The sequence below is a fragment of the Janthinobacterium sp. GW822-FHT07A03 genome (assembly GCF_058798815.1).
In genome coordinates this window covers 536,094-578,967 of record NZ_JBXAKW010000004.1, presented here as the reverse complement: position 1 = coordinate 578,967, position 42,874 = coordinate 536,094, and the positions used below count along the sequence as shown (strand labels likewise).

At 61.6% G+C, this 42,874-nt stretch carries 33 protein-coding genes and 1 pseudogene (1 of these 34 running past the window's edge); 19 read left to right on the top strand and 15 right to left on the bottom strand.

The annotated features are described in order from the left end of the window. Positions 1-203: 203 nt before the first annotated feature. On the bottom strand, positions 204-557 hold the full coding sequence (uraH, locus tag AC1RJW_RS14850) for a hydroxyisourate hydrolase (RefSeq protein WP_493045579.1): 354 nt from the start codon (positions 555-557) through the stop codon (positions 204-206). 120 nt (positions 558-677) lie between these two features. Here uraH and puuE point away from each other — a divergent pair, with 120 nt between their 5' ends. The 10 genes from puuE (at position 678) to AC1RJW_RS14800 (ending at position 17,849) form a co-directional block, all read left to right on the top strand. Beyond that, the gene (gene puuE, locus AC1RJW_RS14845) at positions 678-1,631 is read left to right on the top strand and encodes an allantoinase PuuE (RefSeq protein ID WP_493045578.1); all 954 of its coding nucleotides are present in this window, start codon (positions 678-680) and stop codon (positions 1,629-1,631) included. 99 nt (positions 1,632-1,730) lie between these two features. Further along, positions 1,731-3,197 carry a xanthine dehydrogenase small subunit gene (xdhA, locus tag AC1RJW_RS14840; RefSeq protein WP_493045577.1) on the top strand — a complete coding sequence of 489 codons (1,467 nt, stop codon included), beginning with the start codon at positions 1,731-1,733 and terminating at the stop codon, positions 3,195-3,197. Positions 3,198-3,207: 10 nt separating this feature from the next. Next, positions 3,208-5,553, top strand: coding sequence for a xanthine dehydrogenase molybdopterin binding subunit (xdhB, locus tag AC1RJW_RS14835; protein ID WP_493045576.1), 2,346 nt, complete (start codon positions 3,208-3,210; stop codon positions 5,551-5,553). A gap of 9 nt (positions 5,554-5,562) precedes the next feature. Further along, positions 5,563-6,630: a xanthine dehydrogenase accessory protein XdhC gene (gene xdhC / locus AC1RJW_RS14830; protein ID WP_493045575.1), complete on the top strand. Its 1,068-nt coding sequence runs from the start codon at positions 5,563-5,565 to the stop codon at positions 6,628-6,630. Between the two features lie 9 nt (positions 6,631-6,639). Next, entirely contained in the window at positions 6,640-7,956 is a 1,317-nt protein-coding gene (guaD, locus tag AC1RJW_RS14825; RefSeq protein ID WP_493045574.1) for a guanine deaminase, read from the top strand. Positions 7,957-7,999: 43 nt separating this feature from the next. Then, complete coding sequence (locus tag AC1RJW_RS14820; RefSeq protein ID WP_493045573.1) at positions 8,000-9,502, top strand: adenosine deaminase family protein; 1,503 nt, start codon at positions 8,000-8,002, stop codon at positions 9,500-9,502. 792 nt (positions 9,503-10,294) lie between these two features. Continuing rightward, the gene (locus AC1RJW_RS14815; protein ID WP_493045572.1) at positions 10,295-13,705 is read left to right on the top strand and encodes a TonB-dependent receptor; all 3,411 of its coding nucleotides are present in this window, start codon (positions 10,295-10,297) and stop codon (positions 13,703-13,705) included. A 114-nt stretch (positions 13,706-13,819) separates the two neighbouring features. Next, positions 13,820-15,529: a bifunctional metallophosphatase/5'-nucleotidase gene (locus AC1RJW_RS14810; protein WP_493045571.1), complete on the top strand. Its 1,710-nt coding sequence runs from the start codon at positions 13,820-13,822 to the stop codon at positions 15,527-15,529. An 18-nt stretch (positions 15,530-15,547) separates the two neighbouring features. Then, entirely contained in the window at positions 15,548-16,777 is a 1,230-nt protein-coding gene (locus AC1RJW_RS14805) for a phospholipase D-like domain-containing protein (RefSeq protein ID WP_493045570.1), read from the top strand. A 1-nt stretch (position 16,778) separates the two neighbouring features. Then, complete coding sequence (locus AC1RJW_RS14800) at positions 16,779-17,849, top strand: S1/P1 nuclease (RefSeq protein WP_493045569.1); 1,071 nt, start codon at positions 16,779-16,781, stop codon at positions 17,847-17,849. 33 nt (positions 17,850-17,882) lie between these two features. Here the strand turns inward: AC1RJW_RS14800 and AC1RJW_RS14795 are convergent, their stop codons facing one another. Further along, positions 17,883-18,647: a DeoR/GlpR family DNA-binding transcription regulator gene (locus AC1RJW_RS14795; protein ID WP_493045568.1), complete on the bottom strand. Its 765-nt coding sequence runs from the start codon at positions 18,645-18,647 to the stop codon at positions 17,883-17,885. 95 nt (positions 18,648-18,742) lie between these two features. Here AC1RJW_RS14795 and AC1RJW_RS14790 point away from each other — a divergent pair. Continuing rightward, positions 18,743-19,327: pseudogene (locus AC1RJW_RS14790) on the top strand (NUDIX domain-containing protein); the annotation flags it as partial. 513 nt (positions 19,328-19,840) lie between these two features. Here the strand turns inward: AC1RJW_RS14790 and AC1RJW_RS14785 are convergent. The 7 genes from AC1RJW_RS14785 to AC1RJW_RS14755 form a co-directional block, all read right to left on the bottom strand. Continuing rightward, positions 19,841-20,812 carry an ABC transporter permease gene (locus AC1RJW_RS14785; RefSeq protein WP_493045567.1) on the bottom strand — a complete coding sequence of 324 codons (972 nt, stop codon included), beginning with the start codon at positions 20,810-20,812 and terminating at the stop codon, positions 19,841-19,843. A gap of 4 nt (positions 20,813-20,816) precedes the next feature. After that, positions 20,817-21,896 carry an ABC transporter permease gene (locus AC1RJW_RS14780; protein ID WP_034754518.1) on the bottom strand — a complete coding sequence of 360 codons (1,080 nt, stop codon included), beginning with the start codon at positions 21,894-21,896 and terminating at the stop codon, positions 20,817-20,819. Continuing rightward, positions 21,893-23,422 carry an ABC transporter ATP-binding protein gene (locus tag AC1RJW_RS14775; protein WP_493045566.1) on the bottom strand — a complete coding sequence of 510 codons (1,530 nt, stop codon included), beginning with the start codon at positions 23,420-23,422 and terminating at the stop codon, positions 21,893-21,895. The genes AC1RJW_RS14780 and AC1RJW_RS14775 overlap by 4 nt, the downstream gene beginning before the upstream one ends. Before the next feature lie 81 nt (positions 23,423-23,503). Then, on the bottom strand, positions 23,504-24,499 hold the full coding sequence (locus tag AC1RJW_RS14770; protein ID WP_493045565.1) for a BMP family lipoprotein: 996 nt from the start codon (positions 24,497-24,499) through the stop codon (positions 23,504-23,506). A gap of 503 nt (positions 24,500-25,002) precedes the next feature. Further along, the gene (locus AC1RJW_RS14765) at positions 25,003-25,905 is read right to left on the bottom strand and encodes a LysR family transcriptional regulator (protein WP_493045564.1); all 903 of its coding nucleotides are present in this window, start codon (positions 25,903-25,905) and stop codon (positions 25,003-25,005) included. 78 nt (positions 25,906-25,983) lie between these two features. Next, on the bottom strand, positions 25,984-26,904 hold the full coding sequence (locus AC1RJW_RS14760; protein WP_436499157.1) for a pseudouridine-5'-phosphate glycosidase: 921 nt from the start codon (positions 26,902-26,904) through the stop codon (positions 25,984-25,986). Positions 26,905-26,916: 12 nt separating this feature from the next. Further along, positions 26,917-28,074: a carbohydrate kinase gene (locus AC1RJW_RS14755; protein ID WP_493045563.1), complete on the bottom strand. Its 1,158-nt coding sequence runs from the start codon at positions 28,072-28,074 to the stop codon at positions 26,917-26,919. A gap of 400 nt (positions 28,075-28,474) precedes the next feature. On the opposite strand from AC1RJW_RS14755, the gene xapA reads away from it, so the two are divergent. From xapA to AC1RJW_RS14720, 7 genes are all read left to right on the top strand, one after another. Further along, positions 28,475-29,314 carry a xanthosine phosphorylase gene (gene xapA / locus AC1RJW_RS14750; protein WP_493045562.1) on the top strand — a complete coding sequence of 280 codons (840 nt, stop codon included), beginning with the start codon at positions 28,475-28,477 and terminating at the stop codon, positions 29,312-29,314. 119 nt (positions 29,315-29,433) lie between these two features. Then, on the top strand, positions 29,434-30,627 hold the full coding sequence (locus AC1RJW_RS14745) for a phosphopentomutase (RefSeq protein WP_070219353.1): 1,194 nt from the start codon (positions 29,434-29,436) through the stop codon (positions 30,625-30,627). After that, a complete protein-coding gene (gene deoC, locus AC1RJW_RS14740; protein WP_034785577.1) occupies positions 30,624-31,583 on the top strand; it encodes a deoxyribose-phosphate aldolase in 960 nt (319 codons plus the stop codon). The genes AC1RJW_RS14745 and deoC overlap by 4 nt, the downstream gene beginning before the upstream one ends. Before the next feature lie 12 nt (positions 31,584-31,595). After that, complete coding sequence (locus tag AC1RJW_RS14735) at positions 31,596-33,977, top strand: aldehyde dehydrogenase family protein (protein WP_493045561.1); 2,382 nt, start codon at positions 31,596-31,598, stop codon at positions 33,975-33,977. 75 nt (positions 33,978-34,052) lie between these two features. After that, positions 34,053-35,375: a thymidine phosphorylase gene (gene deoA / locus AC1RJW_RS14730; RefSeq protein WP_493045560.1), complete on the top strand. Its 1,323-nt coding sequence runs from the start codon at positions 34,053-34,055 to the stop codon at positions 35,373-35,375. A gap of 82 nt (positions 35,376-35,457) precedes the next feature. Continuing rightward, positions 35,458-35,868 (top strand): cytidine deaminase, encoded by a 411-nt coding sequence (locus AC1RJW_RS14725; RefSeq protein ID WP_493045559.1) that lies wholly within the window; start codon positions 35,458-35,460, stop codon positions 35,866-35,868. 7 nt (positions 35,869-35,875) lie between these two features. Next, a complete protein-coding gene (locus tag AC1RJW_RS14720) occupies positions 35,876-37,087 on the top strand; it encodes a nucleoside deaminase (RefSeq protein ID WP_493045558.1) in 1,212 nt (403 codons plus the stop codon). A gap of 1 nt (position 37,088) precedes the next feature. On the opposite strand, the gene AC1RJW_RS14715 is transcribed toward AC1RJW_RS14720, so the two are convergent. The 4 genes from AC1RJW_RS14715 to AC1RJW_RS14700 form a co-directional block, all read right to left on the bottom strand. Next, positions 37,089-38,252, bottom strand: coding sequence for a dipeptidase (locus tag AC1RJW_RS14715; protein WP_493045557.1), 1,164 nt, complete (start codon positions 38,250-38,252; stop codon positions 37,089-37,091). 11 nt (positions 38,253-38,263) lie between these two features. Then, a complete protein-coding gene (locus AC1RJW_RS14710) occupies positions 38,264-38,686 on the bottom strand; it encodes a VOC family protein (protein WP_493045556.1) in 423 nt (140 codons plus the stop codon). A gap of 160 nt (positions 38,687-38,846) precedes the next feature. After that, positions 38,847-39,116, bottom strand: a complete 270-nt coding sequence (locus AC1RJW_RS14705) for a hypothetical protein (RefSeq protein WP_493045555.1) — start codon at positions 39,114-39,116, stop codon at positions 38,847-38,849. Positions 39,117-39,258: 142 nt separating this feature from the next. Then, positions 39,259-39,741 (bottom strand): hypothetical protein, encoded by a 483-nt coding sequence (locus AC1RJW_RS14700; RefSeq protein WP_070219311.1) that lies wholly within the window; start codon positions 39,739-39,741, stop codon positions 39,259-39,261. Between the two features lie 310 nt (positions 39,742-40,051). Between AC1RJW_RS14700 and AC1RJW_RS14695 the strand changes: the two genes are divergently transcribed. Then, positions 40,052-40,987 carry a choice-of-anchor A family protein gene (locus AC1RJW_RS14695; RefSeq protein ID WP_493045554.1) on the top strand — a complete coding sequence of 312 codons (936 nt, stop codon included), beginning with the start codon at positions 40,052-40,054 and terminating at the stop codon, positions 40,985-40,987. A 13-nt stretch (positions 40,988-41,000) separates the two neighbouring features. Here the strand turns inward: AC1RJW_RS14695 and AC1RJW_RS14690 are convergent, their stop codons facing one another. Beyond that, complete coding sequence (locus tag AC1RJW_RS14690) at positions 41,001-41,699, bottom strand: TetR/AcrR family transcriptional regulator (protein ID WP_493045553.1); 699 nt, start codon at positions 41,697-41,699, stop codon at positions 41,001-41,003. Between the two features lie 10 nt (positions 41,700-41,709). Next, positions 41,710-42,874 carry the 3' portion of an aminotransferase-like domain-containing protein gene (locus AC1RJW_RS14685; protein ID WP_493045552.1) on the bottom strand. Its footprint extends 293 nt past the window's final position, so 1,165 of the gene's 1,458 nt are visible here — the last part of the coding sequence; its start codon lies off the right edge, out of view; it ends in the stop codon at positions 41,710-41,712.

Genomic DNA, 42,874 nt, shown 5'->3' with positions numbered 1-42,874 from the left:
ACAGGACCGTGAAACAACTTTGCGCCGATGATAGTGCTGCAACCAGTGTGAAAGTAGGTTATCGTCAGGCTTGTTATACGCAGTAGAGAAAAACCCGATCAGCAATGGTCGGGTTTTTTTTCGTCTGGCGCTTTGACCTACTTTCACTGCATACCGGCGTAAAAAAGGCAGCGCCATGCGCTGCCTTTGTCATCGAACGTCGCTTAACTTCCTCGATAAGTCGAATACGACCATGGCGATACCACCAACGGCACGTGGTAGTTCTCATCCGTATGCGCAATGCCGAAGGACAGGGTCACCAGATCGATGAAGCGGGGCGAGGGCAATTCCACGCCTTGGGCGGCGAAATAGTCGCCTGCATTGAACACCAGCTCATATTGACCCACCTTCATGCTGTCGCCTTCCAGCAAGGGTGAGCTGCAACGGCCGTCGCTATTGGTCATATCCATCTTCAATAACACTTTGCCTTCCGGCGCGACTGAAAACAGGGCCACCTTGACGCCGGCTCCCGGCCTGCCGTGGGCGATATCGAGTACATGCGTGCTGAGTTTTCCCATTTGCTATCCTGTATATAGGGTGAGTGAATGTGCTTATCTTGCAAATCATATACCTGCATCAGCGGCTGGCTATATGATTGGGCGTATAACCAACATTGTCTCCTATAGGCGAGCCACCGCATGAGTACTTATGAAAATTATCCGCGCGATTTGATCGGCTATGGCCGCACGCCACCCCACCCTCAATGGCCGGGCAAGGCCCGCGTCGTATTGCAATTCGTCCTCAATTACGAGGAAGGGGCGGAAAACAGCGTGCTGCATGGCGATGCCGCATCGGAAACGTTTTTGTCGGAAATGATCGGTGCGGCGGCTTTTCCCGCGCGTCACCTGAGCATGGAGTCGATTTATGAATACGGCTCGCGCGCCGGACTGTGGCGCTTGCTGCGCATGTTCGAGGAGCGGCGCCTGCCGCTGACCGTATTTGGCGTATCGATGGCCCTGAAGCGCAATCCGGAGGCGGTGGCCGCCTTCCAGGAACTGGGCCATGAAATCGCCTGCCACGGCTTGCGCTGGATTTCCTATCAAAACATGGATGAAGCGACGGAGCGCGAACACATGCACGAAGCCGTGCAGATCATCCGCGAATTGACGGGGACCGCCCCGCAAGGCTGGTACACGGGGCGCGATTCGCCAAATACGCGCAAACTGGTGGTCGAGCATGGCGGCTTCCGCTACGACGCCGATTATTACGGCGATGACCTGCCATTCTGGGAAAAAGTGGCGTACACGGATGCTGCCGGCATGCCGGCCATGCAGCCGCAGCTGATCGTGCCTTACACCCTGGATACGAACGACATGCGCTTTGCCGCCATGCAAGGTTTTAATTCGGGCACACAGTTTTTTGATTACCTGAAGGATGCCTTCGACGTGCTGTACGCGGAAGGCGATCCGAACGGCTTGAACCAGCCCAAGATGCTGTCGGTAGGCCTGCATTGCCGCCTGGTGGGGCGGCCGGGCAGGGCGGCGGCATTGGCGCGTTTCCTCGACTATGTACAGGGCCATGAGCAGGTGTGGATCACGCGCCGCATCGATATCGCCGAACACTGGCATGCGACGCATCCCTGCATTATCTGATGCATATTGATATTGGATGATAAGTAAAATCAGTCTTTACATATAGTTGTCCCATATGCCGGTGTTAATCTCCTATACTGGGACTATACCGAGGCCAGCATGTCAGAACCGATCCGTTTTTACTACCGTGGTGCCGTACAGGAAGTACGCAACGCCGCCCCTACGCAGACTGTGTTGCAGCACCTGCGCGAGGATTTGCATTGCACGGGTACCAAGGAGGGCTGCGCCGAGGGCGATTGCGGCGCCTGCACGGTCGTCATCGGCAGCCTGGTGGACGGCCAGGTCGAGATGAAGGCCGTCAACGCCTGCATCCAGCTCACGCCCACGCTCGATGGCAAGGCCCTGTTTTCCGTGGAGGACTTGCAGCAGCCCGATGGCGCCCTGCATCCGGTGCAGCAGGCGATGGTCGAGTGCCACGGTTCCCAGTGCGGTTTTTGCACGCCCGGCTTTGTCATGTCCTTGTGGGGCATGTATCTGAAGAAAAACGGCGCCACGCCCACGCGCTGCGAAATCGACGATACGCTGTCGGGCAATCTGTGCCGCTGCACCGGTTACCGGCCCATCATCGACGCGGCCAGGCGCATGGGCGAATTGCCGCATGTCAGCTTTGACCGTGATGCCTTGGTGCAACAATTGCAAACGCTGCAGCGCGGCAGCTTGAGCACGTATGAACATGGCGGCCAGCACTTCCACGCGCCGCGCAGCATCGACGAATTGGTGGCGTTGCGCGCGGAAAAGCCGCAGGCCTGCCTGCTGGCAGGTTCCACCGACGTGGGCTTGTGGGTCACCAAGCAACTGCGCGACCTGGGCGACATCATTTATCTGGGCAATGTGGCCGCGCTGAAAACCATCGGCATCGTTGACGGCAAGCTGCAGATTGGCGCCGGAGCCAGCCTCAACGATGCGTATGCGGCGCTGTGCCGGCACTATCCGGACGAATTGTCGGAACTGTGGCAGCGTTTTGCTTCCTTGCCGATCCGCAACGCGGGTACTTTGGGCGGCAATGTGGCGAATGGTTCCCCCATCGGCGACTCGATGCCGTGGCTGATTGCGCTGGGCAGCGATATCGTGCTGCGCGGCCCGGCCGGACAGCGGATCATGCCGCTTGAAAAGTTCTATTTGGGCTATCAGAAGAAAGACTTGCAGCCCGGTGAATTCGTCGAAGCCGTGCGCGTGCCCTTACCCCGTGCCGATGTGCATTTCCGCACGTATAAACTGGCCAAGCGCTTCGACCAGGATATCTCGGCCGTGTGCGCCGCGTTCGCCTTCCAGCTCGACGGCGAGCACATCGTGGATGCGCGCATCGCCTTTGGCGGCATGGCGGCCACGCCGCAGCGCGCCGCGCAGACGGAAGCGTTTTTGCGGGGACAGGCGTGGACGGAAGACAATTTGCTTATCGCCATGCGCCTGCTGGCCGACGATTACGCGCCGCTGTCCGACATGCGCGCGTCGAACAGCTACCGCATGACGACGGCGCAAAACCTGTTGCGCCGCTTCTGGCTGGAAACCCGTCCCGGCGCGCCATTGCCCCCGACGTCCCTCAACGCCTACGCTTGCCGCGCCTGAAAGGACCAGCATGAACCATCCTGCCACGCCCGAACTGCAAGCGGCCGCCTGGAGCGCCGTGGGCAAGCCCAGCCCCCATGAATCGGCGCAACTGCATGTGCTGGGGCAAGCCACCTACACGGACGATATCGCCGAATTGCAAGGCACCTTGCATGCGGCGCTGGGCCTGTCGCAAAAGCCGCACGCGCGCATCACGGCCATGGATCTATCGGCCGTGCGCGATGCGCAGGGTGTCGTCGCCGTCTACACGGCGCAGGACATTCCCGGCACCAATGATTGCGGCCCCATCATCCACGACGATCCCATCCTGGCTGCTGATCTGGTGCAATACGTGGGCCAGCCCATCTTCATCGTGGTGGCCGATACGCACGATCATGCGCGCCGCGCCGCCCGCCTGGCGCAAGTGAGCTATGACGAATTGCCCGCCATCATGACGCCGCAGGCGGCCAAGGCGGCGCAATCGTACGTGCTGCCGCCCATGCAACTTACGCGTGGCAACTACCAGACCGCGTTCGAGAAGGCGCCGCATGTGGTCAAGGGCCAGCTGTATGTGGGCGGGCAGGAACAGTTTTATTTGGAAGGACAGATTTCCTACGCCATCCCGAAAGAAGCGCTGGGTATGCTGGTGCTGTGTTCGACCCAGCATCCGAGCGAGATGCAGCACGTGGTGGCGCATGCGCTGGGCGTGCATTCGCACAATATCACCGTCGAATGCCGGCGCATGGGCGGCGGTTTCGGCGGCAAGGAGTCGCAGTCGGCCCTGTGGGCGGCGGCCGCATCGATTGCGGCAGCGAAACTGAAACGGCCCGTCAAATTGCGCGCGGACCGCGACGACGACATGCTGGTGACGGGCAAGCGCCACTGTTTTTACTATGAGTACGAAGTGGGCTACGACAACGACGGTAAAATCCTGGTCGCCAAGGTCGACATGACCACGCGCGCCGGCTATTCGGCGGACTTGTCCGGCCCCGTCGCCACGCGCGCCGTCTGCCACTTCGACAACACCTACTATTTGTCCGATGTGGACATCCGCGCCGCCTGCGGCAAGACGAATACGCAGTCGAACACGGCTTTTCGGGGCTTTGGCGGGCCGCAGGGCGCCATCGCCATCGAGTACGTGATCGATGAAATCGCCCGTCATTTGCAACGCGACGCGCTCGATATCCGCCGGCTCAATTTCTATGGCCGCAACGATGCGGAAGGGCGCAACGTCACGCCGTACGGGCAGAAAATCGTCGACAACGTGATCCATGAGCTCGTTGCCGAACTGGAAGAGAGCAGCGATTACCGGGCGCGCCGCCGCGCCATCGATGCCTTCAACGAAGCCAGCCCCGTGCTGAAGAAGGGGCTGGCATTCACGCCCTTGAAATTCGGCATCGCCTTCAACGTCACGCATCTGAACCAGGCAGGTGCCTTGGTCCACGTGTACGTGGATGGCTCCGTGCTGGTCAATCATGGCGGCACGGAAATGGGGCAGGGCATCAATACCAAGGTGATGCAGGTGGTGGCGCACGAGCTGGGACTGGACCTCGAATGCGTGCGGGCCACGGCCACCGACACCAGCAAGGTGGCGAACACGTCGGCCACGGCGGCCTCCACCGGCGCCGACCTGAACGGCAAGGCGGCGCAGGATGCGGCGCGGCAGATCCGCGAACGCCTGGCCGATTATGCGGTCAAACTGTACGGCGGCGAAACGGCTGGCGTGAGCTTCTTCGACAAGCACATCCACGTCAATGGCCACGTCGTGCCGTTTGCCGAGCTGGTGCAGAAGGCTTACCTGGCGCGCGTACAACTGTGGTCGGACGGTTTTTATGCCACGCCCGGGCTGTCGTGGGATGCGAAGACGATGACGGGCCATCCGTTTTCCTACTACGCGTATGGCGCGGCCGTGGCCGAAGTGGTTGTCGATACCCTGACGGGGGAATGGAAACTGCTGCGCGCGGACGCCTTGTACGACGCGGGCCAGTCGCTCAATCCTGCGATTGATCTGGGTCAAGTGGAAGGCGCATTTATCCAGGGCATGGGCTGGCTGACGACGGAGCAGCTGTGGTGGAATGCGGCAGGCAAGCTGATGACGCATGCGCCATCGACATATAAAATTCCCGGCATTTCCGATTGCCCGGAAGATTTTCGTGTGAAATTGTTCCAGAACCGCAATGTGGAAGACAGCATCCACCGCTCGAAAGCCGTGGGCGAGCCGCCGCTGCTGTTGCCGTTTTCCGTGTTCTTTGCCATCCGCGACGCCATTTCCAGCGTGGGCCATCATGCCGTGCAGCCACCGCTGAATGCACCGGCCACCAGCGAGGAAATCCTCAAGGCGGTCATGGCCGTGCAAGCGGCCGGCGTGGCCGCGTAGGAGCAGACGATGAGCGACTGGCTGACAGCGATGGACAACGACACGCAGGCATCCGTGCTGGTGACTGTTGCCCTGGTGGAAGGTTCCGGGCCGCGCGAGGCGGGCGCAAAGATGCGCGTCACCCTCGAAGGCCAAGTGGACACCATCGGCGGCGGCCACCTGGAATTGCGCGCCGTGGAAATCGCCAAGACCATGCTGGCCACGGGCGACACCCGCGCGCGGTTCGAACGTTTTGCGCTGGGCCCCAGCCTGGGCCAATGCTGCGGAGGCGTTGTTTATCTTGCCTTTGAACCTGTCGATGCCAGCTTGAACGATGTATTGTCCGCCTTGCGCGAGCGCCGCCAGCAGGATAGCTGGCGCCTGACGGCGCTCGATGGCGACGCCGCGTCGGCCCTGTTCGATGCCGCAGGTAGCTTGATCGCCGGCACGCCAGGCCAGGCGCCCGATACGTTTTCACGCGAACGCAGTACCCATGTGGCGCAGGGGAGTGAAGGGCGGCGCTGGCTGGTCGACCCCTGCCTGGCGCCGCGCGCCCATCTGACCTTGTTTGGCGCCGGTCACGTGGGGGCGGCCATCGTGCGTGCGCTGGTCCACTTGCCCTGCAATGTCACTTGGGTCGATGAACGCGAAGACATGTTTCCCGCGCAACTGCCGGATAATGTGCGCATCGCCGCCACCGACACGCCCGAAGAATTCGTCGCCATGGCGCCGCCGGGCGGCAGTTTTCTTGTCATGACGCATAGCCATGCGCTGGATCAACGCTTGACGCAAGCCATCATGGCACGCGACGATGCGGGCTGGTTCGGTTTGATCGGTTCGCACACGAAACGCAAGCAATTCGAGCACCGCCTGCGGGCGCGCGGCGTGCCGGACCAGCGCATTGCCGCCATGGTGTGTCCGATCGGCATGCCCGGCATCCGCAACAAGGCACCGGCCGTGATCGCCGCCTCCGTTGCCTGTCAATTACTGATGGTGTGGGAGGAAGCGGCCGCTGCCGCCCTGGCCGCACCGCTGCGGCTGGCCTCTGCCAGCGCGCCACCGCGCCGCCCGACACGCGCCGCCATTCACCCGTTATAGAAAGAAGTCATGCCGATTGTTCCTGCCACATTGCAAGCTTACCGTGCCAGCTTGCTGCACTTCCACGCCGATCCTGCTTTCAGCGAGGAGGCGCACGCCTGGCATGCGGATGGCTTGCTGATCGTGGCCGATGGCAAGGTCGTGGCAGCCGGCGATTACGCGCAGCTGCAAGCGACCTTGCCGCCTGGCACGCAGATCGTCGATTACCGGGGCAAGCTGATCGTGCCCGGCTTTATCGATACGCACGTGCATTTCCCGCAGACGGAAATGATCGCCTCGCCCGCGCCCGGCTTGCTGCCATGGCTGGAAACGTACACCTTCCCTACCGAGCGCGCGTTTGAGAATCCCGAGCATGCGCGCGATGTCGCCGAGTTCTTTCTCGATGAACTGCTGCGCTGCGGCACCACGACGGCCATGGTGTATGGCAGCGTGCATCCGCAATCGGTCGATGCCTTCTTTGGCGCCAGCGAAGCGCGCGGCTTGCGCATGGTGGCGGGCAAGGTCATGATGGACCGCAACTGCCCCGAGTTCCTGCGCGACACGGCCGAATCGGGGGCGCGCGACAGCGAAGAGCTGATCCGCCGCTGGCACAAGCGCGGCCGCTCCCTGTACGCGATCACACCCCGTTTCGTGCCGACGTCCACGAATGAACAGATGCATCTGGCGGGCGAGCTGGCGCGCGCTTATCCAGATACGTACTTGCAGACCCACGTGTCGGAAAACGAGGATGAATGCCGCTGGGTGCGCGAACTGCATCCGCAGGCGCGCAGCTATCTTGATGTGTATGACCACTACGGCATGCTGCGCCCGCGTGCCATGTTTGGCCACTGCATCTGGCTCGATGAGCGCGACCGCGCGCGCATGGCGGAAACGTCTTCGGCAGCCGCCATTTGTCCTACATCAAACCTGTTCCTGGGCAGCGGCTTGTTTGATTTCGAGCGGGCCGATGCGGCGAGAGTGCTGCTGTCACTGGCGACGGACGTGGGTGGCGGCACCTCGTTCTCGATGTTGCAAACAATGAACGAAGCCTATAAAGTAGCACGCTTGAAAGGCAGCTACCTGCCCGCCTTGCGCATGTTTTACCTGGCGACCCTGGGCGCTGCACGGGCCATGCAACTGGAAGGCACCCTGGGCAATTTCACTGCTGGCACGGAAGCGGACTTCATCGTGCTCGACAAGCAATCGACGCCGCTGCTCGAGCGCCGTACTGCTCGCTGTCAAAGCCTGGAGGAATTGCTGTTTGCCTTTGCGCTGCTGGGCGACGACCGCGCCGTGGCCGCCACCTATTCGGGCGGGCAATGCGTGCACGTGCGGGGGCAGGGCTGACCTACCCGTTGTTCAACACGAATTATCCTGAGCGAGAATGCGAATGCACAAGAAACTCACTGGCCTGGCGCTTGGCGCCGCGCTGGCACTGACCGGAACGGCGCAGGCCGCCAAGGCGGTGGCCACCCCGTCTTCGAATGAAGCGGCCACCGCGCGCCATTTTGCCGCCCTGGTTGCCGGTGCGCAGCCGAAGACCTCCGAGTTGAACCTGTTCTTTTCCATGATGCCCAAGGGCGGTGATCTGCATCACCATTATTCGGGCGCCATTTACGCCGAGCAATTCCTCGACTGGGTCGACAAGGAAAACTATTGCGTCAACAAGACGACCTACCGCATCGAAAGCAACAAGGACGTCGTGGCGGCCGAGCGCGCCAAGCCGGCCGGACAGCGCAGCTGCCTGTCGTCCACGGAAGTGTTTGCCGACGCGGGCCTGTATGCGGAGTTGCTGCAGCGCTGGTCGACCAAGGATTTTTATAACCACGGCGCCGTCCAGACGCCACCGGACCGTACCTTCTTTGATACCTTTGGCTACTTCGGTCCCGTGGCATCGACGAATACGGCGGATGGCCTGAAAACCCTGAAGCAGCGCGCCATCGCGGAAAACCTCAGCTACATCGAGACGATTTTCGAACTGTCGCCCTTCGTGCAAAACACCCAGTTCGACCAGCAAGTGCTGGCGCCGGGCTTGCCGCCGGCAGCGTTGCAAGCCGTGCTGGGCAACTGGACAGCCAGCCTGGAGCAGGACGCCAGCTTCCAGAAAAGCATTACCGCGTATAACGACAATGTGAACGCCAGCAGCGCCGGCATCGACGATGCAAACTTCACCATGCGCTACCAGGCGTATGTGCTGCGTTTCCTGTCGCCATCGCAAGTGTTCTCCTCGATGGTGGCCGCGTTCAAGGCGGCCAGCCTGAATCCGCTGGTGGTGGGCGTGAACATCGTGGGCCAGGAGAGCGTGAACGTGTCCATGCGCGATTACAGCCTGCACATGGAAATGTTCAAGTTCCTCAAGACGAAATATCCGAACGTCAAGATCGCCCTGCACGCGGGCGAGCTGGCGCTGGGCATGGTGCCGCCGGAAGGCATGGCGTTCCATATCGCCGAAGCCGTCGACGTGGCCGGCGCCGACCGGATTGGCCATGGCATGGATATCGCTTACGAGCACAATGCGCTGGCGACCATGCACAAGATGCGCGAACGGGGCATCCCCGTGGAAGTGAACCTGACCAGCAACGATTACATCCTCGGCATCAAGGGCCAGGCCCATCCGGTCACCCTGTACCGCAAATATGGCGTGCCCTTCGTGATTTCCACGGATGACGCGGGCGTGTCGCGCAATACCCTGTCGAATGAATATGTGCTGTTTGCCAGCCAGTACAAGACCGATTATGCGGAAATCAAAAAGCTGTCCTACAACAGCTTGCGCTATTCCTTCCTGGCGGAAGCGGACAAGCAACGTTTGCTGAAAGCGCTCGATGCCCGTTTTACCCGTTTTGAAGCGCAAATTGCCGCTGCCGACAATGCAGGCAAGAGCAGCAAACCGTAAGTTGCGCGACGTTCACAACTGATACTCTCAGGGCGGCCGGATCTTCCGGCCGTTTTTCATTTCTCCCCTCGAATCCCCGCAATGTTGTTCTGTTAATTTTGTGGCGGCCATGCGACACAATTAACGGCAGATACACGACTTTATCCAATTTCCTGGATGAATCAATTTCAAGTACATATTGCTCATTTATAATCTCGCGCCATAAGCCCGAACACTGTCAGCACGATATCAATCCAGCTAGTTACCCCATGCTATTTATATTTTAAATATATAAATATGTAAAAAAAAACGTATTTGTCATCCATTTTTTGATGATGCATAGTGGGATGAGGGTGATATTAAAAAGTCACAATTCATCTGGGCGATATCGTATGAAGATGGGTATTTGCAGTAAATAAAGGTGAGATGCAGAGTGAAACAAACAGTCGCGCAGCTAAATGACGACATTCCTCTGCATTTTGCCGCCGTGTCACAGCCTTGAAATATTTAACAATTACACTCGCGGCTTGCCATGTTGGCCGGCTCAGCATGTCGGGTGAATGACACAGATGCTAGCGCGCTGTGTTGTACGGCCAGGAAACATCGTTTTCTGTCGTTATTGCTTGAATGGCCAGGGCTGTGATGTGTGGAGAGGCGTTTGTGATGGTCTTGTCAGGACCGCAGCCAGTCCAGCCGGCGTAACAGTTGCAGCATCGTAAAGAGGAGATCTTGTGTTTGTGTTGCTGTGCGGCGCAGCCGGGCGGTGGGGCAATCCAGGATTTTCAAAAATAATAGTCTTTTCTGGGGTTAAAGATGATCAATCACAAGCGACTTCGGCTGACGCAAATCGCGTTCAGCCTGTCTATTGCACTGGCGGCGGCACCATCGTTTGCACAGAACACTACGTCTTCCATTGGCGGCCGTATCTCGGCCACCGACGGCAAGCCGGCAGCTGGCGCGCAAGTCAATATCGTTCACGTTGAGTCCGGTTCGGCCAGCAACGTGACCACTGATGCAGAAGGCCGTTATGTTGCACGCGGCCTGCGTGCCGGCGGTCCGTACACCATCACCATCACCAAGAATGGCGTCGTTGAAAAACGCGAAGGCGTGTATATCGCCCTGGCCGAAACGGCCAACGTCGACGCCACGCTGGGCGCCGACATGCAAGTGGTGAAAGTCAGCACCAATGCTATCCGCAACCAGGTTTTCAACCGCAACAACATGGGCGCCGGCACCAATATCGGCCCGACCGAACTGGCTACCCAGGCATCGATCTCGCGCAGCCTGCAAGATTATGCCCGCGCCGACCCGCGCCTGTCGCAAACCGACAAAGAGCGCGGTGAAATCTCCGTTGCCGGTCAAAACTCGCGCTACAACTCGATGACGATTGACGGCGTGGCCGTGAACGACACGTTCGGCCTGGAAGCGTCCGGTACCGCGACTGGCAAGCAGCCGATTTCGATCGAAGCGATCCAGTCGGTGCAGGTTAACGTTGCCAACTACGACGTCACCCAAAAAGGCTACACCGGCGCGAACGTCAACGCGGTGACCAAATCGGGCACCAACAAGGTCAAGGGCAGCGTCTATTACGCTTTCCGTAACGACACCATGTCGGGCGACCGTTACAACAGCACCGACGACACGTACTACGCACCGCCAAAATCGAAAGACACCACCAAGGGTATTACCTTGGGCGGCCCGCTGATCGAAGACAAGCTGTTCCTGTTTGCTAACTACGAAAAAACCACCAGCTCGCGCGGCGCGCCAGCATTCGGCCCTGTCGGCAGCGCGCAGACCAACGTTGCCATTACGCAAGGCGCCATCGATAGCGCGATTGCTATTGCCAAGGACAAGTACGGTATCGCTGCCGGTACTTTGGCAGTTCCTGCGGGTTCCGAATTCACGGCGACGGAAAAGTTGCTCAAGCTGGACTGGAACCTGACAGACACCCAGCGCATGATGCTGCGTTACACCAAGACCGAACAGTCCGAGCCGATTTACACCGGTTTTAGCGGCACTGGTCTGTCGCTGAGCTCGTATTGGTATGACCAGAACAAGAGTCTGGAAACCCTGGTTGGTCAATGGACCGCCGAGTGGACCCCGACCTTCTCGACCGAAGTCAAAGTGTCGTCGCGCGACTACGACAGCGTACCGCGCAACAACGCTTATCTGCCGGCAATCGGCCTGCAGTTCAGCGGCGCGCTGCCAGCTGGCGCACCTTCGAGCCTGGCTACCGGCAACCGCTTCCTGAACTTTGGTACCGAACTGAGCCGTCAGCGTAACATTCTTGGCACCAAAACCAAAGATTTCTACGCAGCCGGTACCTGGTCGCTGGGCGACCATGAAGTCAAGTTCGGTACCGACTATAGCAAGAACGATATCTATAATGCGTTCCTGCAAAACGTCAACGGTAACTACACCTTCGGCTGTATTAACAGCAGCGCCACGTTTGCCTATTCGTTCGGCGCCATCAACTGCGGTACTGCCACGGCAGCGCAATTGCAGGCAGCCGTGCTGGAAAACTTCAGCCGTGGCCGTCCTAGCTCGTACACCTATCAGGTGCCACAAGCGGGCCGTACGCTGGACGATGCCGTGGCGATGTTTTCGCTGAAAAACATTGGCCTGTTCCTGCAAGATACCTGGGAAGTCAACAAGCAGCTGACGTTGACCGCCGGCCTGCGCATCGACGGCACCCGCATCGGCGAAAAGCCAATCTACAATGCGCGTGCAGCACAGGCAACTGTCGCTCGTACCACGCCTAACGGTCGTCAGACCGGCGGTTTCGGTATCGATAACTCGCATACCATCGACGGCGAAAACCTGTATCAGCCACGTTTTGGCTTCAACTACAAGCTGGAATCGGCGCGTCCGACGCAAGTTCGCGGCGGCTTCGGCTTGTTCCAGGGTGCGGCGATGAGCGTCTGGCTGGGCAATCCTTACCAGAACACCGGCATGGCAACCCAGAACATCACCTGCGCCTCGTCGGCCGGCACTTGCCCGACCACCGATGGCTTCTTCAATCCGGATCCAACCAAGCAGCCAACGAGCGTGCCAGCGGTTATCCCGGCGATGAAGGTCGATGCCCTGAGCCAGGATCTGGCGCAACCATCGGTATGGAAAGCCAACCTGGCCATCGAACATGAGCTGCCATGGATGGGTCTGATTGTCAGCGCGGAATACCTGCGCTTCCAGACCAAGAGCGCGATTTACTACGAAGAGCTGAACATGGGCGCGCCAACGGCAACCGGTAGCGATGGCCGTCCAATGTACTATGGTCCTAACGCCTACAATACGGCTTGTTGGAATGCAAATGGCGCCCTGATCGGCGGCGCCAATTGCAGCGCCTTGACCAAGGCTGGCAGCAATGCCGCCTTCGGCCAGGTGCTGATGGCTAAAAATACCGACAAGGGCGAGTCGAACGTGCTGACCCTGTCGGTACGCAGCCCGACCCGTGATGGCCTGTCGTGGGGTTCCTCGTACACCTACACCGATGGCACCGAAGTATCGCCGCTGACGTCGTCGACCTCGAGCTCGAACTGGGGTGGCCGTGCCGTGTTCAATCCGAACGAAAACGTGGCGTCCAACTCGAACTATCTGGTCAAGGATCGCTTTACCGCCAACGTCAACTGGCAAAAACGTTTCTTCGGCGAATACAAGACCACCTTTGGTCTGTTCTATGAAGGCCGTAGCGGCAAGCCATACAGCTGGACCATCAACAATGACTTGAACGGTGACGGCCTGGCCGGCAACGACTTGATGTACATTCCTAAAGCGCCAGGTTCGGGTGAGGTCGTGTTTGCCGGCGCCACGCCAGCGGCACGTGCTGCCAACGAAGCAGCGTTCTGGAGCGTCGTCAATGCGAATGGCGACCTGCGCAAAGCCAAGGGCGGCGTGATTGGCCGTAACGAGAGCTTTTCTCCATGGACCAACAGCTTCGACGTGCGCATGAGCCAGGAAGTACCGGGCTTCTTCAAGGGTAACAAAGGCATCATTACCTTCGATATCCTGAACTTCGGTAACCTGCTCAATCGCAAATGGGGCCGCATCAATGAAGTGGGCTTCCAGAGCGCCGGTGGCCAGGTACGCAGCTTCGTTGACTTTGCCGGTATGGAAAACGGCAAGTATGTGTACAACACCCGTCCTGTGGTGGAAAGCCTGGAAACGCGTCAAGTCAAAGGCGAATCGCAATGGGCGCTGCAAGCGACGATCAAGTACGAGTTCTAATCTCGCCCTTGCCTCGTAGCTTGGCAAACTAAAAAACGGCTGGTGGCGACACCAGCCGTTTTTTTTATAGACAAGATGGTTTACTCTTTCCCCTTTTTGATACATATCAACTGAATGGCTCACTTCCTACGCACTCCGGTCGCCACCGCGGCCCTGATCCTCAGCCTGTCCGGCTGCAGCAATTTCGCTTCCGCGCCACAGGCTGCGCCGAGCGGCCCGATTGAAGTGAACCTGGTTGCCCTGAACGACTTTCACGGCAACCTCGACCGTAGTAAATTCACCTACACGAGCGCCGCCGACGCCGGGCGCAAGACGGTGCAGGCCGGTGGCATTGACACCTTGTCCGGCGCCCTGACGGCGTGGCGGCGCGAAGATGCGCAGCTGATCTTTGTCGGCAATGGCGACCTGGTCGGCGCCAGCCCCGCCATGTCGGCGCTGTGGGCGGACGAACCGAGCATCGTGGCCATGAACATGCTGGGCATGAAGGCCAGTTCCGTCGGCAACCACGAATTTGACCAGGGCAAGGCGGAATTACTGCGTCAGCAGCGCGGCGGCTGCGAGTCCTCGCGCGCCGACAAGGCCTGCAAGTTCACGCCCGACTTCAAGGGCGCCAGCTATACGTATATGGCGGCCAATGTGATCGACACGCAGACGGGCAAGTCCCTGCTGCCGGCCTACCGCATCGAAGAGGCGCATGGCGTCAAGGTGGGTTTGATCGGCGCCGTGCTGAAAGATACGCCGTCCGTGGTGACGGCCGCCGGCATTGCCGGCCTGCAATTCGGCGATGAAGCGGACGCCATTAACGCCACCTTGCCGCAGCTGCGCGCGCAGGGCGTGGGCGTGTTCGTCGTGCTGCTGCACCAGGGCGGCGAGACAAAGGAGGCCGTTGACCAGCCCGATTGCAGTCACCTGAAGGGCGAAGTGGTCGACGTGGTGAAACGTCTCGACCCTGCCATCCAGCTCGTCATCAGCGGCCATTCGCACCAGGGCTATCTGTGCCGCGTCGATGGCCGGCTGGTGACGCAAGCACAGATGGGCGGACACATGTTGACGCGCATCAAGCTCAAGGTCGATCCTGTCAAGAATGCGCTGATCGATGCCAGCGCACAAAACATCGTCATGTTGCCAGGCATGTATGAGCCAGACCCGGCTGTGGCAGCCTACCTGGAATCGGTCAAGCAGCGCAGTGCGGCCGAATTGTCGCGTCCCGTGGCCGCCATCGCCGTGCCCAGCGTGGGCCGCAGCACCAAGGGCAGCGGCGCTTCCGCACTGGGCGACCTGGTGGCCGACAGCACCCTGTTCGGCGCGCGCGCTGCCGGTGCGCAAATCGGCCTGATGAATAATGGCGGCATCCGCAAGGACCTGGAAGCGGGCGCCGGCCTGATGACGAACGTGGGCCAGAACCAGGCAGTTGTTCCGTTCGGCAATACGCTGATCGTCGTCAGTCTGTCCGGTGCGCAAATCCGCACCTTGCTCGAGCAGCAATGGCCGGGCGCCGAAGCGGAAGACAACAATCTGCTGCAAGTATCCGAAGGTTTTACTTATCGCTGGGACAGCACGCGGCCCCAGGGCCAGCGCGTGCTGCCAGGCAGCATCATGCTCAATGGCAGCCCTATTGACGATAATCAACAATACCGTGTCGCCGCCAACAGTTTCCTCGCCGGCGGCGGCGACCGCTTTACCGTGCTGGCGGCCGGCACGCGCCGTCTGGATACGGGCGTGCGCGACATCGACGCCTTCAGCGATTACCTGATCGCCCGCGCGCGCGCCGGCAAGCCGGCTGGCAGCGCCACGGCGGCGGGCCGCATCGTGCGCGTCAAATAATTACTTCAAGGAAAAACCATGCGTCGCTTATTTGTTTCCGTTCTTCTCTCCAGCCTGTTCGCGGGCACGGCCCACGCTGATTTCACGATACCCGGCTTTGAGCTGGTGCACACCTCGCCCGTGGAAACCACGTTGACCAATCCCGACTTGCGCGAACCCGTCGCCGTGTGGAGCGAGCTGTTCGATTCTGCCAGGAAAGAGATCGTCATCGCCCAATTCTATGCCGTCAGCAAGCCGGGCACGGCCTTTGAAAAAGTGCTGGCCAGCCTGACGGCTGCCGGCCAGCGCGGCGTGAAGATCCGCTTCCTGCTGGACCAGAAGGGCGTGGGCCTGTCGGAAGCGGCGACCATCGCCCGGATCAAGGCGATTCCCAACCTGGACTTGCGCCTCATCGATTTCAATAAAATCACGGGCAACGGCATCGTGCACGCGAAATACCTGGCCGTCGATGGCCAGGCGGCATACATCGGCAGCCAGAATTTCGATTGGCGCTCGTTCGAGCACATCCATGAAACGGGCTTGAAGATCACGGAGCCCGCCATGGTGAGTCAGGTGCAAGCCATCTTCGAGCAGGATTGGCAAGCCCAGGCGCTGACGTCGCAAGGCAGCCGCGCTACGGTGCTCAACAGCAAGGTCGTGCCCGCCAATTACGCGCAAAACGCGTTCTTGCTGGCCAGCCCGAATGCGTACAACCCCGCCGGCGTGGGCGACTCGGAAACGGGCTTGCCCGCCTTGCTGGCGCAAGCGCAAAGCGAAGTGCGCATCCAGTTGCTCGACTATGCGCCGCTGTCGTACGGCCCGAACCGCACGCGGCCGTACTACGCCGTGATCGACAACGCCGTGCGCGCGGCCGCCCAGCGTGGCGTGAAGATCAAGCTGATGGTATCAAGCTGGAATACGGAAGCGCCGGCCATCGCCTACCTGAAGAGTTTGGCCCTGGTGCCGAACGTGGAAATCCGCATCGTGACGATTCCCACGGCCTCGACGGGCTTCATACCGTTCGCGCGCGTGATCCACAGCAAGACCATGAGTATCGATGGCAAGCTGGCCTGGGTCGGCACGAGCAACTGGGCGGGCGGCTATTTCGATTTGTCGCGCAACCTGGAAGTGGTGCTGCGCAACGAACCGATGGCGCAACGCATCGCCGCGCTGCATGAGCAGACGTGGAGCTCGGCATATGCGCAACCGATCGACATCAACAAGCAGTATCCGAAGCCGGCGAAAGCCACGCCGCAAGGCAAGGAGTAACATGAAAAAACTGCTGAGTGTGCTGGCGCTGGGCGCCGCTTTGGCTTCCGGCAATGCGCTCGCCTGGGGCAACGACGGCCACCGCGCCGTGGGCGCCATCGCCGATCAATTGCTCAAGGGCAGCGCGGCCCAGGCGCATATCGCCAAGTTGCTGTTGCCGGGTGAAAGCCTGGAGAAGATTGCCAACTGGCCCGACTGCGTAAAGGGCACGTATTGCGGGCCGCAATCGCCGGAAATGTTGACCTATGTCGCGGCGAACCCCAAGCATGGCGAATACCATTACACGAACGTGCCATTCCAGAACGCGCACTACCACGACCATGGCGTGGGCACGGCCGACGACGATATCGTGCAAACCTTGAAACAGGCGATCCTGGTGTTGCAAGGCAAGGCCGATGCGGCCAGCAATCCGCACGGCTTCAGCCAGCGCGAAGCCTTGATTTTGATCACGCACCTGGTGGGCGATATCCACCAGCCGCTGCATGTGGGCAATGCGTTTCTCGGCAAGGATGGCCAGTTTTTCGTGCCCGCCACACAGGCGCAGATTGACGACGTCGCCGTTTTCAATGCGCGCGGCGGTAACGACTTGCTGCTCGACGATGCGAAGATGACGGCCCTGTCGGACGCCGTGATCCCCGCACCGCTGCCGGCGGACGAGGGCGATACCAAGCCTGCCAGCAGCTATCCGAAGTCGCCCACCAAGCCCCTGCATTCCTACTGGGACACGACCGTCGTCGATTACGCCATGCGCCGCCTGAGCACGCGCACGCCGCAGCAGTTCGCCAGAACGGTGATCGCCAGCGCGCCTGTGGTGAGCGGCAATAGCGGCGACCCTGTCACCTGGCCGTATCAGTGGGCCGATGCCGCGCTGGCGGCGTCCAAGATTGCTTTCACGGATGTGGTGGCCGGTCCGGCCACGCAGCAGACCAGCCGCAAGGGTGAGGTCTATAACGTATGGACCTTGACGGTGCCGGACAATTACCCCGTACCCAGCTCGGCGCTGGCCAAGCAGCAGCTGATCGAGGGCGGCTATCACCTGGCCTCGCTGTTACAGGCCATCTGGCCGCAGTGACATGAATGAAAAGCGGCCTGCGGGCCGCTTTTTTCATGCCAGGGTGACGGCGATTCCCATCTCGCGGAAGGGCGCGACCAGGGCGTCTTCCACGTCGCGGTGCACGATGATATCGTTGACCTGGCTCAAGGGCGCGATTTGGAACGGTGACGTCGTGTTGAACTTTTCCGGCGAGGCCAGCACGACGGTGCGGCTTGACGCCTCGCTCAGCGCGCGTTTCACGCATGCTTCTTCGTAATCGCCGGTGGTGATGCCCGCTTGCGGATGCAGGCTGGCCACGCCCATGAAATACAGGTCGGCGCGGATGCGGCCGATGGCTTCCACGGTGGCCGCGCCGACGCCCACGATCGAGTGCTTGTACAGGCGCCCGCCCAGCATCAGCACGTCGATGAACGGGTGATGCACCAGTTCGACGGCAATCGATGGGCTGTGCGTGACGATGGTGGCGCGCAAGTCGCGCGGCAACTGGCGCGCCAGCTGCACGGCGGTGGTGCCGCCATCGAGGAACACCACTTGTCCCGTTTGTATCATGGCGCCCGCCGCGCGGCCGATGGCGGGCTTGGCTTCCGGCGAAAGTTGTTCGCGCCCCGCAAACGGTGCCAGCGCGGGCGAACGGGGCAGCAAGGGCAGGGCGCCGCCGTGCACGCGTTCCAATAGCCCTTCTTTTGCCAGCTCGCGCAGGTCGCGCCGTATCGTGTCTTCCGACAAGCCCAGAGCGTCGCTGACGGCCTTGGCGACGATCTGGCCTTCGCGCTGGAGCAAGTCCAGCAGGTATTGTTTGCGTTGATGTGTGAGCATGGTTTTTCTTGAGTATTCTTGTATTTTCTTGATATTGCACGAGTTTGCATGATAAAGTCGGCGAAGGCAAGCACATGTAAACACAAGGAGACACTATGCGCGAAGAAAATAGCAAGCAGGAACGGGTCCGCATCCAGCAGGTGCAGACCCTGTCGCACGACTGGTATCTGCTGCAAAAGACCACGTTCGATTACCTGCGCCACGATGGCCAGTGGCAGACGCAGACGCGGGAAACCTATGACCGCGGCGATGGCGCCACCATCCTGTTGTACAACAAGGTCAAGCGCACGGTAATTTTGATCCGCCAGTTCCGCTTTCCCACCTACCGCGAGGGCCACGACGGTTTCCTCATCGAATCGGCGGCCGGATTGCTGGAAGAGGCCAGCGCCGAGCAGCGCATCCGCGCCGAAGTGGAGGAAGAAACGGGCTATACAGTGGGCGACGTGCACAAGGTCTTCGAGGCCTTCATGAGCCCCGGTTCCGTGACGGAGCGCCTGCATTTTTTTGTCGCCGAATACGATCCGGCCAGCCGCATCGGCGACGGCGGCGGCCTGGCGCACGAGGGAGAAGATATCGAAGTACTGGAATTGCCCCTGGCGCAGGCCATGCAGATGGTGGCCGATGGGCGCATCTGCGACGGCAAGACCATCATGCTGCTGCAGCATGCGCAACTGCACTTGATGCCAAGCAAACGGGGGCTGCAGATTCTCGTTGCCGGCCCCTACCGCTCCGGCACGGGCGATGATCCGGCCTTGATGGCGCGCAATGTGGCCACCATGGAAGCCGTCTGCCTGCCGCTGTATGAAAAGGGCCACATGCCCGTGCTCGGTGAATGGCTGGCCTTGCCTATGCTGGCGCTGGCCGGTTCAAGCCGGGTGGGCGATGCCGTCTACGAGGAATTGTTCCACGCGCATGCGACGCGTTTACTGAGTCATTGCGATGCCGTGCTGCGCCTTGGCGGCGCTTCGCAGGGGGCCGACCAGATGGTGGCCGTGGCGCGCCGCCTAGGGCTGGCCGTGTTTTTCTCGCTGGATGAGATTGCCCAGGCGTAAAAAAAGCGAAGCCTGCGGGCTTCGCTTTTTGTCATTTCAAGGAGCGCCTGAAAAATGCCCAGGACTAGGCGTCTTGTCGAAGGCAGTACGAATGTACGACGAGGCAAGGCAACGACGCCATGGGTATTTTCTCAGGTGCTCTTAACGCGATTTCACAAAGGGGATACCGATAGCCTTCGGCGCGATGGATTTCGCCATCAAGCCCGCCAGCACGATCACGGTGACGACGTATGGCACCATCTGGATCAAGGAGCCGGGGATGCGGCCGACGACGGGCAAGTCCACGCCTTCAATCTGGATCTGGATGGCGGCGAAGAAGCCGAACATCAGGCAACCGAGGAAGGTGTAGACGGGGCGCCAGTTGCCGAACACCATGGCCGTCAGGGCCAGGTAGCCGGCGCCGGCCGACATGTCGCGCAGGAAGAAGCCGCTTTGCACGATGGCCAGATACGCGCCCGAGAACGAACACAGGATGCCGGCCACCAGCATGGCCAGGTAGCGCGTCGCTTCCACGCTCACGCCGGCCGAGTCGGCCGCATGCGGATTTTCGCCGCAGGCGCGCAGGCGCAGGCCGAAGCGCGTGTGGTACAGCAGCCAGTGCACGAGCGGAATCAAGAGGAAGGCCACGTAGACGAGGATGGAATGGCCGCCGATCAGATGGGCATACACCCAGCCGATGAAGGGGATGTGTTCCATATATTGCGTGCCCGGCAAGACCACGTCGAACAGCCGCGCCGAACCGAGGTCGGGCGTACGGCCGCCTTGCTGGAAGAAGAATTGCGCCAGCACAAACGTCAGCCCGCTCATGGCGATGTTGATGGCCATGCCGGCCACCAGTTGGTTGCCCTTTTGCGTGATGCTGACGTAGGCCTGCAGCAGGGCCAGGGCGACGCAGACGAGCATGCCGGCAGCCATGCCGTAATACGGGTTTTGCGTCGTGTAGGCCACGGCGGCGGAAGCAAACGCGCTGGCCAGGATCTTGCCTTCCAGGCCGATGTCGATCATGCCGCTGCGTTCGGCAAACAGGCCGGCCATGGCGGCAAAGATCAGGACGGGCGCATTGCGCACGGTCGATACCAGGATGCTGGCGAATTGAAAGTCGTCGAGTGTCATGGTGTTAGCCTTTGGTGCGCTTGAGCAGGGCGGAAATGGCCGGTGCGTAGAAGTTTTCCATGGCGCCGCAGAACAGGATGATCAAGCCCTGGATGAAAATGAAAGTTTCCGTCGGGATATTCGGTTTTTCCAGCGACAGGTCGAAACCGCCCTGGATCAGCGCGCCGAACAGCACGGCCGACAGGAAGATGCCGACCGGATGCTGGCGGCCCATCAGGGCGATGGCAATGCCGATGAAGCCAGCGCCGCCGACGAAGTTGAGCGACAGGTAATGCGTCGAACCCATGATGGAATTGACGGAACCCAAGCCCGCCAGCGCGCCCGAGATCAGCATGACGATGATGATCATCTTGCTGATCGACACGCCCGCATAGTGGGCTGCATGCTTGTTGAGGCCCGTGGCGCGCAGCTTGAAGCCCCACGACGAACGCCAGACCATCACGCCGTAGATGACCAGCGCGGCAATCGCCAGGATAAAGCTGATGTTCAGCGGCGTGTCGCCCAGCGACGGGAACCAGGTCGAGAGGCGCGGCATTTCGCCGCTTTCCGCAAACACGCGGCTGGCCGTATTCTGCTCGCCCGGCGGAATCAGATACTTCACGATAATGAAGTTCATCAGGCTGGCGGCGATGAAGTTGAACATGATGGTGGTGACCACGATGTGGCTGCCGCGCTTGGCTTGCAGGTAACCGGGCAAAAAGCCCCACAACGCGCCGAACAGGGCCGCGCCGATCATGGCGGCTGGAATCAAGAGCCAGGCGGGCAGGGTCTGGTCGAAGGCCAGCATGGCCACCGTCAAGCCCAGGCCACCGATATACATCTGGCCTTCGGAACCGATATTGAACAGCCCGGCCTGCATCGCCACGGAAACGGACAGGCCCGTGAAAATGAAGGTGCTGGCGTAGAACAGGGTGTAGCTCAAGCCTTCCGGATTGAGGATGGCGCTGTGGACCAGGATGGACAGCGATTCGGCCGGGTCTTCGCCCAGCATATAGATGACCAGGGCGGCGACCAGCAAGGCCGACAGCAGGTTTAACATGGGCATGACAAAGGCTGTCGCCCAGCGTGGCAAGTCGTTATTCATGATTTATGCATTCCCCCCATCAACAGACCGATGCGGGTGGTATCGAATTCTTCAATTTTCAGTTCGCCGGTGATGCGTCCGCCGCACATGACGAGAATGCGGTCGGCCAGCGCCCGCACTTCTTCCAGTTCGACGGACACCAGCAGGATCGCCACGCCCGCGTCGCGCAGGGCCAGCAATTGCGTATGGATGCTTTCGATGGTGCCGATATCGACGCCGCGCGTGGGTTGCCCCACCAGCATCAGTTTCGGCTTGGCCAGCACTTCGCGCGCGATCACCACCTTTTGCTGGTTGCCGCCCGACAACAAGCCGATGCGCAGGTCCGGATTGGCCGGGCGCACGTCGAAGGTTTTCAGCAGTTCCGCGCAGCGGGCGCCGATGGCCTTGAAGTTGAACAGGCCCCAGCGGTTTTTCAGGTGGTCCTGGTAACCGAGGATGGTGTTTTGCATGACGGAAAAATTTTTCACCACGCCATCGCGCAGCCGGTCTTCCGGAATGTGGGCGATGCCCAGCTCGCGGAAGGCCAGCGGCAAGCCATCGGCATCGTGGCGCTTGGCAAACGGCAAGTCCTTGTCCAGGAAGCGCAGCGTACCGGACGTCGGCAAGCGCATGCCCGACAGGATTTCCAGCAGCTCGCTCTGGCCATTGCCGGAAACGCCCGCGATGGCGACGATTTCGCCGGCGCGCAAGTTGAAGCCTATGTCGGCCAGCAATTTGACTTGCTGCTCGTCAGCCAGTTGCAAGCCGTCGACTTCCAGCACCGTGGCGCCCGGATTGTACGGTGCGCGGGGCAGGTGGCTCTGGATGGGGCGGCCGACCATCATGTTGGCCAGCTCCTCTTTCGAGGTGCCGGCGGTCGCCACGGCGCCCACCACCGTGCCGCCGCGCATGACGGTGACGTTGTCGGTGATTTCCAGGATCTCTTGCAGTTTGTGCGTGATCAAGATGATGGTCTTGCCTTGTTCCTTGAACAGGCGCAGGATTTCAAACAGCGAGGCCGTTTCCTGCGCCGTCAGCACGGCCGTCGGCTCGTCGAGGATCAGGATGTTGGCGCTGCGGTAAATCTGCTTGAGGATTTCCACGCGCTGCTGCGCGCCGACGGACAAGTCTTCGATCTTCGCCAGCGGGTCGACGTCGAGGCGGTAGCGCGCGCAAATCTCGCGCAATTTCGCTTCCGCTTCCGTGCGGTGACTGGCCAGGCGAAAACCGCCTTCCGTGCCCAGCATGATATTGTCGAGGACGGTGAAGTTCTCGACCAGCATGAAGTGCTGGTGCACCATGCCGATGCCGAGGTTGATCGCTTCCTGGCTGTTGCGGATAGGCTGTACTTTACCGTCGAGCAAGATTTCTCCGCCGTCGGCACGGTAATACCCGTACAGGATGCTCATCAAGGTCGATTTGCCGGCGCCGTTCTCTCCCACCAGGCCGTGGATACTACCCTTGGCGATGGAGAAGCTGACGTCGGCGTTCGCCTTCACATGTCCAAACTGCTTGGAAATGTTGCGAAATTCTACTGCTGGCTGCATAGGTTCATAACTGGATAGTTTCATGGAAACGCGCCGCGCGGAGACAGGCCCCGGCGGCGCGCTAAAAGATACGGAGAAAAATTAAACCGGGCAGCTGCTGCCGACGCGGTAATCGATCACTTTGATCTTGCCATCGATAATGTCCTTACGCGCACCCAACACGCGTTTTTCGATTTCCGGCGTGATCAGCTTGCGGTTGTTCGCGTCGAGCGCCCAATCCACGCCGCCTTCTTTCAAGCCTTTATAGCTGACGCCACCTTTCCAGGTGCCGTTCTTGACTTCCATGAAGCTGTCGTAGACGGTGTTATCGACGCGCTTGACCATCGAGGTCAGGATGCTGCCTGGATACAAATGGTTCTGGTTCGAATCGACGCCGATGGCCAGCTTGCCTTTTTCCTTGGCCATTTGCAAGGTGCCCATGCCGCTGCCGCCAGCGACGGCGAAGACGACATCGACGCCGCGCTCGAATTGCGAGCGGGCCAGTTCGCCACCCTTGGCCGGGTCATTCCAGGCGCCGGAGGTGGTGCCGACCATGTTTTGCGTGATTTCCGCTTTGGCATTCACGGCCTTGACGCCTTGCGCGTAGCCGCAGGCGAAGTTGCGGATCAGGGGAATATCGATGCCGCCGATGAAGCCGACCTTCTTGCTCTTGCTGGCCATGGCTGCAGCCACGCCCACCAGATAGGAGCCTTCTTCTTCCTTGAAGACGACGGAATTGACGTTGCTGCCGGAGGCCTGGCCGTCGATCAGCACGAATTTCACGTTCGGGAATTCCTTGGCGACCTTTTGCACGGCTTGCGTTTGCGCAAAGCCGATGGCGGCGATCATGTCGAGTTTCTTGCGGGCCAGGCCACGCATGACTTGCTCGGCTTGCGTATCGCTCGATGCCTGCACTTCGATGAAGGAAATGCCCGTGTCTTTTTTGAAGCGCGATGCGCCTTCGAAAGCGGATTGGTTGAACGACTTGTCGAACTTGCCGCCCGCGTCATACACGACACCCAGTTTTGGGGTAGCCGCGGACGCTTGAGCAGTCAGAAATACGGCTGCGATCGTCAAACTAAATTGTGTAAGTTTCATGAATTGGCTCCTGGAAGATCGATATTGTATATTTTTTATAGGTGAAACATATAATTTGGGGCCGATTTAGCCTGTTTTTGATGCACGAGGTGATGATTCCTTATCAACATTGCACTGTATTGCACAAGATCATTGCTGGCCTCGTGTGCTTTTATGTCATCAGTGTGATGCTCATGCAACAGTCGCGCCCCGTCTCTTTTATAGGTACAACATCGAATGGGGCTGCCGGAGCGGGCTGGGATGCGCCGTCAGTGGACGGGCAGGGCAAGCACGGGACCGGCGCCGCGATGGGCGTCCGAATCACTATGCATCATGCCAGATATGTATGACAAATACGTTTTTGTTTATGTATTTATATGCAGTACATATAAATGGGTTTTAAGAACGCATAACAAAACCGTAGCGAGCGGCAGTGAGTTGTGGTCGAGAAGCGGAGCTGTGCGAATGCACAGTGAGCATCGGAGGCCGCGACCCGCGACGCGCAGCAGGTTTTGTTCGCGTTCTCAGGCTGATGGGGGATTGATGATGTTCAGGAAAGCCCGCACGACGGGAGCGTCGTCGAGCGTGGTGTAGCTGATGTACAGGTTGGCCGACGGGGGATTGGTCTTGATCGGTAGAAATACGACGCCGGGCCAGCCGATACGGCTCGTCGTTTCCGGCACCAGGGTTACGCCCAGGCCCGCGCCCACCATGGCCAGCAGGGTTTGCGGTTCGCTCGCTTCCTGGAAGATCACGGGTTCGAAACCGGCGTTGATGCAGCATTGCACCAGGTAGCGGGGGAACGCGGATTTGTCGAGGTTGAGGGTGAGCATCGGCTCGTGGGCGATGTCGATCAGCTCGATGGCCGTGTTTTTTGCCAGCGGGTGGTGTTCATTGACGGCCACGCAGACGTTTTCGCGGAAGCACAGTTCCTGGCGCAGGTTGTCGTGGCGCAAGTCGTCGTCGTTGAGTTTCGGTTCGCGCCAGAAACCCACGTCGATCTGCTTGGCACGCAAGGCTTCGTATTGCACCGTGGGACCGAATTCATGGATGGTCCAGGTGACGCGGGGGAATTTGGTCTGGAATTCTTCCAGCAGGCTGGGGATGGGGCCCCACATGGCCGAGCCGACGATGCCCACGCGCAAGCGGCCCACTTCGCCGCGGTCGATCTGGCGGATGGTGTCGATGGTCATGCGCATCTTGGCCAGCAGGTCGGCCGCCTCGTTCATCAGCGCCTTGCCCGCCACGGTCAGCTCGAACGTGCGCGTGGTGCGCGCAAACAGGCGCACGCCCAGTTCGCTTTCCAGTTTCATGATCTGCTGGCTCAGGGGCGGCTGCGAGATATGCAGGCGCTCGGCGGCGCGGCTGAAGCTTTTCTCCTCGGCAACGGCAAGAAAATACTTTAACTGTTTCAGATCGATGGACATGCTTTCCTTGCATTACCTGATACTAAACGGGAACGGCGCGCGAGCCTGAAGGCCGCGCGCTTTTTTACAGCAGTCCTATTATCGTGCCACGACCGCCTGCATGGCAATGGCCAGCGCGGTGCCGACCTGCGCATTGTGCTTGACCAGGGCGATATTCGTCGCCAGGCTGCGGCCATCCGTCAGCTGCTTGATGCGCGACAACAGGAATGGCGTAACTTGCTTGCCCTTCACGCCGCCCGCGTCCGCTTCCTGCAAGGCTTGCGTGGTGATCGCATCGATTTCTTCCTTTGGCATCGCTTGCGCGGCCGGTACGGGATTGCTGACGATCACGCCGCCTTTCAAGCCCAGCTGCCACTTGGTGCCGATGAAGGCAGCCTGCTCGGCGGCCGTGTCGAGGCGGAAATCGGCCTTGAAGCCGCTTTCTCGCGTAAAGAAGGCGGGGAAACCTTCCTGGCCCACGCTGATGACGGGCACGCCATGGGTTTCCAGGTATTCCAGGGTCAGGCCGATGTCGAGGATGGATTTGACGCCGGCGCAGACGACGGCCACGGACGTGTGCGCCAATTCCTGCAGGTCGGCCGAAATGTCGAAGCTGGTTTCCGCGCCGCGGTGCACGCCGCCGATGCCGCCCGTGACGAACACGGCAATGCCGGCCAGTTCCGCGCAGATCATGGTGGCGGCCACGGTGGTGGCGCCCAGCTTGCCCTGCGACAGGACGAACGGCAGGTCGCGGCGGCTGACCTTCATGGCGTCGGGCGAGGTGCCCAGCAATTCCAGCTGTTCCGGCGACAGGCCCACGCAGATCTTGCCGCCGATGATGGCGATGGTGGCCGGCACGGCGCCGCCGTCGCGGATGATCTGTTCCACTTCGCGCGCCATTTCCACGTTTTGCGGATACGGCATGCCGTGCGAAATGATGGTCGATTCCAGCGCCACGATGGCCTTGCCGGCGGCGCGCGCGTCGAGGACTTCTTGCGAGAACGAGAGGAAATTATGCAGTTGCGTCATGGGTCAATCCTGTTGAAAGAGGGTAGGGGGAGGGGGCGCCAGGTCGGCGTCGTCGATGTCGTCGAGGGCGCCGGCCGAAATCCGGGGCGAGACGGTGGCAGCCGATTCCAGGGTCATGGCCGCCAGCTTCAAGCCGCGCCGGCAAGCCAGTTTCAGGTCGCCGCTGTCGTGGTACAGCGACCAGCAGACGGCGGCGGAAAACGCGTCGCCGGCGCCCGTCACGTCGACGGCGTCCACTTCGCGTGCGGCCAGGTGGACGATGGGCGCATCAAGATTGTCGCCATCCGTGAAGTACACGCCTTCGCCGCCGCAGGTGACGATCACCTGGCGCGCGCCCTGGCGCTGCACTTCACGGCAGGCGGCGCGCACCTCGAATGCCGTGGGCAAGGCTCGCGCCACGCGCGTTTCCAGCTCGCCCCGGTTGAGGATCAGCAGATGCAAGCCCGTCAGGTCTTGCGGCAGGTGCGCCATCTTCGGCTGCGAGACGGCGACGATGACGAGCGGCGTCGCGCGGGCCGCATCCTGGCGCGCATCGGCCAGCAGCGCCTGCACGCTGTCGTGGCCCAGGTTCAGGTCGCAGACGGTGAGGGCGGCGGCGGCGCGCTGCGGCTGGCGGCTGTGCAAAAAGGCCGGTGTCAGCTGTTCGTACAACTGCATGTTGGCCATCGCCAGCAGCATTTCGCCATGTTCGTCGAGCACGGCCGTGTAGGTGCCGCTGCTGGTATTGCTCAAATGCAGGCTGCCGCGCATGTCGATGCCCGCGTCTTCCGCGTGCGTCTGCAGCGCGTGGCCGGCCGCATCGTCGCCCAGCGCCGTCAGCAAGGCGACGGGAATCGACAATCGGGCCAGGTTTTCCGCGATGTTGCGGCCCACGCCGCCAAACACTTCTTCCGAACGCACGGGGTTCGAGGTGCCCATCTGCAGGGTCGCCAGGGTGCGCATCTTGCGGTCGAGGTTGGCGGCACCGATGCACAGCACGGGGCGGCTGTCGGGCAGCACGTAGGCGCGTCCCAGCAGGCGCCGCTCGCGGATCAATCCGGCGATGTGGCCGGCGACGGCCGAGCGCGACAAGCCCAGCTCGCTCGCCAGGTCTTGCTGCGAGATGAAGGGGTTGTTGCGGATCAGCGTGTACAGCTGGTCTTTTTTATTGGTATCGGTCACAAGTTTTCGCTGAAGGTTTAAACATTTGTCCGGAACTGTAAACATTTGTCTGATTGGTGTCAAGCGTGTGTCAAGTTCGTGTCAAGCGGGTGCGAAAAGCGTTCGTATGGAGCTTGTATGCATGCATTTCCCGGCGATTGCCGGGGCGTGGCCGCCGCTGGCGGGTGACCGCTTGCCTGGACTATAATGTCGGCCATTTATATTTAAATTGTATAAATTGGTAAGAAAAATGGTATTTGCCATACATATTCCGTTTGATGCATAGTGGCGGCAAATAGAGACAATACGCATTTCGATATACCTGTAACACCATACATACCCGATACCTGGGCCGCAGTCCCTCACCGGGCGCGGCCGCGCAGGCAGCAACCAATCATCATTAGTCAATCAGAGGATAACCATGTCGAACAACGCCCCTTTCCACGCCGCCGAAATCATCCGTGCCCGCGCTCCTGAAAATTTCAAGCCGCGCGTGGCGATGATCCTCGGCTCCGGCCTGGGCGTGTTGGCCGAGCAGATGACGGACGCCGTCAGCATCAGCTTTGACGAATTGCCGGGTTTCCCGATCAGCACCGTGCACGGCCATGCCGGCGAACTGGTGGTCGGTACCCTGTCGGGCGTCGCCGTCGTCTGCATGAAGGGCCGTGGCCACTTCTATGAAGGCTATGGCATGGGCGTGATGACGAGCGCCATCCGCACCTTGAAACTGCTGGGCTGCGAAATGCTGTTCGTCACCAACGCCGCCGGTTCCCTGCGTCCTGAAGTGGACGCCGGCAGCCTGGTCGCCATCAGCGACCATATCAACCTGCTGCCAGGCACGCCGATGGTTGGCCCGAACGACGACCGCTTCGGCCCGCGCTTCTTCAGCATGGCCAACGCCTACGATGCGGATCTGCGCAACTTGGTCAAGGACACGGCAGCCGCCAGCGGCATCACCCTGCACGAAGGCGTGTTCGTCGCCTACCCTGGCCCGAACTTCGAGACGGCCGCCGAAATCCGCATGATGGCCCGCCTGGGCGCCGACACGGTCGGCATGTCCGTGGTGCCGGAAGTGGTCTCGGCCCGTCATTGCGACCTGAAAGTGGTGGGCGTGTCCGTCATCACCAACCTGGCCGAAGGCATGTCGCCATTCGCCCTGTCGCACGAGCAGACCCTGAAATACGCGGCCATCGGCGCGAAAGACCTGGTCAAGCTGATCCTGGCATTCCTGGCGACCGTAGCGACCAAACCGCAAGCCTAAGCACTTTTTTTACGCAGTAGCGGCGCGCCGGCCACCGGCGCTGCCGCGCGGCAGGCCGGGAAAATCCGGCCTACACTGTCCGCATCATCTTTGCATCATTCCATAAAGCGAGCCTTATCATGTCACGCGCATTTATCCTCCTGCTTGATTCCTTCGGCCTTGGCGCGACGCCAGACGCCGCCAAGTATGGCGACGCAGGTGCCAATACCTTTGGCCACATTGCCAGCACTGTCGCCAAAAGCGGCAAGACCTTGAAACTCCCTAACATGGAACGCCTGGGACTGGGCGCCGCGGCGCACCTGGCCAGCGGCGAATGGGCCACGGGCTTCGACCAGCGCGACGGTTTTACTGGTGCCTACGGCGCGGCGCGCGAGCGCTCCACCGGCAAGGACACGCAGAGCGGCCACTGGGAAATCGCCGGCGTGCCCGTCGAATTCGACTGGGGATATTTTCCCCGCACCACGCCGTCGTTCCCCGCCGACCTGACCGACAAACTGAAAGCCCTGTCCGGCGTGCCGGGCTTCCTCGGCGACTGCCATGCCTCCGGCACGGACATCATCAACAAGCATGGCGACGAGCACGTCGCCACTGGCAAGCTGATTATCTATACCTCGGGCGACTCGGTGATGCAGATCGCCGCGCACGAAGAATCGTTCGGCCTCGAGCGCCTGTACGAAGTGTGCGAAATGGCCTTCAAGCTGGTCGAGCCGTACAACATCGGCCGCGTCATCGCCCGCCCGTTTACTGGCAGCAATGGCAACTACACGCGCACGTCCAACCGCCACGACTATGCGGTGGCGCCGCCAAGCAAGACCCTGCTCGACCACGTCAAGGATGCGGGCGGCGAAGTCGTCGGCCTGGGCAAGATCAGCGATATTTTCGCCACCCAGGGCATTTCCAGAGTCGTGAAGGGCGTCGACAACATGGCGCTGTTCGAAGCGCTGTTGAAGACGGCCGATGAAGTGCAGGACAAGTCGCTCACCTTCGTGAACTTCGTCGATTTCGACCAGGCGTTCGGCCACCGCCGCAACGTCGAGGGCTATGCCGATGCGCTGCGCGAAATGGATGCGCGCCTGCCGGAATTCATGGCCAAGCTGAAGGAAGGCGACCTGGTCGTGATCACCGCCGACCATGGCTGCGACCCGACCTGGCACGGCTCCGACCACACCCGCGAACACATTCCGATGATCTTCTTCGGCCCCGGCGTCGCCCCGCGCGCGCTGGGTATTTCCGAGACCTTCTCCGATATTGGCCAAACCCTCGCCAAGCACCTTGGCGTACCACCACTTGCTAATGGAACCAGCTTGTTATGACACTCATGCACCCCGAATTCAAGCGTAACGAGGCCGTCGGCCTCGACCTGGGCTGGATCAACCAGATCCGCGTCAACCGCGCCGCGACGGATCGCCGCGCGGCCAGCCTGGCGAACCGCCGTACGGTGAAAAAGGAATACCAGGCCGCCTGGCTGGTGAAAGCCATCCAGATGATCGACCTGACCACCCTGGGCGGCGATGATACGCCGGGCCGCGTGGAACGCCTGTGCATGAAGGCCATGCGCCCGCTGCGCGCCGACCTGATGGACGCGCTGGGGCTGACGCAGCTGAGCACCGGCGCCGTATGCGTGTACCACGAGATGATTCAGCCTGCCGTGAAAGTCATCCAGGGTCGCCTGCCCATCGCCGCCGTATCGACGGGTTTCCCGGCCGGCCTGACGAGCATGGAAACGAAGCTGCGCGAAATCGAACTGTCGGTCGCCGCGGGTGCTTCCGAGATCGATATCGTCATCACGCGCCAGCACGTCCTGAACGGCAACTGGCAAGTGCTGTACGACGAAATGCTGGCCTACCGCAAGGCGTGCGGCGAAGCGCACGTGAAGGCGATTCTCGCCACGGGCGACTTGCTGACCATGGAAAACGTGGCCAAGGCGTCGTGGGTGTGCATGATGGCGGGCGCCGATTTCATCAAGACCTCCACCGGCAAAGAGGGCGTGAACGCCACCATTCCCGTGGCCCTGACGATGGTGCGCACGATCCGCGAATACCATGAGCAGACGGGCTTCCAGGTGGGCTTCAAGCCGGCCGGCGGCGTCAGCTCGGCCAAGAGCGCGCTGCAATACCTGACCCTGATGAAGGAAGAACTGGGCAATGAATGGCTGCAGCCGCACCTGTTCCGCATCGGCGCTTCCAGCCTGCTGACCGACATCGAGCGCCAGCTCGAGCACTACGTCACCGGCAGCTACTCGGCCAATCATCGTCACGCACAACCTTAAAGAACAATCGTCATGCCAACAATTAACGAGATTCTCACTACTATGGACTACGGCCCTGCTCCCGAAAGTCAAAAAGAAGCGCAAGCGTGGCTCGACGGCCATCAGCGCAAGTTCGGCCTGTTCATCGACAACGCCTGGAGCGAGCCGGCCGAACTGTTTGCCTCGACCAATCCTGCCGACGGCACGCAGCTGGCCGAACTGACGCAAGCGAGTGACGCTGACGTGGAGCGCGCCGTGGAAGCGGCGCGCCGCGCGCTGCCCGTATGGCAAGGCATGGGCGGCCATGGCCGCGCCAAGGTCATGTACGCGCTGGCCCGCTTGCTGCAAAAGCATTCGCGCCTGTTCGCCGTGCTCGAAACCCTGGACAACGGCAAGACCATCCGCGAAACGCGCGATATCGACCTGCCGCTGGCCGCGCGCCACTTCTACCATCACGCCGGCTGGGCGCAGCTGCAGTCGGAAGAATTCGCCGACTACCGCGCCGTGGGCGTGGTGGGCCAGATCGTGCCGTGGAATTTTCCCCTGCTGATGCTGTCGTGGAAAATCGCCCCGGCCCTGGCGGCCGGTAACACGGTCGTCTTCAAGCCGGCCGAATTCACGTCGCTGACCGCCATGCTGTTCGCCGAATTGTGCGTGCAGGCGGGCGTGCCGGCCGGCGTGGTCAACATCGTCACCGGCGACGGGAGAGTGGGCTCGGCCATCGTCAACCATCCTGGCGTCGACAAGATCGCGTTTACCGGTTCCACCGAAGTGGGCCGCCTCATTCGTGAAGCGACGGCCGGCAGCGGCAAGAAGCTGTCCCTCGAATTGGGCGGCAAGTCGCCGTTCATCGTCTTCGAAGACGCGGACCTGGACGGCGCCGTGGAAGGCCTGGTCGATTCGATCTGGTTCAACCAGGGGCAGGTGTGCTGCGCCGGTTCGCGCCTGCTGGTGCAGGAATCGGTCCAGGAGCGCTTCCTGAACAAGGTGCGCGCCCGCATGGAAAACCTGCGCCTCGGTTCGCCCCTGGACAAATCGATGGACGTGGGCGCGCTGGTCGACCCCGTGCAGCGCCAGCGCATCGCCGCGCTCGTCGATTCGGCCCGTGCCGAAGGCTGCGACGTATGGCAACCGGCGTGCGAGCTGCCGGCTGACGGTTCCTGGTTCCCGCCCACCCTGATCACGGGCGCGTCGACTTCGGCCGCCGTGGCGCAGGCTGAAATCTTCGGCCCCGTGCTGGTGGCGATGAGCTTCCGCACGCCGCCTGAAGCGGTGCAGCTGGCGAACAACACGGTGTACGGCCTGGCTGCCAGCGTGTGGACCGAGTCGATCAGCCTGGCCCTCGATATCGCGCCCGCCATCAAGGCTGGCGTGGTGTGGATCAACAGCGCCAACCAGTTCGATGCGGCCTGCGGCTTCGGCGGCTACCGCGAATCGGGCTTCGGCCGTGAAGGTGGCCGCGAAGGCATGCTGGAATACATGACGGCCCTGGCCGAAGATGCGCGCCCGGCCCTGCCGGTGGTGGAACCGAAAGCCAAGACCAACGTGAAGCCGGCGGCAGCCGACCTGTTCGCCATCGACCGTACGGCCAAGATGTACGTCGGCGGCAAGCAGGCGCGCCCTGACAGCGCCTACAGCGCGCCCGTATTCGGCGCGAATGGCGCCTTGCTGGCCGAAGTGGGCGTGGGCAGCCGCAAGGACATCCGCAACGCCGTCGAAGCGGCGCACAAGGCGTCCGGCTGGACCAGCGCCACGGCGCACAACCGCGCGCAAGTGCTGTACTACATCGCTGAAAACCTGGCTGCGCGCGCCGACGAATTCGCCGCCCGCATCGCCGCCATGACGGGCAGTAAAAATCCGGAGAAGGAAGTGCAGGCATCGATCGAACGCCTGTTCTACTACGCCGCCTGGGCCGACAAGTACGACGGCCTGGCGCACCAGCCGCCGACGAAGGGCATCACCGTGGCGCTGAACGAAGCGGTCGGCGTGATCGGCATCGTCTGCCCGAATGAAGCGCCTTTGCTCGGCTTCATCTCGCTGGTGGCGCCGGCCATCGCGCTGGGCAACCGCGTGGTGGTGGTGCCATCGGAAGCGCATCCGCTCTCCGCGCTGGACCTGTACCAGGTCTTCGACACGTCCGACCTGCCGGGCGGCGTCGTCAACATCATCAGCGGCAACGCCGATGAGCTGGCGCGCACCCTGGCCACGCACGCCGACATCGACGCCGTCTGGCGCCATGACGGTTCCGCCGACGGTTGCGCGGAAGTCGAGCGCCTGTCGGCCGGCACCCTGAAGCGCACCTGGGTCGGCGGCGCCAAGGGCCGTGACTGGTACAGCGCCGCGCAAAGCGGCGGCCGTGCCGTGCTGGCGCATGCGTCGCAAGTGAAAAACGTGTGGATTCCTTACGGCGTCTGATTGACAACTGGAGTTGCAAAGCTGGGGTCAGAACCGTAGGGACTGACCCCAGTCTATTATGATCGGAGTTAATTCATGTTTTTAACCCAGGAAATCATCCGCAAGAAGCGCGACAAGGGCGTCCTGAGCGCCGAGGAAATCCAGTTTTTCGTGCGTGGCATCACTGATGGCAGCGTCAGCGAAGGTCAGATCGCGGCGCTGGGCATGGCCGTCTATTTCAATGACATGAGCATGGACGAGCGCGTGGCGTTCACCCTGGCCATGCGCGATTCCGGCCAGGTGCTGGACTGGCGTTCGCTGAACCTGCCGGGCCCCATCGTCGACAAGCATTCGACGGGCGGCGTGGGCGACGTGGTCTCCCTGCTGCTGGGCCCCATGGTCGCCGCGTGCGGCGGCTACGTGCCGATGATCTCGGGCCGCGGCCTGGGCCACACGGGCGGCACCCTGGACAAGTTCGACGCCATTCCAGGCTATTGCACGGTGCCGGACAATGAGCTGTTCCGCAAAGTCGTCAAGGAAGTTGGCGTGGCCATCATCGGCCAGACGGCGCAGCTGGCGCCGGCCGACAAGCGTTTCTACAGCATCCGCGACGTCACCGCCACGGTGGAATCGGTGGCCATGATCACCGGCTCCATCCTGTCGAAGAAACTGTCGGCCGGGTTGGACGCGCTGGTGATGGACGTGAAAGTGGGCACGGGTGCCTTCATGCCGACCTACGACAAGTCGGTGGAACTGGCCGAGAGCATCGTCGCCGTGGGCAATGGCGCGGGCATGCAGACGTCGGCGATTCTGACGGACATGAACGAGTCGCTGGCGCCATACGCCGGCAATGCGCTGGAAGTGCGCGGCGCCATGGATTACCTGACGGGCCGTTCGCGTCCCGCGCGCCTGCATGAAGTCACCCTGGCGCTGTGCGCCGAGATGCTGGTGCTGGGCGGCCTGGCCGCCACTGAAGCGGAAGCGCGCGTGAAGCTGATCGCCTCCCTCGATTCGGGCGAAGCGGCCGAGCGCTTCGCGCGCATGGTGTCGGCCTTGGGTGGCCCGGCTGACCTGGTCGAGAACCCGGACAAGCATCTGGAGCAGGCGCCGTTCATCGTGCCGGCGCCGGCGCTGTCCGCCGGCTTTGCCAACGTGCGCGATTGCCGCGCCATCGGCCTGGCCGTGGTGGCATTGGGCGGTGGCCGCCGTCGTCCGAGTGACAGCATCGATTTCGCCGTCGGCCTGACGGACCTCGTGGGCCTGGGCGAGCAGGTGGCCGTTGGCCAGCCGCTGGCCATGGTGCACGCGCGCACGGAAGCGGCGGCGCAGCAAGCCGTCAAGGAAATCCAGGATGCGTATGCCATCAGCGCCGTGGCGCTGGCGGGCAATCCGGTGATTTATCGTACCATTCGTCCATAACTTAACCCTAGAAGCAAAATCTGGGGTCAGACCCTGAGGGTCTGACCCCGGCCTTTCGCGAGTTTTACAGATAGATAATCAAATGAACAACCAAGAACTGATCGCCGAAGCCAACGCCGGCCGCGAACTGGCCTACGCGCCGTACTCGCGTTTCAAGGTGGGCGCGGCATTGCTGTGCAAGGATGGCCGCGTCTTCCGCGGCTGTAACGTGGAAAACGCCGCGTATGGCCTGTGCAACTGCGCCGAGCGCACGGCGTTTTTCAGCGCCATCGCGCATGGCTGCAAACCGGGCGACTTCGCCAAGCTGGCCGTCACGGGCGACACGGCCGAACCCATCTCGCCATGCGGCGCCTGCCGCCAGGTGATCTTCGAGATGGGCGGCGCCGACCTGCCCGTGATCCTGACGAACCTGAAGAACGACGTCATGGAAGTGACGGCGGGCTGGCTGCTGCCGCACGGCTTCGGCAATTCCGACCTGGACATGAAACCATAGGGCTGGTTTGAACAAGACGATCGACATCCAGGCCGCAGTGGCCATCGCCGCGGCCGAAGCCATGGCAGCCAAGACGCAGGGTACCTTTGGCGTGGGCGGCGTGCTGCTCGATGGCGCCGGCAACGTGCTGCAATCGATGCACAACAACGTCGTGCGCCAGGGCCTGGTGTTCGATCCCACCGCGCATGGCGAGCGCCAACTGGTGGACTGGTATTTCGCCGAGCGCGCCAAGGGCGCGCCCCTGCCGCCGCCGGGCGAACTGACCATCGTCACTTCGCTCGATCCCTGCTGCATGTGCACGGGCGCCATCCTGGCGGCCGGTTTCAACGTGGTGGTCGCCGCGCCCGACGTCAAGGCGGGCATCAATTACGATGGCAGCGCCACGTTTACGGCCTTGCCGGCGCCGCTGCAGGCGCAGGCGGGCCGCAGTTTTTGCTATCCGGCCGTGCGCGGCGCCACTGAGTATGCGCGTGCCCCGTCCGGCGCCGCGCCCAAATCTTTTTTCATCGGCAAGAGTATCCACGAGGCGACGCAGGCACTGTGTTCGCTCGTGTTCGAAGCGACATCGGCGCAGGTGATGCAGCTGCTGAACGCCGGCGACGACGTGCCCCTGCGCGATCCCGCCGCCTTGCCGCCCGAGCATGCGGTGGTGCGCGCCTTGCGGCGCCGCTATCCCGACGCCCTGACTTACCGTTGCGACCCGCACGCGCCCGATGCGGGCCTGGCGCCATTCCTGCAGGCGGCCATGGAGCAGGACCTGCGCGATGGCGGCCATGGCGATGCGGCCGCCTTGCTCGATTCCTTCGGCAACCTGCTGCTGTGCATGCCGGGAAGATTGGCGCAATCAGCCATCCGCACGCCGTTCATGGAATGCACGCGCCAGTACGCGCAGCTGCGCTATGAATTGATGGCGAATGCGGCGCCGGCGCTGCGGGAAGAAATCAAAAGCTACCTGGGCCACCCCAAGCACGGTACCTTCGTGCTGGCCATCGGCCCGGACGACAGCGCCGCCAGTTTCATGACCCTGGGCGCCTACGGCTCCACCATGGAAGGGGCGCTGCCGGAGAATAATCCTGCGCAATTCCAGTACGTGCGTCCGGCCATGGCGCAAGACGCGCTGCTGGCGCTGTGCGGGACGATGCCGCCGCTGTACCGCAAGCTGATACGCATCCGGCCGCGCCAGGTGGCGGACCAGGCCCTGGTCCGGGCGCTAGGCTAGTCTAGGCGTCATCGTCGGGCAGGTTTTTCAGCAAGAAGTCGCGCACGTTCTCGCCGGCGACGCGGCGGATCTGCGCTTCTGACAGGCCCGCGTCCAGCAGCGCCTGCGTCAGTCGCGGCAAGCCCGCCGCGTCGATGGCCGTGGTGACGGCGCCGTCGAAGTCCGAGCCATAGGCCACGTGTTCGGCGCCGATCAGCTTGACCGTGTACTTGATGGCGCGCGCGATGGAGGCCACGTCCTTGCCGCAGACGGCCGTATTCCAGAAGCCGATACCCACCAGGCCGCCCTGGGCGGCGATGCGCTTCAATTGACTGTCACTGAGGTTGCGCCCGTTGGCGCAGGTGCCGCGCACGCCCGTGTGCGATACCATCACGGGGCGTTTCGCCAACGTCAGCACGTCGTCAATGGTGGCCGGCGAGGCGTGCGCCAGGTCGACGATCATCTTGCGCTGCTCCATGGCGCGCAGCCATTGCCGGCCCAGCGGCGTCAGGCCGCCTTTCTTCAGGCCGTGCTGGGAGCCGGACAGTTCCGTGTCGAAGAAATGCGTGGGCGCGGCCATGCGGTAGCCGGACCGGTACAGGGTGTCGAGATTGTCCAGTTTCCCTTCGAGCGCATGCGCGCCTTCCAGTGTCAGCCAGCCGGCCAGCAGGGCGGGGTCTTTTTCGCGCGCGGCAATGAAGCTGCGCAGCTGGGCGCGGCTGCCAATGACGCGCACCTTGCCATGGCTTTTTTCCGCTTGCTGGCGCAGCTCGTCGGCCTGGTAGCTGGCGCGCGCCAGCAGGCTGTTCCAAGTGGCGGACGGCAAGCCTTGCGCCACCACCAGGGCCGTGATGTTGTCCGTGTCGCTGCCGTTGCGCTCGATATTCATCTTGCGCGGCGTCTTGGTGACGACGGAAAAGGCTTGCAGCGCCACGTTGGCCCGCTGCAGGCGGGGAAAGTCGACGTGGCCGCGCTGGCTGTCGCGGTTCAGGTCGCGTTGCCACAGCAGGCTGTCTGCGTGCAGGTCGGCAATCCACAGGCTCTGGTGCAGGGCCACTGTGGCTGCCGACGGCGCCTTGCCGGACGGGGGATGAATGCGGTTGAGGTGCTCGTCGACAAGGACGGGAGCGGACAGGAAACCGCCGATCAGCGCAAGGCTGGCGGCGGTGAGGGTGCTGATAATCATTGTTCTCCGTTTTACCATGGATCGTAGGTGCCCAGGCTCCAGATGTGGCCTTCCGGGTCGCGGCAGGTAAAGCCCCTTCCGCCGTAATCTTCATCCTTGATGTCGAGCACGATCTCGGCGCCGGCTTCGCGCGCGCTGCGGTAGACGGCATCGGCATCGCTGACGACCAGGTAGCAGCTTTGCGTGTTGGCGCCACCGAGGTCGCTTGGCAGTTTCATCAGGCGGCCGTAGTCGCTGTCGAGGGCGGGCGCCACCATGACCATGCCGTTGCCAAAACTCAGTTGCGCATGGGCGACGCCACCGTTACCGTCAGGCACGATCAATTGTTTTTCAAAACCGAGCGCCTTGCACAGCCATTCGATGGCGGCGGGCGCGTCGCGGTAGCGCAGGCAGGGAATGGTCGTAGCTATTGTGGCTTTTGCTGTCGTGGTCATCAGAAAACTCCTATGGCTGAAGGGGAGTAGCTTCGATCATGGATATTGCGTGGCGTTCCGCATCAAAGCCATCCATCTGGATGGTTTTGATGCCCGTCAGTGCCGCCTGCATCCATACTGCCATAGAACCATCATTGCACTCTTGCCACGACGCAAATTTTTATTGCGGTGACTGCGAAGAGTTCGCCGTCTTGGTGTCCGTGCCCGTGTCGTCGCTGTTGCTCGCCCATCTCAGCAGCATGACGAGGGCAAACAGCATGATGGCCAGCGGCAAGATGGTGATCAGGAACGCCAGGCCCAGGCAGCATGCCAGCAACATGGGCCAGGACATGGCGCGCAAGGCGGCCATGCCCTGGCGCGTGTAAGCGCACAGTTCGTTCCAGAAAGCGCTGAAGGAAGTGCTGCCCGGTGCCGAATTGATGTCTTTCATGCCGTTCTCCTGTCGTGTGGGTGCCGCTGCCGTATGCATGCTGGCGATGAGTCCACTATAGGCAAATCCTTGCTGCCGGGCATTGTGTATGCGACGAATGGCAGGAATGGCGGACCGAACGGCGACAGGCCGGGACAAGCTGTTATTCGAATACCTTCAGTTTCAGCTGGAAACTGAGGGCGCCATACAGGCGGTCCTTGTAGGAAGGCACGATGGCGATATTCACGCCCACGCGCTGGTATTCATAGCTGATGGTGGGGACCAGGGCCGGGAACCAGCCGCCATCGCGCATCTTCGGATAGCCGCTGAAGCCGCCGACGACGGCGCCGATGCGCAGCGGGCCCACCTTGATGGGCTGGTAGTACACGCCCAGGTAGTTCGAGTAGGCGCGGTCGCTATTGTAGAAGCGGCCGGCCGTGACCGACGCGACCGTGGAAAAGCGGTATTCGGCGCCCAGGCCCGGATTGCTGTCGTTCAGGTTCTTGTCGCGCTGAAAGTGATACGAATAAAAGCCCGCGTTGAGCCAGGTTTCGCTGAGCGGCTGGTTGTCGATCATGTTAAACACATCGGCTTGCGCGCCGCAGGCATATGCCAGCATCAGTGCGCCTAGGGACAATCGTTTCATGCGTGCTTCATCCTTATGATTTCATACTTTGTGGGCAGGCCCGGTCTGGCGCTGCCGCGATCGTATCACCAAGTTGGCTGCGCTTCTAAGCAATATTGAAAGTGCAGAACAGACGGCTGTTTGCCCGTCTGATCAAAGCGTCATGAAGATGGCTGGGACATTCTCCGGGCAGCGTCAGGAGAATGATTCTCATTGTGCAACTATGTTTTCATTATTGTTATAAAAGTTGTTGGCTTGCGACATGTCAAACACGACGGATATGATATTCTGGCGTCAAGTTAATTTTCTTTTTGGAAATAAAATGTCAATCATGCCTAAATCATCATTCGTTCTCGTTTTGTCGACCGTGTTTGCCGCCGGCGCCGCGCAAGCCGGTGTGGTCGATTTGGGCATCGGTGGCGCCAATTTGTATTCCCTGAATAACTTCAGCGCGTCCGGCAGCGATGTCGAAGGCGGCGTGCTGGTTGCCGGTAACTTGACGGCATCGAACTATTCGGTCAATGACAAGAACAAGGATGCCTACGTCACACATGGCAACACCGGTTATGCGCTGGTCGTTGGTGGCAACCTGAACTACAGCTCCGGCTCGATCAAGAACGGCAATTATTATGTAGGCGGCAGCACGACGACGAGCAGCGTGGGCCTGAACACGGCAAGCAAGACCACGACGTCGCCCGTGTCGTTCGCCGCGACGTCGGCGCAGCTGAAAAACACCTCGACCTCGCTGGCCAACGTGGCAGCGACGGGCAGCAGTTCGGTAGCCTATGGCGGCATGACCCTGAAGGGCGGCACGGGCAGTGTGCAAGTGTTCGACCTGACTTCCGCGGCGCTGGGCTCTGTGAACAACTTCAAGTTCAGCAACTTGCACACGAACGACACCCTGATCCTCAATATCAGCGGCACGAATGTGAACCTGTCCGGCGGCTACGGCGATTTCAGCAAATACAACGTGCTGTACAACTTCTATGAAGCGAAAACCATCACCTTGAACGGCGTAGGCCTGTACGGCAGCGTCCTGGCGCCGCTGGCGACCCTGGCCGGCGGCAATGGCCAGATCAACGGCAGCGTGGTGGTGGGGAACTGGGCCTCGAACATCCAGGTCAACGCCAACCATTATTTCAACGCCACCAATGTGGCTGGTTATGTGTCGGCCGTGCCGGAACCGGAAACCTATGCGATGCTGCTGGCAGGCCTGGGCATGATCGGTTTCATGGCGCGCCGCCGCAAGAGCAGGACGGCAGCGTAAGCGTTCGCGCCGTTCAGGAAACCGCCTGTCGAGGCGGTTTTTTTTCGCCTGCCGGCGGCATGGACACCGCCGCCAGCACCATGTGCGCAATCAGGATTTCGGCATCCTCGTAATCCCTGCGCGTGAGCTGCTTGCGTTCCAGCACCAGGGCCATCTGTGCCGAAAAATCCGCATACGATTGGGTCATGGCCCAGATGGCGAACATCAGATGCGTGGCGTTGACGGGCGCGATCCGGCCGGCGGCGATCCACGCTTCGAAAACGGCGATATCCTTGCGCAGCAGGGGAACGACCCGGTCGCGTATCTGCGCGCCGTACAGGGGCGCGCCATTGATCACTTCCAGCGCATACACGCGCGAGGCCCATGGCTGTTCGCGCGAAAAACGCAGCTTGGCGCCGATATACGCGCGCAGCACGTCGCGCGGCTCGTCGTGTTCATTGGCCAGCATGTCCATGCGCGCCAGCCAGTCGTCGAGCACGTCGTCGAGCACGCGCTGGTACAGCAGCTGCTTGGACGGGAAGTAATACATCAGGTTTTGCTTCGACAGGCCGGCCCGCTCGGCGATGGTGGCGATCGACGCGCCCTCATAGCCGCATTCGGCGAACGCGCGCACGGCTTGCTCCAGGATGTCCGCTTCCAGGCGGTCGCGGTTTTGCAAACGCCGGCCGCCGGCATTTTTCACGGGAAGGGCAGGGGATTTGTCGCTGGCCATGGCGGGTTCTTTAGCGTGGGCGGATCGATTGCAGGAAGGCCTGCAGCACGGGGGTATCGGTGTAGGCCACGTTGAAGCGGAACCATACCGTCTCGGGCGCGCGCAGCATGAAAAATTCGTTCGGCGACAGCAGGATGCCCGCCTTCAAGGCCATGTCGGCGATGATCTTGCCATTCCATTCCGGCGTTTGCACGTCGGGCCAGCCGGCACTGACGAACATGCCGCCGCGGGGCCGCGCCACGGGCGCCATGCCCGCCTGCGCCAGGCAGTCGATGCTGCGCTCACGGGCCGCATCAAGCTGCGCCACCAGCCGTTCAACCATGCGCTTGTAGGGCCGCGCGGAGATGGCGTGGTAGACGGCGCGCTCGTTGATTTCCGACGTCGTCAGTCCCGCCAGCATTTTGACGCGCACCAGTTCTGCCACCAGCGGAGGCGAGGCGCAAATCGATCCCACGCGCAGCACGGGCGAGAGGGTCTTGGAAAAACTGCCCACGCGGATCACGCGGCGCAAGCCGTCCATCGCCGCCAGCGACGCTTCGCCGCGCGCCGCCAGTTCGCGGTAGATATCGTCTTCCACCAGCCAGAAATCGAATTGCTCGGCCAGCGCCAGCAGGCGATGCGCCTGCGCCTGGCTCAGCGAGGTACCCAGCGGATTTTGCAGCACCGTGTTGACGAACATCAGCTTCGGCTGCGTGCGTGCGGCCTCGCTGGCCAGCGCATCGAGGTCGAGACCCGCCTCGCCGCGTGCAATGCCGACAGGGATGCAGCCGTGGTGGCGGATCAGCGACTGCAGGTTGCTGTAGCCGGGGTCTTCCACCAGCACCGTGTCGCCCGGCTTGGTCAGGCTGCGCAGGATCAAGTCGAAGGCATGCGTGGCGCCGTGCGTCAGCAAGACCTGGTCCGGCTCGACCTGAAACAGCTCTTCCGACAGGCTGGTTGCCAGGTGCTGGCGCAGCGAGGGAAAGCCGAGAGGGTGGCCATAGCCGCGCAGGCGGCTGGCGGGAATGCGCATGGCCTGGCGCACGGCGTCGAGCACGGTCGCTTCGCCATACATCTCGGGCGGCAGCCAGCCCGCGCCCACGGGCAGCGCGTCGGACACGCCCGAATACAGGTCCGGCGTGAGGGCGTCGATGGCGGTGGGGCTCGCATGCACAGCCAATTGCGGCGAGGCGGCG

Bases quoted from the DNA above. Each gene is read 5' to 3' on its own strand.
- deoC (WP_034785577.1), top strand. From the start codon at position 30,624: ATGACACTCATGCACCCCGAATTCAAGCGTAACGAGGCCGTCGGCCTC.
- AC1RJW_RS14820 (WP_493045573.1), top strand. From the start codon at position 8,000: ATGCACAAGAAACTCACTGGCCTGGCGCTTGGCGCCGCGCTGGCACTG.
- AC1RJW_RS14700 (WP_070219311.1), bottom strand. From the start codon at position 39,741: ATGAAACGATTGTCCCTAGGCGCACTGATGCTGGCATATGCCTGCGGC.
- AC1RJW_RS14800 (WP_493045569.1), top strand. From the start codon at position 16,779: ATGAAAAAACTGCTGAGTGTGCTGGCGCTGGGCGCCGCTTTGGCTTCC.
- AC1RJW_RS14690 (WP_493045553.1), bottom strand. From the start codon at position 41,699: ATGGCCAGCGACAAATCCCCTGCCCTTCCCGTGAAAAATGCCGGCGGC.
- AC1RJW_RS14805 (WP_493045570.1), top strand. From the start codon at position 15,548: ATGCGTCGCTTATTTGTTTCCGTTCTTCTCTCCAGCCTGTTCGCGGGC.
- AC1RJW_RS14695 (WP_493045554.1), top strand. From the start codon at position 40,052: ATGCCTAAATCATCATTCGTTCTCGTTTTGTCGACCGTGTTTGCCGCC.
- AC1RJW_RS14745 (WP_070219353.1), top strand. From the start codon at position 29,434: ATGTCACGCGCATTTATCCTCCTGCTTGATTCCTTCGGCCTTGGCGCG.
- AC1RJW_RS14780 (WP_034754518.1), bottom strand. From the start codon at position 21,896: ATGAATAACGACTTGCCACGCTGGGCGACAGCCTTTGTCATGCCCATG.
- AC1RJW_RS14815 (WP_493045572.1), top strand. From the start codon at position 10,295: ATGATCAATCACAAGCGACTTCGGCTGACGCAAATCGCGTTCAGCCTG.
- AC1RJW_RS14770 (WP_493045565.1), bottom strand. From the start codon at position 24,499: ATGAAACTTACACAATTTAGTTTGACGATCGCAGCCGTATTTCTGACT.
- AC1RJW_RS14810 (WP_493045571.1), top strand. From the start codon at position 13,820: ATGGCTCACTTCCTACGCACTCCGGTCGCCACCGCGGCCCTGATCCTC.
- AC1RJW_RS14795 (WP_493045568.1), bottom strand. From the start codon at position 18,647: ATGCTCACACATCAACGCAAACAATACCTGCTGGACTTGCTCCAGCGC.
- AC1RJW_RS14715 (WP_493045557.1), bottom strand. From the start codon at position 38,252: ATGATTATCAGCACCCTCACCGCCGCCAGCCTTGCGCTGATCGGCGGT.
- AC1RJW_RS14725 (WP_493045559.1), top strand. From the start codon at position 35,458: ATGAACAACCAAGAACTGATCGCCGAAGCCAACGCCGGCCGCGAACTG.
- AC1RJW_RS14785 (WP_493045567.1), bottom strand. From the start codon at position 20,812: ATGACACTCGACGACTTTCAATTCGCCAGCATCCTGGTATCGACCGTG.
- puuE (WP_493045578.1), top strand. From the start codon at position 678: ATGAGTACTTATGAAAATTATCCGCGCGATTTGATCGGCTATGGCCGC.
- uraH (WP_493045579.1), bottom strand. From the start codon at position 557: ATGGGAAAACTCAGCACGCATGTACTCGATATCGCCCACGGCAGGCCG.
- xdhC (WP_493045575.1), top strand. From the start codon at position 5,563: ATGAGCGACTGGCTGACAGCGATGGACAACGACACGCAGGCATCCGTG.
- xdhA (WP_493045577.1), top strand. From the start codon at position 1,731: ATGTCAGAACCGATCCGTTTTTACTACCGTGGTGCCGTACAGGAAGTA.
- AC1RJW_RS14710 (WP_493045556.1), bottom strand. From the start codon at position 38,686: ATGACCACGACAGCAAAAGCCACAATAGCTACGACCATTCCCTGCCTG.
- xapA (WP_493045562.1), top strand. From the start codon at position 28,475: ATGTCGAACAACGCCCCTTTCCACGCCGCCGAAATCATCCGTGCCCGC.
- guaD (WP_493045574.1), top strand. From the start codon at position 6,640: ATGCCGATTGTTCCTGCCACATTGCAAGCTTACCGTGCCAGCTTGCTG.
- AC1RJW_RS14775 (WP_493045566.1), bottom strand. From the start codon at position 23,422: ATGCAGCCAGCAGTAGAATTTCGCAACATTTCCAAGCAGTTTGGACAT.
- deoA (WP_493045560.1), top strand. From the start codon at position 34,053: ATGTTTTTAACCCAGGAAATCATCCGCAAGAAGCGCGACAAGGGCGTC.
- xdhB (WP_493045576.1), top strand. From the start codon at position 3,208: ATGAACCATCCTGCCACGCCCGAACTGCAAGCGGCCGCCTGGAGCGCC.
- AC1RJW_RS14735 (WP_493045561.1), top strand. From the start codon at position 31,596: ATGCCAACAATTAACGAGATTCTCACTACTATGGACTACGGCCCTGCT.
- AC1RJW_RS14765 (WP_493045564.1), bottom strand. From the start codon at position 25,905: ATGTCCATCGATCTGAAACAGTTAAAGTATTTTCTTGCCGTTGCCGAG.
- AC1RJW_RS14705 (WP_493045555.1), bottom strand. From the start codon at position 39,116: ATGAAAGACATCAATTCGGCACCGGGCAGCACTTCCTTCAGCGCTTTC.